Raw genomic sequence first — 57,671 nt, 5'->3', positions numbered from 1 at the left:
GTAAGCGCTGTCGCCCTCATGCTGCGCCAGCAGATCGACCATCATGCTGAAGAACGGCGGCTGGGACCGGCTGAGATAGTAGCTGCGGTTACCGTTAGGGATATGGCCGTATTTATCCAGCAGCGAGGCGAAGTTCTCCACCATATCCTGCACGCGATCCCAGTGGCCGCTCTCGGCCAGGCCCAGCATGGTAAAATAACTGTCCCAGTAATAGACCTCGCGGAAGCGGCCGCCCGGCACGACATACGGTTTCGGCAGCGGCAGCAGCGAATCCCACTGGTTAGCCTGGCTCGCTGAGCGCGTCAGTACCGGCCACAGACCATCGATGTGTTCCCGCAGGCTCTGCCCGGCTGGTGGCACATATTTTTCGCCATCCGCAGGCAGGGTGAAGTTGGTGTCAACGAAATGACGCAAATCGAAATTGCGCTGCTTCTTCTGCATCTGCCAGTCAGCCAGAATGGAGGAGGGATTACTTTTCGGAATGGCATCAGCAAAGGTTTTCTGGTCAGGGAACAGTTTTGCCGCCTGTACCTCATGGAAGAGAGGCCCTAAACGGATATCAGGCGGCTGCGGCGCATCGCTCAGCATGTGCTGCTGTTGTGGTTCGGCGGCCATGACATAACCGGCCTGTGCCAACGCGGCAACCAGTAAGGGCAGCGCCACAACGGTTTTCCATTGACGTTTTTCGACTCTCTGCATTAGTAGTTCTCCATGTCCGGATCCGGTGATCCGTAAGTTATTGACCCTGAAACAAACTTTAGACGAGATTACGCCTGCCGTCCGCTGTACTGCCGGGAAATGTGAAGCAGTCAGGGTTTTTAAGTCAGGCAAAACAGCATCAAACTGCCCTGAGGCTGCACCAGAAAATGATCCCCCTTGCACCGTTGTGGTGATAATTTCACCGCTCATTCTCTGTGCAATACCGCGCAATGGCAGGCAAAGCCTTGTCAGGCAATTAATTAATTAGTTATTTAAAAAATGGCACAGGCATTGCAATTCTGTTGGCAGGAACGTACGAGCAGTGTGACCGGCAACGTTCTGATTCGCTTATTGCTTTTTTTATCATCAGGGCCTTCAGGCGACACGCCTTCTTATCCGGAGTTAAAAGCATGAGAATGAAAACACTGTTGTTAAGCGCCATCACCGCCTGCTCCCTTGGCGCTTTTTCGCTCTACTCCTCTGCGGCTGATAAACCGCTGGCGATGGATGCCGCACTGCACGCGCAGTTACCCGAAAAAATCCGCAGCAGTAAAACCCTCAATCTGGTTACCGATGCGCACTATCCACCCTGCGAATCCTTCGCTGAAGATAACAAAACCATGGTCGGCTTTGAGCCGGATCTGTGGGACGCGCTGGGCCAGGTGCTGGGCGTGACGGTGAAACCGGTCTCAATCGACTTTGCCGGGCTGATCCCGGGCGTGAAAAGCGGTCGTTTTGATGTGGCGATGGAGTGTATCTCCGACAGCCTGGAGCGTGAAAAACAGGTGACGTTTGTGAACTACGCCTATGCCACCAGCGAGGTGTACACCCTGGCGACGGAAAAAACCATCAAAGACGATCCGCTGACGCTGTGTGGCCTGAAGGTAGGCCTGCAGACCGGGACTGACTTCGAGCACGCCATTAACGAAATCTACTCACCTTACTGCATCAAAAACGGCAAGCCGGATATCCAGAAAGTGACCCTGGCTTCCGCTGATGCGGTACTGCTGGCGCTCTATTCCGGTCGCGTTGATTTTGTCCTTAACGATGCCGCTTCGGTGGATGACATCAAGAAGAAAGCGCCGAAGCCAATCCGCACCGTCAACATGCCATTAATGCCGAAATACTACCTGGGCATCGTGGTCGCGCATGAGAACAAACAGCTGGCCGATGTGCTGCAAAAAGCCCTGACCGTGCTGGTAGAGAACGGCACCTACGACAGGGTGATGGACAAATGGAACCTTGGCCCGATGAAACTGGAAAAACCAGGCATCAACCTGACCAGTACTAACCCGCTGTAATGGTTCAGCTGACGGGTGACAACAGGCTGCACTGCGATGTGCTGGTTGTTGGCTCTGGTGGTGCGGCATTAAGTGCCGCACTACGCAGCGCGGCAGCAGGATTGTCGGTGATTATCGCTGAGAAGTCCGTCTGGCTGGGCGGCACCACCGCGATGTCCGGTGGCGCTACCTGGGTTCCGGCCAATCATCATGCACGGGCGGCAGGGATTGCCGATTCATCGCAGGAGGTGATGCGCTATCTGACAGACAGCGCACCCGAGGGGTGGGAAGAGACAGAATCTGCGCTGTGGCAGGCATTTGCCGACAGCGCTGGTGAGATGCTGCAGTTTGTTGAACAGCATACGCCACTGCGTTTTGCACTGACATCTGAAGGCGATCCGCTGGCTAACGTCGGCGGGGCAATAAAACAGGGCAGGATGGTGGCACCATTGCCACTGCGGGCCAGCGTGCTGGCGGAGAAAAGCTGGAAAATACGGCCTTCGCCGCTGCCGCAGCTCTACACCTACCATGAAACTATCGGGCTGGATATCTGGCATCACCCGCTGCGGGAAAGCCTGCGGATGGCTCCAAAGCTGGCCTGGCGGGCACTAACCCGCACGCGAACCAAAGGTGCAGCTCTGGTCACCGGCCTGCTGGAAGGTTGCCGCAGGCTCGGCTGCCGGATTGAAACCGATGCGCGGGTGGAGAAGTTGTTAACCAGCGGCGATAGCCGGGTTACCGGTGCACTGCTCAACCAGCACGGCAAGCTGCTGCATGTTACCGCTGCACGGGGTGTGGTGCTGGCCTGTGGCGGATTCGAATGGGATGCACAACGGCGCACGGAGCATTTTCCTGGCAGCACGGATTTTATTGCCAGTCCACGGAGCAACAGCGGCGATGGGCATCGCATGGCAGAGGAAGTGGGCGCGGAGCTGGCGCATATGGATCAGGCCAATATCGGCGGCGGTATCCCGGCCCGCTATCTGGGAGAGCCATACGGCCTGTCAGTGTTCTTTCAGTATGAACCGAATGCCATTCTGGTTAACCGGCACGGCAGGCGGTTTGTTAACGAATTCACATTTAACCTTGGCGAGGCGCTGGATGCGCGGGACGAGAGCGGAATGCCTGCTCATCTTCCGGCCTGGATGATTGCCGATGCCGGTCTGTTAAGCCGCTCTCCGCTGCTGCGTTATTACGCCTGGCGGACACAGGGCTGGCTGCGCAAGGCTCATTCGCTAAGTGCGCTGGCAGCAGAGATTAATCTGCCTGAGGTGGTATTGCAGGAAACGGTCAGCCGGTTTAACGGTTTCTGCCTGCGGGGAGAAGACACTGATTTTCAGCGTCATCTCTCGTCGGCGCATGGCAAAAGCGATAAGCGGCTGCGCGGCGGTCTGCTGCCGATTGAGACCGGGCCGTTTATCGCCATACCGTTTAACCGGACGTTTCTGGCGACCAAAGGCGGCCCGCGCACGGATGAGTATGGCCGGGTGCGACACCGTGACGGAAACATTATTCAGGGGTTGTTCTGTGCGGGCGTGGGAATGGCCAATCCGATTGGCACCCGCGCGGTTGGGGCAGGTACCACCCTGGGGCCGAATCTGACCTGGGGCTATATTTGCGGCCGCACCCTGGCGCAGGGCGTTATGCAGGAAACTGAAAGCTATCCGGAGGTGCAGCAATGCACGGGTTAACGGGAAAAACCGCGCTGATCACCGGCGGCTCGAAAGGCGTCGGGCTGGCTATTGCGCAAACGCTGGCCAGTAATGGCGTCAATATTGCATTACTTGTCAGGTCGGACAGCGAAGCGGCAGAGCACGCCGTGAACCTGCTGCGCGGACAGGGAGTGAGAGCCGGTTTCTGGCTGGCAGACATGACTTTACGTACGGAGGTCACCGCAGCCGTACAGGCTATAAGCGAAGAACTGGGCGGCATTCAGTTGTTGATCAATAACGCAGGTGCCACCGCTCAGGCTCCGCTGCTTTCACTGGCGGACGAGCAGTGGCAGAAGGTGGTTAACGCCAATCTGAACGGCACGTTCGTGGTCAGCACTGAAGTGGCCAGACGGATGAAAGCAGGCGGCGTGGTGATCAACATTGCCGGTGCCTCTGCGCACCGGTGCTATCCCGGTGCGGGTGCTTATGGTCCTTCGAAGGCAGCGATTGTGAACCTGACCCGGCAGATGGCGCTGGAATGGGCTCCGCTCGGCATCCGTGTCTGCGGTGTCAGTCCGGGACCGATCCGCCCGGCGGATTCCGGCTGGCAGCAGCAGGAGCCGGAGCTGGCCGACGAGGTGACGCGCCTGCCGTTGAAACGGGCAGGTACGCCGGAAGAGATTGCGCAGACCGTCTGTTTCCTGGCATCACAAGCCGCCAGCTACATTACCGGACAGATGCTGGTGGTCGACGGTGGCGGGGCCAGTACCTGGTATATGACGCAGTAACCAGTAAAGGGGAAAGCTATGACAGCAGCAGGCACGGTGGTGGAAGCCCACCAGGTGCGGAAATCGTTCAGCGGCGTTGAGATCCTCAAGGGCGTCGACCTGACTATTGGCAGGGGAGAAGTGGTCTGCCTGATCGGGCCTTCCGGCTCGGGTAAATCAACCTTTCTGCGCTGCATCAACCATCTGGAAAAGATTGACGGCGGGGCGCTGTATGTCGATGGCGAAATGGTCGGTTACCGGCGCGAAGGCGATCGCTTATACGAGCTGAAAGAGGCCGACGTGGCGCGAAAGCGGATGCACATTGGCATGGTGTTTCAGCGATTTAACCTGTTTGGCCATATGACCGCGCTGGAAAACGTGATGGAAGCGCCGGTGACGGTGAAAAAGATCCCAAAAGCTCAGGCCCGCCAGGAAGCAGAGGCGCTGCTGGATCGGGTCGGGCTGAGCCACCGCTATCACTCTTACCCTTCGGCGCTGTCGGGCGGTCAGCAGCAGCGGGTAGCGATTGCCCGGGCGCTGGCGATGAAACCGACGCTGATGCTGTTCGACGAGCCGACTTCTGCTCTCGATCCCGAGCTGGTGGGTGAAGTGCTGGACGTAATGCGCAGCCTGGCAGAAGAGGGCATGACCATGGTCATTGTCACTCATGAGATGTCTTTTGCCCGCGACGTGGCGTCAAAAGTGGCGTTTATGGACAACGGCGCGATAGTGGAGACCGGGGCGCCGCAGGCGATATTCAGTGCGCCAGCCCATCCGCGCACGCGGGATTTCCTCACCAGAATTTTGTAATCGTAAAAGCGGGTAAAGGCGTTGACTTCGCTTATCTGCGGTGTTAATTAATCAATTAATTAATTCGAATTTCAGTACGGATCCACCATGCGTAACGAAAAGAGAATCGCCATGACCGATAACCAACAGGCGCTGCAGGACAGCAGGCTGAGAGCCACCAGAGAGAACCCGTGGCCGCACGATGATGTGAAAGTGGTTCCTTCGCGCTATTACGGACGCTGGATCTCCGCTTTGGTGATCGCCGCGCTGATCGGTCTGGTGACCGAATCGATGATCACCAACGAAAACTTTGGCTGGACAACGGTCGGCAAATACCTGTTTTCGCCGACCATCCTCAGCGGGCTGGTAACCACCAGTTGGCTGACGCTGGTGATTATGGCGCTGGCCATTGTGCTGGGTGTGCTGATCGCCGTGATGCGACTGTCATCCAATCCGCTGCTGGTGGGCTTTAGCGGCGGCTGGATCTGGTTCTTTCGCGGCACGCCGGTGCTGGTTCAGCTGATCTTCTGGTACAACCTGGCCGCGCTCTATCCGACGGTGAACATCGGCATTCCCGGCGTCTTCTCGCTGTGGTCTGGCAGCATGAATGACCTGATCACACCATGGACTGCGGCGATTTTGGGGCTGGGGCTGAATGAGTCCGCGTATATGGCCGAGATTATCCGCGCCGGGATCTCTTCGGTGGATGATGGCCAGCAGGAAGCGGCGAGGGCGCTGGGTATGCGTAAAAACCAGTACCTTAAGCGGGTCACCCTGCCGCAGGCGGTGCCGTTTATCATTCCGCCAACCGGGAATCAGATCATCGGTATGCTGAAAACCACTTCGCTGGTCAGCGTGATCTCCCTGTCGGACCTGCTCTATTCCGCGCAGGCGATTTATTCAAGAACTTACGAAAATATCCCTTTATTGATTGTTGCCTGTATCTGGTATCTGGTCGCCACCACGCTGCTCAGCGCGGTACAGACCCGCATAGAAAAACATTACAGCAAAGGCCGGGTGCGTTAAGCGCACTCAATAACTGTTTTTGACCGGGGAAGAACATGAGGCTGGGTTTATTCAACTTAATGTCTTTCAAAGATAACGCTGGCGGGTTGCAGGGCGTTATCCGCGATACGCGAGAGATGATCCAGGTGGCGGAGGCGATTGGCTTTGAAACGGCCTGGTTTGCCGAGCACCACTTTACCAACTACTCAATCAGCGTGTCGCCGCTGATGATGGCGGCGCATATGGCGGGCTACACCAGTCGCATCAGGCTGGGCACGGCGGTGATCGTCCTGCCGCTGTACCAGCCGATGCGGGTGGCACAGGAGATCGCGCTGGTGGATCGCCTGACCGAAGGGCGGCTGGTGCTGGGGATCGGCAGCGGCTATCAGGCCTGGGAGTTCGACCGTTACGGGCTGGATGTGGAGGCACGTACTGAACAGCTGCTGGCGCACTGGCAATTTGTCAGCGATGCGCTGACCGCCGGAAAAACCGTCTCTGCCAGCCGTTCCGGCGCGCCGCTGTATACCGATTTTCTGCTGGATACGCTGCAGCAACCGTTGCCGCCGCTGTATGTCACCTCCACCAATCCGGCGGTACTGAAGGCCTTTGAACCCTGGCAGGCGACGCCGTTTATGACTGCCGGTTACCGCGGGACGCACAAACTGCGCCAGATGGTGCGGGATGCCCGCGCTGGCTGGCAGGAAGCGGGGCTAAACGGTGATATGCCGGTGGCCGTGCAGCAATATATTCACGTCACTGACAGCCGCAGCGAAGCGCGCGCAGCTGCCGGGCGGGCGATGTTTGTCGCCAGAATGATTGCGGCGCTGCAGGGCAATACCAAGGTGACCGGCGAGGCGTTTATCGAAGCGACGCCGTTTGCCGGAGAGCCTTCTCCCGACCAGGTCTGCGACAATCTGATGTTTGGCGACGCCGAAACTGTCGCTGAACGGATCATTAGCGAAGTTCGCGCTATCAAACCGAGTCACTACAACTGTTTTTTCCAGTTTGGCGATATGCCGCTGGCGCAGGCGCGCCGTTCTCTTGAACTGTTCGGCGAGCGGGTTCTTCCGTTGCTGGAAGCCGAACTGGGTAAAATCACCGTTGATCTCAATCCTGCCATGGCCCGCTGAGGATGAATGTTATGCACAATGAACAGAAAATTGATTGCCGTTTTGATGATGGTGAGGCGATCGCCCGCCGTATCCTGTCCCAGCAAAGCGACAATGCGGCACGGGCCGAGACGCTGCCAGCGGATGCTTATAACAGTGATGATTTTTATCGTCTTGAAGAGCAGAAGGTGCTGCGTGAAGACTGGCTGTTCGTCGGCCATTTAGGCCAGTTGCCGAATGAAAACGACTACTTCACGATCGATGTGGTGGGCGAGCCATTGCTGATTATCCGTAAAGGTGAAGGCGTGCGTGTGATGTCCAATGTTTGTCTGCATCGCTGGGTGCCGATCGCCAGTGGCAGCGGTAATGCAGTGGTGTTTGTCTGTCCATTCCACAACTGGAGCTATGACACAGAAGGCCGGCTGACCGGGGCGCCATCTATGCAGCAGGCCGAGGATTTTGTACGCCAGGACTGCCAGCTGCCGCAGATTCGCCATGAAATCATCGCCGGAATGATTTTCGTCACCTTCTCCGCCAGCATCGGTTCGCTCAGCGAACGCTTTGGCGACCTGCTGCCGGTGCTGGACAAGTATCACCTCGCGGAGCTGGAATGCGCCTTTACCCTCGACTACGACTGCCCCTTTAACTGGAAGATGGCAGTGGAGACCTTTATCGAATGCTACCACCATGCCGGGGTGCACCGTACTACGCTGGAGGACAGCTTTCCGGGCCGTCTGACCTGGATAGGCGAAGACACACCAGGCTGGACGGTGTGCCATCAGCCGCTGCGCAAAAGGGGCGAACTCAGCGAAATCCTCACCGAGGGGCTGGTGCCTTTTGACGGGCTGGAAGGGGAAGATCTGCGCCGCAGCGATCTCTATCTGCTCTATCCGACCTGCCTGATGTCGCTGAATCCGGATCGCGTCACCATCAATGTGATCCTGCCGATGAGCAAATCGATGTCGCAGTGGCACCGTGTGGTGCTGGTCTCGAAAAAGGCCGCTGCACGGGAAGATTTCCCTGCCACGATTGAGCGGATGCGCAACGGAGTGTTAACCATCGTCGCGGAAGATCTGGAAATTAACGCCGAGCAGCAGCGTGGTAGCCGTTCGCAGCTAGCCAGGCCAGGACGACTGAGCCATCTGGAAACCTCTATCTGGCACTTTGCCAATTATCTGAAACGTAAACTGGCGGTATAAGGACTCAATATGAGAACGCTTAAGCTGGGCCATTCCGGTCTGGAAGTCTCTGCCCTTTGTCTGGGTTGCGTGACCTATGCGCCGCCTGAGGCCAGCGGTTATAGCTGGACCTTCGATGAAGAGCAGAGCCGTACATTTATCAAAAAATCGCTGGAATTGGGGATTAACTTCTTCGATACCGCGAATATCTACGCCAAAGGCGCCAGCGAAGAAGTACTGGGGCGGGCGCTGCGGGATTTTGCCAACCGCGACGAGGTGGTGATTACCAGCAAACTGTATAACCCGATGCGACAGGGACCGAACAGTAAAGGGCTGTCGCGTAAGGCGATCTTTGCCGAATGCGACCACAGCCTGCGTCGCCTCGGAACTGACTATATCGATCTCTATCAGATCCACCGCTGGGATTATGAAACACCGCTGGAGGAGACGCTGGAAGCGCTGCATGACCTGGTGAAGGCGGGCAAGGTGCGTTATCTCGGCGCGTCGTCGATGTATGCCTGGCAGTTCAGTAAAGCGTTACAGGTGCAGAAGTATCACGGTTGGGCGCGTTTTATCGCCATGCAAAACCATCTTAATCTGCTGTACCGCGAGGAGGAACGCGAAATGCTGGCGCTTTGCGTCAGCGAAGGCATCGGGGTCACGCCGTGGAGTCCGCTGGCGCGGGGGCGTTTGACCCGTCCGCTTGAACAGCAACAGAGCAGCGAACGCGGCGGTAAAGATTCCTACGCCGACTTCCTTTATCGCGCAACGCAAGATGCTGATAACAGGGTGATTCAGGCGGTGACCGATGTCGCCGCAGCACGCGGCGTGTCGCAAGCGCAGATCGCGCTGGCCTGGTTGTTTACCCGCCAGGCCGTGGCCGCTCCGGTGATTGGCGCGACTAAATTCCTTCATCTTGAAGAGGCGGTCGCCGCCAGTGAACTGACCCTTACTGCGGAGGAGATCGGCCTGTTAGAAGCGCCGTATGTTCCGCATCCGATCGTAGAACATACCTGAGGCAGAGTAATGATGAAAACAGCCGGACAGATTGCAGAAATTAAAGAGTCCCTGAAGCAGAAAGGCGTGGAGTATTGCATTGGCGCCTGGGTGGACATTCACGGTGTGCCGAAGGGGAAAGTGGTGCCGATTGAGCACCTGAGCCACATGGCCGCCGGGTCGGAACGTTATACCGGTTATGCGCTGGATGGCCTCGGCCAGTTGCCGAATGAGGATGAGCTGACCTCGGTGCCGGATCTTGACCATATCATCCAACTGCCATGGGAACCGAAGATTGCCTGGATGCCCGCCGATAACCACTTCCAGGGGAAGCCATACGACCTCAACACCCGCGTGGCATTACAGAACGTGCTGAAGCAGGCTAACGAGGTGGGCTTTGGCTTCAATCTGGGGATCGAGTGCGAAATTTACCTGCTGAAGCGTGAAGAAGATGGTTCGCTGACGGTACCGGAGAAGGACAACAAGCTGACCAAACCCTGCTACGACCTGCAGGGCTTTGTTGACCAGTTTGCCTGGCTGGACAAAGTTTCCGGCACTATTAATGCGCTGGGCTGGGATCTCTACTCGCTGGACCACGAAGACGGCAACTCGCAGTACGAGTTCGACTTCAACTATGCCGATGCACTCACTTCCTGCGACCGTTTTATCTTCTTCCGCTTTATGGCCAAGCACTACGCCAAAGAGCTGGGGCTGGTGGCGACCACCATGCCTAAGCCGTTTGCGGACAAAACCGGCACCGGCGCGCACTTCAACATGTCACTTTACGATCTGAAAACCGGCAATAACCTGTTTAAACATCAGCCGGGTAACCAGGACGATCCGTGGGGGCTGGGGCTGAGTGAAACCGGTTACCACTTTATTGGCGGACTGCTGAAGCACGGCCGTGCATTATGTGCCGCATTCGCACCCACGGTGAACAGCTACAAACGTCTGGTGCGCCAGGGCGCGATGAGCTACTTCAGCTGGGCACCTGTGTTTAACTCCTGGGGTTCCAACAACCGTACCAATGCGGTCCGCGTTCCGGCTGGCGGCGGGCGCTGTGAATCCCGCAATGCCGACGGTGCGGTGAACCCGTATCTGGCGGCAACGCTGGCGCTGGCAGCCGGGCTGGAAGGCATCCGCGAGAAGATTGACCCGCGTCAGCCGAATGAAGACAACCTCTACGCGATTGGCGAAGAGGAACGTAAGGCCCGCGGGATTGATTTCCTGCCACAAAACCTGCTGGAAGCGGTGGAGGCTTTTGACAGCGACCCGTTTGTGGAAGCGACGCTGGGCAAGGCGCTGAAAGACGAGTTTGTGAAATACAAACTGCAGGAGTGGAACAGTTATCACCTGCACGTCAGTCAGTGGGAAATCGACCGTTACAGCACGATTTTCTAGGATGAACGGCGGCCAGACTTTAGCGCTGCGGGTCACGCAGCGCAGGGAGACGGGCGGCGTATTGCTGCTGGAGCTGCAGTCGGCCGGGGGCGGTTTGCTGCCGCCTTTTACCGCCGGGGCGCATCTCACGCTGCAACTGGGTAACGGGCTGGCACGGCAATACTCCCTGTATAATTCCTCAGCGGAGCAGCATCGTTACTGTATTGCGGTGCTGGTCACCCGCCATTCGCGTGGTGGTGGAAGCTGGTTAAAGGAAAATGCACTGCCTGGCACAGTGCTTACGGCAAGCCCACCGCTGAACAGCTTTCCTCAGGGAAAGGGGGACGATCCGCTGTCACGGGCAACAACCGGCCCGTTGTCGTTTGAGGAGAATGGCATTACGCCCCGGTTGTTGCTGGCTGGTGGTATTGGTATCACTCCGCTGCTGGCGATGGCCGAAGTTTGCTCCCGCCAGTTTGCATTTCACTACGTCGGACGCAGCGATACGCTAAGTGCTTTTGGCAGCATGGAGCATTTCGGCTTACAGGCTCATTCGGCGATCGATGAAAGCCTGTTTACCGGACTGACGGCGAAGACGGAAGTGTATCTGTGTGGCAATGGCGCATTTATGCAGGCTGCTCGTGAGGCGCTGGCTGCCCGGGGCGTGGGCGATGAGCGGATTTTTGCTGAGTCATTCTCGCTGGCCTTACAGGAGGATGAGCAGGGATTCTGGCTGAAAATTGCCGATGAGGATCGCCGCATCTGGGTAAATGGTCAGCAGACGATGGCCGAAGCACTGATCGAAGCGGGCTACGAGGTGGCGATTTCCTGTGGCATTGGGCAATGCGGCAGCTGTGCGTTGGATATTGTGGAAGGCGAGGCCGATCATCGTGACACTTACCTGACAGACGAGCAGAAAACGGCACAGCGAAGGGTGATGCCGTGCTGCTCGCGGTCGTTATCGCCGGTTTTGGTGATTGATGCCCCGGAGTAGATTTTGATTTACGCCTGAAGCGGATTGGAAGGTCGGTGTTGGTAAGGTCACAAACGGATCGGGGATCGGTGTTAGTAAGGTCACAAACGGATTAGGGATCGGTGTCGGCAAGATGGAACGCATCCGGGACGCCGTAAACCCGTCCATGGGGGCTTGATTGCCGCGTCCATGCGGCAAACACCCGGCTGTGTTCCACCTTACCGTCCCCACAAACTTCTGAGTTGTGAATGAGGGAAAAGAACAAGTACAAGAATAAGCATAAAAGCAAAGATAATGGCGTGTAAGATACTGATAAATTTTGATAAAATTTTCAGGTGGTTTCTCTTCACAGCGACGCTGAAATTTATGACAGGAGGGGATAGCAGGATAAGCGGACTGTGTAGCGCATGGACGCGCTACTCAAGCCATCAGGGATGATTTCACGGCGTGTCCGTGTTCCTGCTATCCCCTCTGGCGAACACCGGACGTTCAGCTATTCAGGAAGCAGACTTCACCAGTGTAACTGTTCAGGCAGCAAGTTAGTTACCTGACGCAAGAATACCAGCGACTACCGGGGTTCCAACTGTTCGAACACAAACTCGCGCATCACCTGAATCGCATGTTTGTATTTAAAGGTTGGGAACATCACGTTGCGGAACAGCACGCCGTCGAGGAAGGTTGAGATCAGCATCGCCATATCGGCCGGGTTCACCTCGCGAAACTGCCCGCCAGCAATGCCTTCCTTGATGGTATTTTTGAGGATCACCGACTCCTTCTCGTAAAACTTTTTGATCGCTTTATCGATAGAAGGGATACGGCCATTGGTGCTGGAGTAGTCGAGGCTGATTTTTGCCAGCTTTTGCAGCAGATGGAACTGCAGAATGTGGATTTCAATCCACAGAAACAGAATCTCTTTCGGGCCATTTTCGCTGCCAATCACGCTGTCGAACTTGCGGAAGGCATTCTCCACGGCGGTTTCAATCACCTTAATGAACAGGTCTTCTTTTGAGCCGAAATAGTAATAGATCAACGCCGAATTCAGCCCGGTGGCGGTGGCAATATCTTTAATTCTGACCGAGGAGTAATTCTGGTGCGCAAACAGCTCGAAGGCAGACGACTGCAACAGCTCGGCCACTTCGCTCTGGGATTTTTTGGCCTTCCTGCCGGTTTCACTGGTGGAACGTTCCGCTTCCTTCATCTGGTCACCCTTATGGCGTCTGCGCTAAGCCCGGTAAATTAAGTTAACTAGTTAATTAATCATATCATATTCAGAGGCAGAATCCGCATGAACCAACATGAAATTCATTACCTCGGCGACCTTGATTTACAGCACGGTGGCGTGCTTGAGCAGGCGGCGATTGGCTGGCAGTCATTTGGTGAACTAAACGTCGCGCGGGACAATGCAGTGGTGCTGTTCAGCTACTACACCGGCACGCACCAGAGCTACTATCCGCTGATAGGTGAAGGCAGAGCACTGGATCCTGCCCGCTGGTATATCGTGCTGATCAACATGTTCGGTAACGGCGTTTCAACCTCGCCCGACAATTCACTGAGCCAGCCTGGCAGCCGCTATCCGCAGGTGACGCTGATCGACAATATTAATGCCCAGTATCAACTGCTGATCACGACGCTGGGGATTAAAAAAATTGCCCTCGTCAGCGGCTGGTCGATGGGCGCGATGCAGGCCTGGCACTGGGCGGCCGCCTGGCCGGAGCGGGTGAATAATTTGCTGGCCGTCTGTGGTTCCGCCCGCTGCTGGCCGCTGAATTATGTTTTCCTCGAAGGGGTGAAGGCCGCGCTGCAGGCCGATCCACTCTGGCAAAACGGACAATATACTCAGCCTCCCTTACAGGGGCTGGCGGCTTTTGGCCGCTGCTATGCAGGCTGGGCTTATTCAGCACAATTTTATCGCGAACAGCTATGGCGGCGGCTGGGGTTCGACAGCCAGCAGGCATTACTGGATGACTGGTGCGCTGACCACCAGAGCTGGGATGCCCACAATCTGCTGGCGATGCTTTACAGCTGGCAGCAGGCAAACATTGGCGATCTGCCTTGCTATCAGGGCAATCTGCATGCCGCACTTGAAGCCATAACGGCGCGCACGATTGTGATGCCTTGTGATACCGACAGCTATTTCACGCTGGAGGAGGGGAAGCTGGAGTGCGGGCGGCTTAAAAACGGCGAGTTCCGGCCCATTATTTCACCGTTCGGCCACTGTGCCGGGGCACCGGGACGTTTTGCAGAAGAAACTGCTCAGATTGAACAGGCAATCAGGGATCTGCTGGGATAACAGGCCGGTCAGTAACCGGCCTGCCGGGCATCAGTCAATAATGCTCAGTTCCACCACCCGGCCCTGATCGAACCAGGTTTCCAGCCCGGTAACGCGCAGTTCCAGCGCACCTTCCACCACTTCCCCAATATAGGAAATTGGCAGCGGTTCCGCTGCGGTATCGTCGCCATACACCACGCAGAACTGCTGGCGCGGGCTGTAATAGCAGACCGCACCGGTTGCTTCGCCATACTGCTCGCGGCGCAGCTTGCCAACATCTTCAGTTTTATATTTATTTTCCCAGGGAGCGACAATTGGCATGGTGAAAAACACCATATCGCCAATCAGCTTGCCGTGTTGCAGTACGCTCTTCATCGGCAGCTTTTCACGCAGTACCTTGCACAGGTTGGGGACCTTGTCATCCCACACTTCAATCACGCAGACTTTCTCGCCCGCCACACTCATCTGTAATTTCATGATCTCTCCAGGCTGTCAGGCTTTGACGCGGCGGAAGCCGTCACCCAGCCCCCATGGAAGAATAAAGTCGACCCACATATGCAGGCGGTTAGCCCAGGAGAGGGCCGCGTGCGACAGGCGAACCAGCTCGTCCAGCGTCCGGCAACCGGCAGCGACGCTGACATAAATGTGCAGCAGCTTTGCCGCCTCTGGCAGACTGACAAAATCAAAGAAATCAGCCTTGTAGCCGATGATCTCCTGAATGATCATCTGCAGCGTTTTTAAATCTGCCGCCTCAGGATTATCTTCCGCCACGCGGATCAATCCCCACAGCATCTCGTCAGCCAGCGTACGGGCTTCCCCTTCAGCAAAAATAATGGTGCTGAGATACTGGCCACGTGCACCAGTACCGCGCGGCACTTCGCCCCGGCCCAGCGCGGCGATTTCGGCTGGTTGCTCGAACCAGATTTTTTCTCGTTGCTGATCGAAAAGCGCGATCGCGTCATCAACCGTCATAACTTTTCTCCTGTTATTGGCATTGTCTGAATCCTGCCCGACCTGCGGCATGGTCCCAATTAATTAATTGAGTAATTAAATTTGCAAGGTTTGTGCCAGGCTTGAGTGTAAATTAATCAGTTAATTAACAATGGGTTGCTTTGTGAGCGTCCTGGAGGAGCGATTTTCACGCTGTAAGACAGTGCGCTTGCACCAGTTTGAACAGCAGGAAGTTCCCTGTAGCGGCACACCGGCCTGCCATCACCTTAACGCAAATTTCAGACATCGGGAGCGACTGAGATAATGTGCTAAAATAACGTCAACTCCGCCAGATATTTAAAAATGCTTTTTTTATTGTCTGTTAATGGAATTATCTGGAGTGATCTGGGTTAAATAAAATAACTTACCATTCAATTGATTTTTTTAATTATTTATTTTTTGAGGCTAATTGCTCTTTTCATTCTTATATCGGCAAATAGAAATAATCCTATTTTCTGTTAAGCGCACACTTAAATAAGACATTTACTAATCAAACAGATTAACAATGTATCTGTTTGCTGGTGGCAGGCGATAATTGCAGCATCAAAGGACACGGACTTTTCAGGCAACAGGGAAGCTGACTCATGAATAAACCCACACAGAATATCCTGCACACTGGTGGCGATCCACGTGCATTGCCGGAGTTTATCGCGCTGCGCGTTGAGACGGGAAAACTGAGCCAGACAGGGCGCGGCGATGTTGACTGGCTTCGTGTTGAGCAATTGTGCATTTCGCTGTTTCGGCTCAACGGGATGGATCTGCAAAGCGTGGCCTGGTACACGCTGGCCCGTGCCTGGCGGGCCGGACTGGCAGGGTTGTGCGAAGGATTAGAAATTGCCACCGCGATGATGAAGTATCAGTGGGCCACGCTGTGGCCCAATCCGCTTCCGGCCCGTCTGGCAATCATTACCTGGCTGAGCACCGGACTGCAGCATGTTTTGCTTTCGCTGAAGCTGACTTCCGACGATCTTCCGCTGTTGCAGCGTCTTGAAACCCAGCTCGATCAGAATATTGAGACGCTGGAGAAACTGGCGCAGAAACATTTGTCGCAGCTTGACCGGTTGAAAGTTCAGGTCAGCAGTGTGGTCAACCGTGTCCAGATCCCGCAGCAGTCAGCCACGCTTGCCATTTCGCAGTCTGAGGCAGGTGAGGCCAATGGTGGGCAGATCCCGTCGAACCGCTATGGGCAGGATTTTACCCCGCTGATTTATGTCCCGCGTGATTTAACCAGCTCCGCCCTCAGCGTCAGCTTCAGTTTCTGGGAGCGCAGCCGCGCCTTCTTTGCCGGAATGTTAGTGATGGCGTTGTTCGGGTCAATGGCACTCTGGGGCTATGAACTGATGCAGCCGGAACCCGGTAAGGCGCAGCAAATTGCGATGCTGGCACAGCAGATCTCGCCGGAGCAGAGAAAGCATGACGAGAACTGGAAGGAGGCGATGGTTGCCACAGCCTTGCCGCCGGAACAGATGCAGCTGTGGCAAACGGCGCAGTTCAGACTGCAGCGTCTGAATGCCGAGCTGGATTCTCCCGAGTTTCAGCGTACTCAGGTGATGTCGGTGGCTGAACTCAAGGCAAGGCTGATCACCATTCAGCAGCCATTGAACGATCTGGTCCCGCTGGAGGAGTTGCTGCGTCAGTTGGAGAAAAATCCGTATTCGCTGGTGCTGCGGGGAAAAATTGAGCACCGGATTAAGCAGGATCTGGCGCGTTATTCGCTAATCCTGCAGCTTGATGATGAGGAAGAGTAGCAGGAAAGCGCATCCCGGCAGCACCACCGGGATGCAGGGAGGATCAGAACATCATCACCATCCATGGATAAGCAATCAACATCATACCGCCGAGGAAGATTGCCCCGAAGATTGTGCCCAGCCGCCAGTAATCTTTCGTCGGCAGATAACCACTACCGTAATAGATTGGGCTGGGGCCGGTACCATAAGGGGTGATAATGCCCATCACGCCCAGTGAGGTGACCATCATCAGACAGAACACCGGCATATTGATCCCCGGTATTGAGGCGGCGATAGTCAGCGTGGCGGGCAGCAGCGCGGTAGTATGTGCGGTGGTACTGGCAAACAGATAGTGCAGCAGGAAGAAGGCGATCAGCAGCACCACTGCCGAGACCTGCGGATCATATCCCTGCAGCAGCTGGCTGCCTTCTTTGCCCAGCCAGGCGATAAAGCCAACGCGGGCCAGACCATCAGCGAGTGCCACCAGAGTGGCGAACCAGGCGAAGGTATTCCACGCGGGTTTATTACTGGTGATATCGTTCCAGTTCAGCACGCCGGTCCACAACATCAGCACCACCACCAGCATTGCTGCCATCGCCGGTTCAATCCATGCGGCGGCAAAAATCCACATCAGCAGCGCCGAGCAGACAAACACCAGCAGCAGGATCTCATTGCGCGACAGCTTGCCCAGCTTCTCCAGCTCGCTGGTGGCCCAGCGGGGCACCTCATCGTTAACCTTGACTTCTGGCGGGTAGAACCAGTAAGCCAGCAGCGGCATGGTCAGGATCAGCAGCACGCCAAGCGGCAGGAAGGCCAGGAACCAGGTTCCCCAGGAGATTTCAAAACCGATAATGCTTTTCACCAACGCCAGAGCCAGCAGGTTAGGTGCCAGGGCCGATAAAAACATTGAGCTGGTGATACAGGCTGCGGTGATGGCTACCCACATCAGATAGGAGCCGATTTTGCGCGCGCTCGGATCGTTGGGTTTGGAGCCATACAGCGGCGGCAGGTTAGCGATTATCGGGTAGATAGTGCCTCCGCTGCGCGCGGTGTTGGAGGGAGTGAACGGAGCCAGCAGCAGGTCGGCAAAGGTGATGGCATAGCCCAGCGTCAGGCTGCGCCGACCAAGATATTTCACCAGGATCAGCGCCAGTCGGCGGCCAAACTGAGTTTTGTCATACCCGGCGGCAAACATAAAGGCCCCAAAGATCAGCCAGACCGTGGAGTTGCCAAAACCACTCACAGCCCATTTAAAAGCCTCAGTGGGCATTTTAAATTTCGGGTTGGCGATTTCCGCCGGGCTGAACAGCAGCCACTGGCTGAACAGGGCAATCACCACCACGCCGGTCAGACCGATTACCGCGCCGGGCAGCGGTTCGAAGATCAACCCGACAATCACCCCAACGAAAATAGCAAAGAAGTGCCAGGCATAAGGTTCCAGGCCAGCAGGCACCGGAACCAACAGCAGCAGCACCGCCACCACAATCGGCATGAACAGCATGATCAGACGTTTCTTTTGTCCCGCTGGCGCAGGAGCAGCTTTATTGGGTTCGCTCATAACTGAAGTAGGTTCCATAGTTTATGACAAGTTGATGAGAGTGCGCTGAAGCCCTTATCACTCAGACTACTTATATACGTTAATTTTATTTTTGTTTAAGAGTGGCCTTTTATTCATTAAAGAAATTAATGAGTCGCAACGGAAATATAATGACATTCTGCTGCAAATAATGTGATGGCATCGTAATTATGCTTTTAAGGGGAGAGTTTTACTGGCTCCGCTCGACTGAACCTTCGCCATTCTGGCGGTAAAACCTGAGCAATTTCAACCCTGAAGCCGTCCCAATCCCTTGACTGTAGAACATCTTGATCCAAAAGCCAAATATTGTCTATAACTCTATGAATTACATGTGGTTAATTTTGACGTTAATCGAAAGTTGATTTTTGGAAACCTTTAGTTAACAATTCAGGATAGAATCTTCTGATTATCAGTTAATTACCAATCCTGTTCATCGCAAGTTTATCTCCCAAAACAGTACCGATCGCTAAAAAGTATTATTGGGAATAATCACAGGAAATCGGGCGGTTTAAACAGCGGGAAATATTGCGTCCATAAGAGAGTTCAAAACTATTCAATACTGGAGTAGATCATAATGAATACGCTCACCCCGGTTCTTAATCCTCTCACTCTGCCAAATGGAGCGGTATTAAAAAACCGCCTGTTGATGGCACCCATGACCACCTGCACGGGGTTCTACGACGGTACGGTAACCAGTGAACTTGTCGAGTACTATCGCGTTCGTGCTGGCAGCATCGGCACAGTGATCGTTGAATGCTGTTTTATCGATCCCAAAGGCCCGGCTTTTCCCGGCGCTATCGCCATTGACAGCGACAATAAAATCGCCGGTCTGACCAGAATTGCCGATGCCATCAAGTCTCAGGGCTCCAAAGCGATCCTGCAGATTTATCACGGTGGCAGAATGGTGGAGCCTGAGCTGATTGGCGGCAGAACTCCCGTCGCACCGAGCGCCATTGCCGCTCCGCGTGAAGGGGCCACTACGCCTCAGGCGCTGAGCGGAGAAGAAGTTGAGGTGATGATCACCAAATTTGGTGATGCGGTTAACCGCGCCATCAAAGCCGGGTTCGACGGCGTGGAAATCCACGGCGCTAACACCTATCTGATCCAGCAATTCTACTCGCCCAACTCCAACCAGCGTGATGACCAGTGGGGCGGCAGCCGCGACAAACGCGCCAGCTTCCCGCTCGCCGTGCTGGAAATCACCCATAAAATGAAGGATCGCTTTGCTCATGACTCCTTCATCATCGGTTACCGCTTTTCACCGGAAGAGCTGGAAATTCCCGGCATCCGTTTTGACGACACGATGTATCTGCTGGAGAAACTTGCCGCCCGCGGTCTGGACTACGTGCATTTCTCCGTTGGCCAGCTGCTTCGTCCTTCCATCGTCGATATCCGCGATCCGACGCCGCTGATCACCAAATTTATTGAGATGCGTTCGCCTGTGCTGGCAAAAGTCCCGGTGATTGGCGTGGGTGGCGTGCTAAATAAAGCTGATGCGGAAAGCGCACTGGAGCACGGCTTTGATTTGGTCGCCATTGGTAAAGCCTGCATCGCTTACCCTGACTGGGCCGATCGCATTATCAACAACGACCATCTTGAGCTGTTTATCGACAGCAACAAGCGAGAAGAACTTTCCATCCCTGAACCTCTGTGGCGCTTCTCGCTGGTGGATGCGATGATCCGTGATATGAGCGCCAGCGGCCGTAAATACAAAGCCGGGGTTTATCAGGAGAAAGTGGAAGCCGAGGCGCTGAAGCTGAAGATCAACGTCACGCTGGACACCGACCGTATTACCGACATCATGCTGGTGCCGGACGATACGCTGGACGTGGATTTCACCACCACCTTTGAGAGCCTGCGTACGCGCATGCTGGTGGCGAACAGCCCGCATGTGGATGCCATTACCGGTGCCACAACGCAGAGCGAGGCGCTGAAAAAAGCGGTTTCCCGCGCGCTGGCTACCTCCAGCAAGGAGCACGTTATTGAGGAGGGGGGTAACCCTCAGGCACCGCAAAATTACGATGTTGTGGTGATCGGCAGTGGTGGTGCCGGTCTGGCAGCCGCTATTCAGGCGCATGATGAAGGCGCCCATGTAGCGATTATCGAGAAAATGCCAACCATTGGCGGCAACACTATCAAGGCTTCGGTGGGAATGAATGCGGCCGAAACCCGTTTCCAGAAGCTGAAAGGCATCGAGGACAACAAAGAGCTGTTCTACAACGAGACGCTGAAGGGTGGCAAAAATAAAAACAATCCGGTGCTGCTCAGGGAGTTTGTTGAGCTGGCCCCGGAAGCGGTTGAATGGCTGGATGCTAAAGGCATTGAACTGAACGACATCACCATCACCGGCGGCATGAGCATCGATCGTACCCACCGTCCGGCCGATCGCTCTGCGGTAGGCGGCTTCCTGATCAGCGGCCTGGTGAAAAATATCAACAAGCGTGAGATCGAAGTACTGCTGGAAACCTCGGTCGCCGAGATCCTGTTCGAGAATGGCGCGGTGGCCGGGGTGAAAGTGGTAGATGAATATAATGACAGCCGCATTCTGAATGCGAAAAGCGTTATTGTCGCCACCGGTGGCTTCAGCGCCAACCGTGAGATGGTGGTGAAATACCGCCCTGAGCTGGATGGCTTTGTCACCACCAACCACAAGGGCGCTACCGGTAGCGGGATCGCCATGTTGCAGAAAATTGGCGCGGATACGGTGGATATGGGCGAAATCCAGATCCACCCGACCGTCGAGCAGACCACGTCCTACCTGATCTCTGAAGCCATTCGCGGCGGCGGGGCGATCCTGGTCAGCCAGGCGGGTAAGCGGTTCTATAACGAGATGGAGACCCGTGACAAAGTCTCCGCCGAGATTATCGCGCTGCCAGAAAAAAGCGCCTGGATCATTTTCGACGAAGAGGTACGGCGCAATAATAAAGCGGCTGACGAATATATCGCTAAAGGCTTTGTGATAAGCGCACCGTCACCGCTGGATCTGGCCGTTAAGCTGAACATGGATTCCCATGCGCTGCTGGCGACGCTGGAGCGTTATAATCTCTTTGTTGAGAAGCAGGATGATGAAGACTTCGGCCGGAAAACAGCGCTGCGCCATCCGCTGAAAGCAGCGCCGTTCTACGCGATTCGCGTAGCACCGGGTGTTCACCACACCATGGGCGGCGTGACCATCAACCCGGAAACCCACGTGCTGGATGCGCAGAAACAGGTGATACCGGGGGCCTGGGCGGCTGGTGAAGTGGTGGGTGGGATCCATGGTGCTAACCGTATCGGCGGGAACGCCGTGGCGGACATTATTATCTTCGGAATCCTCGCCGGACGGAATGCCGCTGCTTTCTCTCGCGGTCGGTAGTTTCGGTAAGCCGGTAAAGAACAGTTCCGGGTGCTGTTCGCTTTAAACTTAGCGGAGGTTGTCGAAAGACATCCTCCGAAACTCCATGCAGTCAGGACAAGGTTTACAACGTATTGCTGCGCTTACTGATAAATAGCCGATATGCGACAAAGAGCCCCAGGGTGATGAGAAACGAGGTAATCATGGTGAAATCGGCCAGCATATTTAAAGTGTTTTCAGCGCCTGATATACCAAAGATATGCGCTAATCTGACGGGGAAATCTTCGGGGATGACAGTTGGCAGCACCATTGATACGGCCATAAACACGACCAGTAAACACTGTAAAGAAAGTAATCCTTTGAATATTTTCACTATTTTACCTCAACTATGCCATAAGCTTTAATGGGGATTCCGGGGACAGGGATCATCATTGTTGATAACAGTTTTTTTCGTAAATAATCAAAGTCACCTATATGGTTCAGCGTTATACAACCCTCGCTTAATCCAAGTGGCCCTATTGGATGCAGGCGAAAATTTCTGCGTTTAACGCCATCTATAAATGTGTGGTCATCAATGTTGCCATCGTCACGGTATAGGGCTAACCACTCCGTACGGTCAGTTCCGTAGCCATGTTTAATAAAGAAGTGGCGCAACCGGGATAAGAATCCGCCCGATTCGCGGCCAACATTATAATAATGTCCTTTAAGCAATGGACCTGTATCCGGAACGCCGGTCATAAGGTCATTATTCCTGCCATGTAACTGGCCGGAGAAGGCTGGGAGTTTTGCCACCCCGTCGCAGTCAAGGATTGATGAAGGTAGGCCGTTTAAGGTGAAGGTGCAACAGATAGCCATTTAATCTCTTAAGCAATTGTTTCCTTATGAGAAAGTAACCTGTCTGATTAACGTGTGTTAAAGTGTGATTAAAATCACAAGTTCATGGTTAGGAGATTGAATCGCCTCTTTTGAGAGCGCCTGACCATGAATTTTATCGCCCACCATCCCTTTGATGACGCAGTTATGCGTGAGTATGTGTGTGAAAATGCCGTCTCTGATGTATTTTTAACCGGAAAGCCATTTTTCAGGCGCACTGATCCAATTCAGGCATCCGAAGCCATCGCTTTTTCTCCATTCCACGCAGCCTTTCCGACAATAACTCCGTTGCATGGAGGCCGGCCTGGGCGCCGGCGAAACGCAGCCGGTCACCACACAGGATGCATTTGTACGGATCCGTGCCCAGGAAGCCCTTCATGAGCACGGCGAATCCCGGCTTCTCAGGTTTTTCCCGCGCCTGCATCTGCAGGGCTTCATACACCCGGGGGAGCAGCGTTCCCCTTTTCCGATTGGCCAGAAAACCGGAGTAACGCACCATCTTAAAATGCCGGGCCGGAACGTGGCTGATATAGCGCCCGATCATCTCTTCCTGGCTCAGCGTCTGGCGTTTATGCTTCCCGTGCGGTGATCAAGATAGTGATGAACCACCGCGCCGCCGCCATAGTGCCGCAGGCGGGAAGCCGACACCGGCGGCCGCTTCAGGTACCGGCCCAGATATTTCACGCTGTGCCAGGCTCCCCGGGCCTTTTTCGCAAAATGCACCTTCCAGTACCGGCCGTACTGTGCCTGCAGATAGCGCCGCCACTGGCGTTCATCGCGAATGTGGCCCAGATCGCGCAGCCTGCCGGGCATGATGCGATCGTAGCTGCAGCGCAGCAGGCGGATAACGGCGCTCCGTCAGATGGCCTCCACGGCCTTCTTTTTGAAGAAGAGGCTGCGCCAGACGCCGTGTTTGACATTGAGGCCACCGCGGGTGACGGAGACGTGAATGTGCGGGTGCTGATTAAGCTGTCGGCCGTAAGTGTGCAGGGCGCAGAATATGCCTGGCTCAATGCCCTGTTTACGCGCCCAGTTCAGCATGGCGCGGGTGGCGCAGCGGAACAGGTCGTTAAGCAGCGGCCAGTTGTTGTTAAAGAACGGCCACAGCAGATGTGGCAGGGTGAAGGTGATGTGCTGCCACTCGCAGTCGGGCAGGACGTGCTGCTGCTCAGCAATCCACTGCTCAGTGGACTTCATGCCGCAGGCGCTGCACGCCTTTGACTTGCAGCTCTGGCAGAAGAAGCGGGAATGGGTACAGTCCGGGGAAGCACAGCAGTAGCGACGAACACCCATGGCGCAGGTGCCACAGGCGAGCATGCGTTCAACGGCGAGGCGGGTCCACTGACTGACGCCGTCACCGTGTTTTTCGAGGTAGTTGTTCCAGCCGTCATCGACGGTGAAGAGCACTTCAGCGGGGCGGGGGATATACATGGTGCTGAGTATAAAATGAGACTCAGTGCATGCAAAGCATCGGACCGGCGAAGCCGTGACGCTCGCCCTGCAAGGGTGCTACGTTCTCTTCTGCACCCGCTGGCGCCTTCATGCGCTGACGCGCATCAGAAAACATCGCCCGGTTTGTGATTTCATCTGCGGAAACGGACATGGCATTCCTGATATCATCCGGGCTTAATTCAGGATGAAAGGAATGTCACATGGATACGGATGAAGGTGTGAAAATTGTCATGTCCCCGGTACAACTGGCGGCGCTTTTATCTGACAAAAGCGTCAGCGAGGGAGAAACCATGAGTAACCGCCTCTATGGTGGTTTGGGACTTGCCAGCGGCATTGTTGAAATGTTTGGAGCCGGTGCGATGTGTATCGTACCGGAACCTACGATGCTGACCAAAGCAGGATGCGTCATCGTGGGCACTCACGGCCTCGATACCATCCAGTCCTCCCTCCGTCAGGTCTGGTCCGGGCGTGATACCCACAGTGATACGTATAACGCGGCGGTTTCACTGGCCAGCTCTCTGGGGGCTGACAGAAAAACGGCAATGAAGGTGGGATTTACGGTCGATCTGGCCATCCCTGTTGCATTCTCACTCGCAACTGGTGCCGTGCGGGTTATTGCGATCAGAAGTGGCCGGATAAAGCTGGCGTCTTATGAGGCTCTTCCCGGAAGCCGTTCGGGTGGGCACACCATCGAAAAGCACGCAGGTAAATCAGCAGATGAATTATTTACACGGCTTGAGTCGTCCCCGAGGCTCATGCAGTCGGGTAGTTTCATCTCTGTGCAGGATGCGGAAATCCTTATTTCAAAAGTACTCAGGAACAATAAAAATCAGATTGCCATTCTGGCTAAAAATGTCCCACAAGGACAAAATCTTAAAATGATATTCGACGGCAGCTTTGCCAGAAAGACCGGTATTTCTGTCAGCAGGGGCTCCGCAGAAGTTAAAGATTGCTATAAGGTTCGTGTGGTCCTGAAATTTTAATACTGGCACGGGAAACCCTATTTCGTGCTGACGTCTTTTCCGATGGTATAAGCATGAAAAATTTAAATACGTTCGGGCTGGACAGCCTTATAGCCATTTATTTTGGGCAGGATTACGATTTGTTTGGTAGTGGCGAGAGCGTCAGTGCCCAGATTGACGCCTGGATTACTGAAACCCCTGTTGCTTTCAGGGAGGGGATGCTCGGTGATATAGAGCAGTTCTGCCGGGAATGTGATAATGTTGATGAAGATTTTGAGACCCGCTATGGGGATGATTTTTCGACAGCGCTGTGGGACACGACTCCGGGCGATTTTCTTGAATTGCTGAGGGAAAAAATAAAAGCCTCCCTGCCGGGGTATTGAGCAGAGGTTCTACACAGGCATCGACTAAATTTCCGTTACCTCAGTTTCAGCCCTGCAACCAGTGCATCCAGGTCAATTAACGTGAAGTTGGCTAGGCGTAAGGATTCGTGCGTAAATGTGTAATATCGTGCTCTAGCCCTTGCCACATCTACGCTGTCAAAATCTAGCGTCATGCCACTGGCTGTATCAATATATGAGTTTATGGTTTCTAATATGGAAGTAATGAGCTGCCAGGACTATCGACTACAAGGGCTACACTTTGTTTTGCCCTCCGGCGTACAACCCCATAATGGCGCGTATCAAACGCGGCGATCTGTGCCCGGTGGAACAGGTAGAGGGGTCTGAGGTCCAATCTTTAGTGTGCCATCTTGGGTTTTGAACAGCCATCAGAATTGCCATTCAGCGAAACACCCTGAACATCACCAGCGTTGCACCAGATGCAAAACTACGTTGTATATCCCCTGCATTATCATCTCTTGCATTGTCGTTTAAGTTAAATGTACCCGCAGCAGGATGTAGTTTCCTAATTAATGCAGTTAATTTCAGGAGAACGATAATGAGCCATTTCACTACCTCAGATAATGTTCGTATTGCGTATAAAGATTGGGGCAAAGGTCAGCCGATTGTTTTCTCTCACGGATGGCCGCTTTCCGGAGATGCCTGGGACGCACAAATGCTTTTCTTTGGGCAGAACGGTTTCAGGGTTATCGCCCATGACCGCCGTGGGCATGGCGCATCTGAGCAGCCCTGGGAAGGCAACAATATGGACCGTTACGCGGATGATCTGGCAGAACTGATCGAACATCTTGACCTGCATGATGCGATATTGATTGGTCATTCAACCGGTGGAGGGGAAGTCGCCCGCTATATCGGCCGTCATGGTTCTTCCCATGTTGCAAAAGTGGTGTTAGTCGGCGCTGTTCCGCCGTTAATGTTGCAAACGGCTGATAACCCACAAGGCACGGCTCTGGAAGTTTTCGATAATATCCGCACCGGTACCGCAACCAATCGTTCGCAATTCTTCCGTGAGCTGGCAGTGCCGTTTTATGGCTTTAATCGTGAAAATATCGCCACCAATGATGGTCTGGTCGAATCGTTCTGGCGGATGGGGATACAGGGCGGCATCAAAGGGGAGTATGACTGTATCCGTGAGTTTTCCGAAGTTGATTACACGGACGATCTGAAAAAAATTGACAAGCCTGCCCTGATTATTCACGGTGATGACGATCAAATTGTACCCATTGCTGCGGCAGGCATTAAGAGCGCGAAAATAATCGCAGGCGCTGAGCTGAAAATCTATCCCGGCGCCAGTCACGGTTTGGCTCAGTTAAATGCACTGCAGTTTAATCAAGATGTGCTTGCGTTTATCCGTCAGTAAATTATCCCCGTCACGGTAAATAACCAGGCGTATTAATTTACCCTGACTTCCCTCAGCAAATATCAGTTTCCTCTGCCGTCTGCTGGTTGAGGAACTGATAAATAAAATCGACAAATAATTTCACCATTTTAATGTCGCGACGGCTTGGATGATAAAGCGCATACACCGCGGATTCATCCTCGTCAGCGGTTACATCAACGCGTATATCCGGAAAAAGCGCTAAAAGGTCGCCGCGCTGAACGTCGTTATTCACCAGCCAGTCCGGAAGCAAAGCAATACCCTGTCCGCCCAAAGCCGCCTGCCTGAGTATCTGAGAATTGTTGCATCTAAGGTTTCCCTCAACGCTGACGCCTTCTGTTTTATCGCGGAAGAAAAACCATTTTGTCTGACCGGAAGAGTAGGAGAAAAGCAGGCAATTATGGCGTCGTAAATCGGCAGGCAGCAATGGCACGCCTTTTTCAGCGAGATAGGCCGGGCTGGCGCAAAGAACGCGCTTTTGCAACAGCAGCTTTTTGGCAATGACATTTTGCGCAGAAATTTTCCCCAGCCGGATGCTGAGATCCAGCCGGTTCTCAGCCAGATCAACCACATCGTCAGTAAAATTGAGTTCAAGCCGGATAAGCGGATATTGCTTCATGAATTCAGGCAGTAAAGTGGCTAAATATTGCATTGACCAGGATACCGGCAGGCTGGCTCTGAGGATCCCGCGAGGCATACCGGAGTGGTCGCGGGCTTCGTAGTTAGCGTAGGAGAGATCGGCCATAATCCTGCAGGCATGCTGGTAATACCGCTCTCCGGCCCCGGTTAACGATACCTTTCGGGTTGAGCGAACCAGCAGCACCGTTCCAAGATATTGCTCAAGCGTGTCAATTTGCCGGGTGACGGAAGAGGTGGCAAGCGACAGGCGCCGCCCGGCGGAAGAGAATCCTCCTTCCTCAACCACCGCTACCAGCGCCTGTAAAGACGAAAACATATCCATAGCTTTAACTTTCTCGTATAGGAAAAACGCCTGTGTGAGATCCTTACCTTAGCCTGTTTTGAGTATGGAATACCAGTCAGCTTTGCGTGCTACGCAATAGTGTTTCCGGTTTTACTGCTATTCTCCGCTATTACTGAGACTGTTATGGTTAACGTCAGCAGCCAGACAGTTAATTATTATTTATGCCCTTACCTGTGTGGCATAAATAAAATGCGGAGGTGCCTGTGTCAGATATCATCTTACCTAAAAAAGCCATTATTATCGGCGGTTCCCTTGGCGGGCTTTTTGCCGGAAACATGATGCAAAAAGCCGGATGGGATGTGGATATTTTCGAACGCTCGGCAAAAAACCTGGATAGCCAGGGCGGTGGAATAGTGTTGCAACCGCAAGTGGTACAGATTTTTCAGGAAAGCGGCGTTAATAAAAACTGGGATGAGATGGGCGTTCGTTCACAATATCGCATTTTTTATAATCCCGACGGCACGGTTGAATACAAACAGTTAGCTCCGCAAATTCAAACCTCATGGTCATTAATTTATTCGACATTGCTGACGACGACGGGTAAAGAGCATTACCACCAGGGGAAAAAACTGCAACTTATCGATTCGCAAAAAGAGGACGTTACCGCGTGGTTTGAGGACGGTAGCCATATAAAAGGCGATATTCTGATTGGCGCCGATGGCAATAACTCCACCGTCCGGCAGTTGCTCTGGCCGGGCGAAACGCCGACTTATGCTGGCTATATTGCCTGGCGAGGGTTGATTCGTGAAGATCGGCTGCCGGAGCGCGCCCGTCTTGATCTTCATGGCAACTTTGCGTTTGCCAATAGCAAGGGATCGCAGATTCTGGGCTACCTCGTTCCAGGGATAAATAACGATCTCCGCCCGGGGAACCGGCTTTATAACTGGGTGTGGTATCGGACTATGGACGACGCGACTCGTGAATCCGTGATGACCGATAAAAATGGCGTGATGCGCGGACATTCTCTCCCTGAAGGTGCCATCACACAAAAATGGAAAAACCATATTTATGAAGAGGCTGCGCGTATGCTTCCGCCAGGATTTAGAGACGTGGTCCAGGCGACAAAAGAACCTTTTGCGCAATCTATTCGCGATCTGGCCGTTGATAGCATGGTGAAAGACCGGGTGTTATTGCTTGGTGATGCGGCTTCTATTCCCCGCCCACATACGGCGGCAAGCACTTCCAAGGCGGCGGCAAATGCTCTGGCGTTGCGGCAGGCTTTTCTGAACAATCCTGACGATATCGACGCCGCTTTATCACGCTGGGAGCCGGAACAGCGGCACCTGGGTAAATATCTGAAGCAGGTGGGAATGAACATGGGCAACCGTCTGATGTCAGGTGATATATAACCATAATTATGGTGTTAAATAGCAATACATTGTGATGCCGTATTAATGTATTTTATCTTTAGCGTAAATAATCTTTTAAACTAAATAATGTTCCTGATCCCCTAAGCCAGCAGGAGTAAATATGAATATTACCGTAAAGCTCACCTCTGATTTTATTTGCCCGTGGTGCCTTATTGGTGAACGCCGTCTGCAAAAAGTGATTCGTCGTTTACCTGATGATGTGGAGATTACCATCCTCTGGCAGCCCTATGAGCTTAATCCCACCATGCCGGTAGAAGGTGCCGATCGTAAAAGCTACCGTTCCTCCAAGTTTGGTAGTTGGGAGTACAGCCAGTCGCTGGACAGAAAAACTATTTTGGCTGCCGCGGAGGATGATATCGCGTTTAATTACGACGCAATGCAGAAGACGCCGAACACCTTTCGCGCGCATCGACTGATGAATCTGGCCCGCCTGCATGGCGCCGCGGATGCCGTCGCGAATGGTATTTTTCATGGCTATTTTGAACAGGGCCGCGATATCGGCGATGTGGAAATTCTGGCTGATATCGCAGCGGAAAATGGTCTCGACAGGGCGGAAGCGCTGACTTACCTCGCCGGTGACGCTGGCGCAAAAGATACCCGGGTGGCAATCAATTTTGCCACCGGGATCCACGGCGTACCAAATTTTGATATAGAAGGTGAGACTATTTCCGGCGCACAGCCGTTGAATGTCATCGAGGATGCAATCATGAGGGCGATTGCCCGTAAACCTCAAGAGAAGCCAGCTATCTGAACGTCTGATGCTCTTCAATTCCTGCATGGTGGGGTGGATAAACATGACCAGTAAAGAAACAAACAGCATACGCATTTATGGCCGGGCGGGATCGCCGGAAGGATATCTGCTTCGGGACTATCTGGCGCGTAGCGCGGTGACGTTTGAATGGATTGAACTGGGTAGTGAAGAAGAGTGTTTATCGGCATTAGGGATAGCAGGTTTCAATGACTTACGTCTTCCCGTTGTTGAATTTCCGGGGCAGATTCGCTTATTTGCCCCCGGATTGCATGATATCGCCTCTTATTTAGGCCACATTACCCTGCCCAGGTATCGTGAATATGACGTTTCCATTTACGGCGCGGGTCCAGCAGGGTTAAGTGCCGCCGTCTATGCGGCATCTGAAGGTCTGCGAACCATATTGATTGAACGACAGACGCCAGGCGGCCAGGCCGGCACCAGTTCATTAATCGAAAATTATCTGGGGTTTCCTGAAGGGATCTCCGGGGCTGCGCTGGCGGACCGGGCCCGCAAACAGGCGATGAAGTTTGGCGCTGAGTTAGTGACCATGAGCGAAGGGGTAAAAGCCCATTTTAAGGATGGGAAAATCCATGTTTGTCTTGCCAATGGCGAGATGCTGACAGCCAGAGCCAATATCTGTGCCACCGGAGTGGAGTACCGCCGTCTTAATTTACCCCGGGAAGATAAATTCCTCGGTCACGGCCTGTTTTATGGAGCCGGAGCAGCAGAGGCACCTTATTGCGCGAATGACCACGTCTATGTGGTGGGGGGCGGCAACTCGGCAGGCCAGGCGGTGATGCACTTTGCCGAATATGCTACCCAGGTCACTATGCTGGTACGGGGAAGCAGCCTGTCTCAGACATTGTCGACATATTTAATCCAACGTATCGCCTCAAAAGTCAATATAAAGGTCATCTTCAATAGCGAGATAGTTGAACTGGATGGTGAAGGTTCCCTCGCGGCGATTACTCTTCATGACCGGCTATCTGGAGAAAAAAGTCGCCATGCCTGTTCACGGCTTTTTGTCTGCATTGGTGGTCAACCTAACACCGAATGGGCCAGTGAAACGCATATTATGCGGGATTCAGAAGGCTATCTGCTAACCGGACCCGATCTCGCAGGAGGGAGTAACTGGCCATTAGCCCGGCAGCCTTTTTATCTTGAAACCAGCGTGCCCGGTTCTTTTGCTGCCGGGGATGTCAGACATGGTTCAGTGAAGCGTGTTGCATCTGCCGTTGGTGAAGGGGCGATGGCCGTGACATTTGTCCATCGCTACTTACAACAGGGGTGAGCACACCGCAAATCGCAGAAGGGGCAGCGCTTAATGAATGAGGGGCTGCGTTTGGGAAACGTACAATATTGTACGGTTACGTTATCGCGGTAGGGTGTACTCCCATGCTATACAGTGGTTTCAGGGTGTTTTGCCTTAATCGGATAACCTAAATACGATACCGCAAAGGCGATAATTCGTAACAGCGACAGTATTTATTTATTCGTCAGCAGGTAATTTTCCATGCGCTATAAGCCACTCGCGGCGTTTTGCCAGCCACTGTTGAAACTCATGGGTATTCTCGACTCGCTGCACTTCCTTCTGCGTCCAGGCCATTATAGGACCTGCTTTTTGAGGCTTTCCAGGGAACTGAGATATTGCTTTATCAGTCCAGTATCGAGCTTTCAGTCCTCTTTTGCTGATCCAGTTATCGTGCCATTCAACGCTTGCTCTTGCGCGTGAATCGCCAGCACTGTAATAAAGCCTTACCGTCATTTATCACTCCTATAACCTAAATAGGGTTCCGTGTACTTTCCATCGAAAAGTGCCGCGATATGATGGATTTTTATTCTTTATCATATCGTTACCACTTTTAGGTGTCGCGATAAATTGGTCAAATAATGAACTAAACGTACAATAATTCTCTATATCCAAACTGACCCCCTTAAGACGCTGGAGTCCGAACTGCACCGGCAGTGGACAGCCTTCAACCGCGAGCTTAAGCAGGGGAAGCTGAAACATCTGGAATACGATAAAGACACGCAGAAACTGACCTGGCATAAATCCGTGGTAAGCCATCATAAGACGAAGCAGAAGCGATTTTATGAGCAGTTGCCATTCTGCGATGTGACCGATGTCTTCCGGTTTGTTAACGGGCAGTGCCGGTTTCTTCATGCGATGAAACCGCTGCAACCCCGTTATGCCAAAAAGAATGCCGATGCAGACAGCCTGATGGCAGTCATCGTTGCCCAGGCGATGAATCATGGTAATCATGTGATGGCACGAACCAGCGATATACCGTTTCATGTTCTGGAAACCACGTACGAACAGTACCTCCGCCTGGCATCACTGGTCACGGCCAATGACTGCATCACCGATGCCACAGAGGCACTGCCGATTTTCCCGCACTATTCGTTTGATCCGGAGACGCTTTATGGTGCCGTTGACGGGCAGAAGTTTGGCGTTGAGCGACCGACAGTAAAGGCCCGACATTCGCGTAAATACTTCGGCCGCGGGAAAGGCATGGTGGCCTACACGCTGCTGTGTAACCACATCCCGATCTACGGTTACCTGATTGGCACAAACGACTATGAAGCCCACCATGTCTTTGATATCTGGTACCGCAACACCTCTGAGGTGAAACCCACGGCCATCACGAGCGACATGCACGGCATCAACAAAAGCAACTTTGCGATACTGCACTGGTTTGGCCTGCGCTTTGAACCTCATTTTACGGACCTGAACAGGCAACTGCAGGAGCTGTACTGTATCAGAGACCCGTCTGCCTATAAAAAATGCCTGATCCAGCCAGCCGGACAGATTGACCGGGACCTTATCATCCGCGAGAAAAGCAATCTCGATCGCATCGTCGCCACGCTGGGGCTGAAAGAAATGACGCAGGGGACGCTGGTCCGCAAATTGTGCACATACACCACGACTAATCCGAACAGGCAGGCGGTATTTGAATATGACCGGCTGGTACGCAGCATCTACACGCTGAAGTATCTGCGCGATCCACAGCTGGAACGCAATATCCGGCGTTCCCAGAACCGGATTGAATCTTATCACCAGCTGCGTGCCGCTGTGGCCAAAGTCGGCGGAAAGAAGGAATTAACCGGTAAAAATGACATTGAAACAGACATCAGTAACCAGTGCGGGCGGCTGATTTCCAACGCAATTGTTTATTACAACTCGGCGATCCTGTCGCGGCTGCTGGAACGACTGGAAGCGGAAGGCAATGCCAAAGGCATCGAGGCTCTGGCCAGAATATCACCGGTGGCCTGGCAGCACATTTTGCTGAACGGTCATTATACCTTCCAGAACAGCAATGAGATTATCGACCTGGATGCGGTGGTTGCCGGGCTGAAACTGGGGTAACGGAAATTTCGGCGGTTCCGGTGTAGAACCCCTATCTCAATTACTTAGGATTTCCGCGACAGCCACCTGCGCCCGATTAAAGATCTCCAGGCTGCATTATTTCTAGACTTATCGTTCCATAATATATATAATCCGATCGTTCCAAAAAACATATTAGGCACTCTATCGAATGCGGACACAACATTGACCAAAACGAAATCTCTGCCAACACGCGGACGACCACGAGAATTCGATATCGACGGGGTGTTGACCTCCGCGATGCGAGTTTTCTGGGAGCACGGCTATGCAGGTGCAAGCGTCAGTACCCTTCTCAAATCTATGGGGATCAGCCGGGCCAGCCTCTACGCCACTTTCGGCGATAAGGAAGGCCTGTTCCGCAAAGTGATGGAACTCTACGAGAAGGAAAAGAACGCCTACATGGTGGGCGCGCTGAAGGAATCCACGGCTCGAGGCGTTGCGGAACAGCTTCTTCGTGGAACCCTGGCGCTACAGACCGAAACAGCCAACCCGAAAGGAAGCATGGGCATCGTGCATTCTGTCAGCCACGCCCCAGGCGACGAAGCGATCCGGGCCTTTGTATTGGAGCAGGGTAATTTCTGGCGGGAAAAGCTGATTGAGCGAATCTTCGAAGCACAAGAGCAGGGGGATTTCGCATCACACACTGATGCTCGCAGCCTTGCACTGTCCCTGAAGGCAGCAAGTGACGGCTTGTTGGTCGCGGCGAGCACTGGCGCAACCGAAGAGGAACTTCGAGGGATTGTTTCGATGTTCCTGACCATGTGGCCTGGTCGCTAATTTTATGGGTGGCCCAGACAGCGGACCTCTGAATCGCACCTCTAGCAATGCCGATCACTGATCGGTTCCGATTACCTGTGCCGGAACGAAATCGCGATCCCGGCAAACGCATGCGCATATCCTAAATTTGGAGGCTATTTCGTGACACCAACCCCTTTAGCAGCGTCAAAGACCATTAACATAGGCAGCGGGTTACCGATCCTAATTCTTGCCGTTTCGGGTTTTGTGCTTGTTACAACAGAGTTTCTTATAATTGGGCTCATCCCCTCAATGTCCGCCGACCTTGGCATCTCCACGACTGAGGCTGGCTGGCTCGTCAGTCTGTTTGCTTTCACCGTGATGCTCTGCGGACCTTTTCTAACTGCAAAACTTGTGCATGTGGACAGGAAACGCTTGTTCGGACTTATCCTTCTCGTCTTCGCTGGCGCGAACTTGCTAGCGGCAATTTCCCCCAATGTATGGGTTCTGGCTTTAGCCCGCTTTATTCCGGCACTTGTCTTGCCTGTTTTCTGGGGAACGGCGAGCGAAACAGCTGCACGGATATCTGAACCTCATCATGCTGGTCGAGCGGTTGGCCGTGTTTATCTGGGCATTTCGGCCGCATTAGTTCTGGGGGTGCCGCTCGGAACGATAGCCTCCACGTATGTCGGTTGGCGCGGGGCATTTGTCATCCTTGCTGTGATATCACTGCTCCTGGCGTTCATTATGTGGCGTATCATGCCGACCCTGCCGGCTTCCCCAAGATATTTTCCCGGTCATCATCAGTCCGACATACTTAAAGCTCCACGCTTCCTGCTTCAGGTCGGACTGTCCGTCGTACTTTTCACAGGGATGTTCACGGCTTACACTTATTTGGCCGAGACCTTGGAAAAGCTTGCCGGGATAGATTCGACCGATGTCGGTTGGTGGCTGATGGGCTTTGGACTCATCGGGCTTTTAGGCAACTGGCTCGGCGGAATTGCAGCAGATCGCAGTGCGCTCGGGGCGACCTTAGGCTTCACCATACTGCTGACGGTGGCAATGCTGCTGATTTCCTCCGCCTCCCAAGATCATTGGCTTCTTGCTCTAGTCCTGGCTCTTTGGGGCGTCGCGTATACAGGACTTTTCCCAATTTGCCAGATTCGAGTGATGAAGGCCGGATCCAAAGCGCAAGCGCTCGCGGCGACTGTGAACGTCTCTGCCGCCAATGCTGGTGCAGGGTTGGGGGCCATCATCGGCGGATTCGTGATCAGCCGATGGCAACTTGCTAACCTCGGGTACGCCGCCGCAGTGATTTGCCTGTTAGGGCTGATTTTCTCGGTTGTCTTATTGATGTCACGAAAGAAAGATAGTCTCTAAGGAAACGTACCAATCTGCATGCGTGGTATCAAAAATTTTGGCACTGTTGCAAAAATCTGGAGGTGATAAACTCATCGTCACCTTATGCTGACGGAGCAGCACATGACCCCATTCAAAGGCCGGCATTTTCAGCGTGACATCATCCTCTGGGCGGTACGCTGGTACTGCAAATTCGGCATCAGCTACCGTGAGCTGCAGGAGATGCTGGCCGAACGCGGCGTGAATGTCGATCACACCACGATTTACCGCTGGGTCCAGCGCTATGCGCATGAAATGGAAAAACGACTGCGCTGGTACTGGCGTAACCCCTCCGATCTCAACCCGTGGCACATTGACGAAACGTACGTGAAGGGGCAATTTGGATATCGAAAATTATTGTACTATAAGGGCTTCCCCGGCATGTCAACGCCGGTATGCAAGGTTTCTGTCTGCTCTTCAGTAAAAATAAAGGGGAGAGACTGCGGTACTATAAACGGCCATGATGAATCGTCATCGATTCGGACCCTGATGAAAGACGCGCGTGAGGTTCTTGTTCGGTAAGCGGATACATATATCCTGTACAATAGCCAGATAGACCTCACGGGGTCTGACCCTTTATCATCAACGAGTTGCAGGTCAGATGGTTATACTGCTGCTTCGATCTTCCGCCGCTGCTGTACTGCGATGGCGTCAGCCCCAGCCAGGTTGCCAGCTGGCGCCCATTCTTAAAATCATGTGCATTACCGATACTGGCGACCAGCGCACAGGCCGTTGTGGGGCCAACACCCTTCAGCTCCATCAGCCGCTGACTGCGATGATCTGTTTTGGCCATGCGGGACAAAATTCGGTCATATTCAGCTATGTTGGCTTCGATGCGGGCAACGTGCTCCAGCAAATCATCAACACATTGCTGAACCTGAAGTAGTAAAGAATTCTTCTGTGCAGAAACCATACGACGCAATGCATCAGTACTTTGTGGCGCGATGACGCCGAATTCCGATATCAAACCTCTCAATCGGTTATATGTTGCTGTTTTCTCTTCGATAAATCCCTGACGGGTGCGATGCAGGCACTGCATCGCCTGCTGGCTTTCATCCTTAACTGGCACAAACCGCATATGCGGTCGGCAGACTGCTTCGCAGATAGCCTGAGCATCAGCTGCATCATTTTTCCCTGATTTACCGGCCATGCGGTAAGGAGATACAAATTTAGCGGCCATCAGACGCGGCTCATGACCATACTGCCGGAACAGTCTTGCCCAGTAATGCGCTCCGGAACAGGCCTCCATTCCGATAACACAGGGTGGTAAACAAGCAATCAGCCCGGGAAGAGCGGTGCGGGTTACTCTGGATTTAATCAGAACTGTTTTGCCATTCTGGTCAACACCGTGAACAGCGAACACATTTTTAGCAAGATCGATACCGACAGTAGTGATGGTCATAACGAATCCCTCCGGGGCTGTGTTTACCCCATGATTGCACAAGAGTTAATCAGGCGCATAATCAGGGGAAGTCCCTTCCATTCGTTAAGGTGATTTTTTGTACCTCTGAGCCGTTGTAGAGCTTGACCACGTTGACGGGCAACTTTGAGCGAAGAGCAGACATCGTTCTCATGTTGTTTATACCCAGCAGCTTTAAGAGATCATATTTTTAGCTATCGCCAGCAGGAAAGCGGTAACCGAAGTGGCGTCAGTGATTTCGCCGTCACGTATTAATTGAGCAAAGGCGCAGATTTTAATTTTTTTCACGGTCAGGCCGTACTCTTCCTCCTCCAGTTGCTGGCCGGTAAATGTCAGCTCCGTGGCAAGGTAAATATGATAACCCTGGGCTGAATAACCCTGCGCGAGCTTCTGATAACCGACATACACCATTTTTCCGGCGCTCAACCCGGTTTCTTCTTTAAGCTCGCCTCTGGCAACGTCTTCAGGTGCAGCATCGGGGGAACATTCCCAGCTTCCCTGAGGCAGTTCCGTGGTTCTCTGGCCCAGGGGGTAACGGTATTGCTCGACCAGGTAGACTTCATCATTCTCAACCGGAATGACGACCACAAAATCATCTTTTTCAATAACGGAATAGAGCCCCTCGCTGCCATCGGCTCTCAGAATCCGGTCCTCCTTAAGCGACATCCAGCGGTTACGGTAAATTTGTCTGGATTCCAGTGTTTTTATCTCTGTCTTCACGATTAACTCCTTATTTCTTTGCCTGTTGCTCTGCCACAATAACGTTAATGCCTTCGCCCCTGAACAGCGCAATATAGTCAGCGGGCGCATCGCCATCGGTGATGATGTCGCTGATTTCTTTGGGTGATGCATAAGAAAAGGAGGAATGTTTTCCCATTTTCTCTCCCGAGATAACGCACACGCTGCGCTCAGCAGCTTGTGCCAGGCCGCGCTTAACCTGCGTTTCGTCATAGTCGATACTGCTGAAGCCGGTTTTGATATTCGCCGCCGCCGCACCGATAAAGCAGATATCAAAAGCCATGGTGCGTAACTCTTCACACACTTTATGGCCCGTCATATCCATCGCGGGCTTAAATAATTTACCGCCCAGTACAATGACCTCCACATCCTGATGATTGGCCAGCGCCATGGCGGCGGGTAGGTTGTTTGTTACGACGGTGCAACGCAATCCAGGCGGGATAGCCTGTGCGATGGCAAGCGTGGTGGTTCCTCCGTCCAGTCCGACGACATCATCCTGCCGGATAAGAGAGACTGCCATCGAAGCGATAGCGCTTTTTGACGCGCCCGTTCTGCCCAGCCTTTCCTGGTGATGAAGCGGTACCTGTGTGCGGGGAATCGCGCCGCCACGGACGCGACGCAGCATGCCTGTAGACTCAAGGCGTATCAAATCGCGGCGAACTGTGTCCTCTGATATACCCAGCTTTTCAGCCAGTACAGAGGCCTGCAATTCGCCATAATGACTTAATAAATTGAGAATTTTCTGCCGCCTTGCATCAGGTAATTTCATTTTAGTGCGCCATTTTGCAACATCTATTGCGTTAATATGCATATTTTTGCAGAGTAATGCAATGTTATGACTGGCTGCGAGGCGCAGAATGAGAGCAGAGTTATTCAACCTGAAGGGGAGAACTGTTATCCCGGCATGCTGGCGAATTGTGCCAGCCGTAGCGTGAATAAAACGTATCGCTGATGAAACCGCAGACGGCGTATACAGGTACAACGGACAAGAGGCCAGAAATCATGATTAAGGCATTATCTGTCCTGGCTGCAGGCGCGTTTGTTTCGCAGACAACCGAATATTTGCCAGTCGGGCTGTTAAATCAGATAGCAGAGCATCTGGGGATTGGCGGGGCGAAGGCCGGCATGCTGATTACTGTATATGCATGGGTGATAACCCTGTCCGTCATACCCGTCACGTTGCTCACGCAAGGGGTTGACAGAAAAAAGCTTTTCGTTTTTTTTGCTCGGCCTTATCGCAATATGTAACGGTTCAGTCATGCTGACAGACAGTTTCGTCATGCTGCTTTTACTACGGGTTATTGCAGCACTGGGACACGGTGTGTTCTGGGCAGGGATTGCCTCTTATGCCATCAGAATGGCTGGCACCATGCCTGCAAGCAGGGCAACAGCTATCGTCTTCTCCGGCATATCGCTGGCGATAGTTGTGGGAGTGCCGCTGTCGACTGCAACGGGAAATTATTACGGATGGCAAAAGGGGTTTGGTCTGTTCGGCCTGTTTTCATTGATTATTATGTGCCTTGCTGTCAGATGGCTGCCTCGCGTTCATGAACCCACAGTGAAAGCGGGCCCATCTGGCCCGCTAAAACTGATCTATCTGGCTATCGCGCTGGGTCTGGCTATCGGGCATGGCAGCACCTTTGGTGCACAGGGCGCGTTTTTCTCCTCACTGTTTCCGGCGCGCGTGCGCTACAGCGGCTTATCGCTGGTGCAGCAGATTGGTCCGATTCTCGGCGGTGGGTTATCGCCGATGATTGCTACCGCACTACTGTTGAGCGGTGAAGGCTATGGCTGGGTGACGGGCTACATGATATTTATGGCGCTGTTCTCGGCGCTGAGCGCCTGGCGATTGCGCGATGCGAAAATGGAATAGCGTCACGCGGGAACGTCCTTAAGCCCGCCTTGCCAGAACGGGATTTATCTAAGCTGTCGCCGCGCACAAAGTTCGCACAGCCAGCACCCAAACCGTGCATTGTACGGCAGCGTCACTTTTATTTTTCTAACCGCTGAAGGAAGTGAGGACAAAAAAGTAATTTAAATCAGTTAGATAATAAGGAGTTTTTCATTCGCATACTTTTGGTATGCCATTTGTATGTTGTCAGGATTCCCGTCATTTTTTCACCAGCAGGTTAAGGAATCCGCATGACGTCTCAGGCATCAGCACTAAAGCTCTCATCACGAATGCAGCAGGTCAGCACCTCAATGACCGTGGCCATTGCACAACGCGCCAGGGTGTTGCAGCAACAGGGCAGAAAGATCATCAATATGGCTTCGGGCGAGCTGGATTTTGACACGCCTGCCGCCATCTGTGCCGGAGCCGTGGAGGCTATCCATGCAGGCGCAACCCGCTATACCAACGTGGCTGGTCTGCCCGCGCTGAAAGAGGCCGTCTGCCGCAAGCTGCTGACCGATAACAAACTGACTTATCAACCCGGTGAAGTGATCGTCGGCACAGGGGCCAAGCAGCTTATTTTCAATGCCTTTCTGGCAACGATCGATCCCGGCGATGAGGTGCTGATCCCGGCACCTTACTGGGTTTCCTATCCGGATATGGTGAAAATTGCCGGGGGCACGCCGGTGATCGTTCCCGCGATGAGTAATACAGATTTCAAACTCACCGCAGAGAGCCTGAAACAGCACATTAACGGGAATACGCGCTGGCTGATCCTTAACTCGCCGGGCAATCCTTCCGGCGCGGTGTACAGCAGGGAAGAGTATCAGGCACTCGCGGATGTGTTGCAGCAATGGCCGCAGGTGCTGATCCTGTCCGATGAAATCTATGAGTACCTCTGCTGGGACCGGGAATTTATCTCTTTCGCTGAGGCCGTGCCTGAGCTCTTTGCCCGCACGCTGACGCTGAATGGCGTCTCCAAAAGCTATGCCATGACCGGCTGGCGCATCGGCTATGCCGCAGGGCCGCAAAGCCTGATTGATGCGATGACCACGCTGCAGGGACAGAGCACCTCCAATCCCAGTTCCGTCAGCCAGATGGCGGCGCTGACCGCACTGAACGGCGATCGCGATTTTCTGCCGCAGTGGTGCGAGATTTTGCGTCACCGCCGCGATGGTGCGGTGGCACGACTGCAGCGTTCTTCCTGTCTGCATATTGCAGCGCCTGCCGGAGCTTTCTATCTGTTTGTCGACTGCCAGAAAGCCTTAAACCGAGCGACTGCTGACGGCCAGCAGTTACAAAGCGATTTACAGTTAGCCAGCTACCTGCTGGAGCATGCTGGCGTTGCCACCGTTCCCGGCAGCGCGTTTGGCCTGCCGGGCCATTTGCGGCTGACCTTCAGCCTGGCGGATCAGGACGTTTTCAACGCCTGCGAAAACATTGTTTCTGTACTGGAGACGCTGCAATGAATACGCCTTCAGGCTGTCCTGAGCCTGATTATGCCCTGTGTGAGCAGATGCTGGCCGTCTTAAAAGAGCACAGCTTTGATGGCACAGGTATCACCCGTGACTCTTACGGCGCCGGGGAACAGAAAGCCCATCAGTTGGTAGAGGAACTGGCGCTGAAGCTCGGGCTGGAAATCAAAAAAGATGCCGCGCTGAATATGTTCATGATCCTGCCGGGGAAAGATCGCCTGCAGAAACCGCTGATGATTGGTTCGCATCTCGACTCGGTGCCAAACGGCGGTAACTTCGACGGAGCTATCGGCGTGCTGGCCGGGTTGTCGATTGTCTCCGGCTGGCGGGCCGCCAACCTGCAGCCGCCGGTTGATATTATCGTGCTCGCCATCCGTGCGGAAGAGAGTGCCTGGTTCCCGGTCTCATACGTCGGCAGCAAGGCGGCTCTGGGGCTGCTGACGGAAAACGATCTTCAGGCCAGAAGACGCGACACCGGACTGACACTGGCGGAACATATCAGCCAGTGCGGGGGCGATCCGGGAAGCGTGGCGCAGCAGCAGGCGCTTTACCGTCCTGAAAATATCCGGGCCTTTTTTGAAATCCATATTGAACAGGGGCCGCAGCTGGAAGAGCAGGAGATCGCCGTCGGGATTGTCAGCGGCATCTGTGGCAGCCTGCGTTACCGTTTCGCCAAAACACGCGGCAGCTATGCACATTCGGGTGCCACGCCACGCTTGTGGCGACAGGATGCAGTGGTGGCAACGGCCACACTGATTGCGCTGCTGCAGCGTAAATGGCAGCAGCTGGAGCGTCAGGGACACCGGCTGACCTTCACCTGTGGCCGCTTCTTTACCGATGCCGTCGCTGCGGATATGAGTAAAGTCAGCGGGGAGGTGGACTTCTGCCTGGATTTCCGTTCCGAAAACCGCGAAAGCCTCCTTGAGATGGATCGCTGTCTGGCGGAGTGCATTGTCAGGCTGGAAAAACGCTATGGCGTGACCATCACGCCAGGTGAACAGAGCAGCAGCAGTGCCGCCGGGATGGACGCCGGGCTGAAGGCTGAGTTGCAGCAGGCCGCAGAAACCTTAGCGATTCCGGTACTCGCGATGCCCAGCGGCGCGGGGCATGACAGCGCGATGTTTGCTGCCAGCGGGGTGCCTGCAGCCATGCTGTTTGTGCGGAATCAGAACGGCAGCCACAATCCCCATGAGGCGATGGAGCTGCCCGATCTGGCAAAATCCGTCCAGTTACTGAACCTTGCGGTGTGGAACGTGCTGACCGAAACGAACTGAAGCGTTTCGGAAGCACACTTATGGCAGAAGAAAAGTGGGGCAGATGCTTCAGCCTGCATGCAGAGCGCTTCCGGAGAAGCGCTCTGCATTGTTACTCAAAATCAGCATGGCGTGTAAACATGTTTTCGCTGGTTTCCCCCAACTGTGCCATCAGCTCAAGCACTATCGCATCATAAGTGATAAAACAGAGCTGCTCGAAGGCTGACCCCATTGGCTGAGAGAACTGACCCTGGTTGTGGTTGTTTTCCGTTTTTACCGTACCCGGCAAAACGAGCACGCTTTTGGCCAGTTTGCCAATCGTGGACTCTTTTTTCAGGGTGATCAGTGCCAAGTCGACCCCACTTTCCACTGCTTTTTGCGCCAGACTTTTCAGGCTGGAGGTTTCGCCACTGCCGGAACCGATAATTAACAAATCTCCCGGTCTGCTATGGGGGGACGAAATTTCCCCCACCACGCTGACGGAGAAACCCAGATGCAATAAACGGTTAGCAAAAGCGCGGATGGCAATACCGCTTCGTCCGGCACCCTGCAGAAAGATTCGCTGCGCATTACGTATCTGCGCGATCAATTCCTGCGCCTGAGCATTATCGATCTGCAGCGCGTTTTGCTCTAATTCCCTGATAATGCTTATCGTATTTTCCTGAACGCCCATTTTTACTCCTCTGAGAACTGCACAACATCAGCAGCGTAAACCGATACCCCGGCCCATTTTCTCAAAAGAGTGCACTTTTATCGGCTCATTTGATATGAACGCTGGCGTACTCTCTTCAGGATGTGTGATGTTAAACACGCATGCAGCGACTGACTTTACCTTGTGGCACGGGACGGTTAAAACGAACTGAAGCGTTTGATGATGCTCTCGCGCACATTATCAATATGCACAACCAGCAGACGCTGAGCTTCTGCTGACTGGTTTTCCCGCAGAGCGGCAATGATCGCAAGATGCTCATTATGGCCGATGACAAAGCGTTCCGGCACCTGGCGTGAATTAAACATGCGGGTTTTCAGCCGCAAAGCCTGAATATACTCTTTTAACAGCTGGTTACCGCTGTAGTGAGCGATAGCATCGTGCAGGCGGGCATCGACCGCCCAGTCCTCATTGGGGTCCGGGATCTCCTGAGCCAGCAGGGCGTTGATCTCTGCTTCAATCTCATCCAGCATCGCGGCTGGCACCCGTCCGGCAGCCAGCCTGGCGGCTTCGCCTTCCAGCGTACGCCGGATGTGCAGCGTCTCGACCAGCTCCTGAATGGAGAACTCTTTCACCACCGGGGTTCTGCCACCATTGCGGACAATAAAACCTTCGTTTTCCAGCCGGGTCAGCGCATTGCGAACCGGAGTGCGCGAAATATCCAGCAGTTCGGCCAGCTTGCGTTCCTGTAACACCGAGTTGATGGGCAATTCCCGATTAATAATCATCTGCAGGATAGTGTCATACGCTTTCCGGCTTAAATTACGATCGTTCTCATCAGAGCTGTATTTATCGTTCATATCACCCTCTGCGCCCACAAATTAGTGACAGACAGCGGGACTGTGCTTCCCGCTGTCTGCAAGTTTCGATCGATTAGCTAACCGCGCGGTCGCGCTGCGCAGGCTGCTTTATTGCGGCAAAGTCCGTACCGGATCTTTAGGTGCCGGGTTGAAGCCAACAATTGGCGTCACCAGTTTGGCGTAAGTACCGTCCGCTTTCATGTCGGCCAGCGCCTTATTGATCGCCGCGACCAGGTGTGGCTTGCCTTTTTTGAAGGCAAATCCTTTCTGGATCTGGCTGACATAATCTGGCGTCTGGGTAAACGGCAGGTGCATATCCTTAATCAGATAGGCATTGCCGATGGAGTCATTGATCACGCCATCAATATTGCCGTTCACCATATCCTGCACAGCGGCAGTGACATCAACATAGTTTTTTAAGGTCGCGCCGTGGTCAACGGCCAGCTTGGCATAGGTGGATGACACCTGAGCACCAATACGTTTACCTTTTAAATCCTGCGCGGATTTGATCGCCGAATCTTTTGGAATAATGATGCGGCCGCCTGACTCAATCCAGCCGTCAGAAAATACAATTGCCTTCTGGCGCTCCGGGGTAATATCCATTGCCGCGCTGCTCATGTCGAACTGGTTTGCCTGCACGCCAATCAGGATGGAGTCCCATTTGGTAATCACCGGCTGATACTGTAAGTGCAGACGGCTCGCCACTTCTTTCATCACGCGGATCTCCAGCCCGTCCAGTTTCCCGTCCGGCATGCGCATGCTGTAAGGCGGATCGGTCCCTTCGGTGGCAACCTGTAAAACGCCTGGCTTGATTAATTCCAGTGAATCCTCAGCCGCACTGGCAGCCAGAGAAGGCAGGACTGAGCTGACCATGGTTGCAAAGAAAATCGCCGTTTTAAATTTCATAGAATGCAACTCCTGCTAGGTAGTGTGTCGTTAAACCCCGGTGTTGGTGCGATAGCTGGCAAGTAAAGCCAGCAATTCGAGCATTACGGTTGCGCCAAGAAGTGACGTAATCTGTCCCGGACCATCATAGGCCGGGCTGATTTCTGTCACATCGCAGCCAACCAGATTGATATTTTTTAATTCACGTAATAACTGCAGTGCTTCACGGGAACTCGGGCCTCCTGCTTCCGGTGTTTCAACGGCGGGTGCAAATGCCGGATCGACAAAGTCCATATCGAAAGTAATAAAAGTCGGGCGTCCTTTGGTGTGCTCAGCAATCTGCTTCGCAACCTCACTGATGCCCTGCTGGAACAGCTCGTCGGTGGTCAGAACTTTGTATCCCAGATCGAGTGACTGGGTGATATCGGTGGTGCGGAACAGCGAACCGCGCAGGCCAATCTGAATAGAGTGGTGGGGATCGACAATATTCTCCTCCACCGCTCTGCGGAATGGCGTTCCGGCGCTGTAACGCTGATCGGCGAAGTATTTGTCCCAGGTGTCGCTGTGCGAGTCAAATTGCACCAGCGCCAGCGGGCCGTGGATCTTTGCCAGCGCTCTTAACTCGGCTAGCGTTACGGAATGGTCGCCGCCGATGGCAAAGGGCACCACACCGGCAGCGGCAATATGATGAATAGTCTCTTCAATCATCTGCAGCGATTCAATTTCATACCCCGGAACCACCGCAGAGTCGCCGACGTCGGCAATCTTGAGCGTTTCAAACACGTTGATGTTATTGCGTGAGGGATTAATCGGCCGCAGCATTACTGACATTGAACGCACGGCATTCGGCGCAAAGCGGGCACCGCTGCGATAGGGCGCGCCGGAGTCCGAAGGTATGCCGACGATGGCCGCATCCAGCCCGGTTAAATCGGTCACCAGCGGCAAGCGCATAAAGGTTGGCAGGCCGCAGAAGCGTGGGGTGACAAGTGAATCTGAAAGTGGTGAAGTCATAGTGATTCCCGAATTAGCTGTATTTTTGATGGCTGCGCTCAAGGCGGGCGGCCAGCTCGGTCAGAATGGTGGTCAGCAGCAGATAAATCACCGATGCCGCGATGTAAAACTCAAAGGGCCGGAAGGTGGCCGAAATAATGGTCTGCGCATACAGCGTGATATCAATCACCGTAATGGTTGACAGCAGCGAGGTATTTTTCAGCGCTGAAATCGCTTCATTGGTCAGTGGCGGCAGAATAATCCGGAACACCTGCGGTAAAATAATGCGTCTCATCACCTCAGCACGGGACATGCCCAGCGCGGAAGCAGACTCCATCTGGCTGCGTGGGATGGCGTTTAAACCGGAACGAATGATTTCGGCCACGTAAGCGCCGCTGTTCAGTGCCAGCGCAATCACTCCGGCGAAAAACGGCGAAAAGTGGATGCCAAACTGCGGGATGCCGAAATAGACAATAAACACCTGGATCAGCGCCGGGGTACCGCGAATAAACCAGATATAGAAGCGGGAAATAGCGCGGAAAAATCTGACGCCGGATTGTTTGCCCAGCGCGGCCAGTAACCCGAAAATCCAGCTCAGCACAATGGTCAATACGGTGATGCACAGCACGGTAAAGGCGGCTTCGAGAAAGCCCATGCCGTAAACCTGGATATCCTGCAAAATCTGGTTCATTGGGCACTCTCCCGGCTGGCGGTGATATCTTCATGCAGGATGCGGCGTAAAAACTGCTGCAGCCGCGGGCTTTTCGGTTTCGCCAGCACTTCCTGTGGCGGACCATCTTCTGCAATCACGCCCTGATCGAAGAACAGCACCCGGTTGGACACTTCACGGGCAAAGGCGATTTCATGCGTCACCAGCAGCATGGTCATGCCGTCGTTGGCGAGGGTGGCGATCAAAGACAGCACTTCACCCACCAGCTCGGGATCTAACGCGGACGTTGCCTCGTCAAACAGCATTAGTTTTGGCTTCATCGCCAGCGCCCGCGCGATAGCTACGCGCTGCTGCTGTCCACCGGAAAGCTTCGCCGGGTAGCTGTCGCGTTTGGCCAGCATGCCCACCCGCGTCAGCAGCTCGTCCGCTTCGGCAATCGCCACCTTGCGCGACATTTTTTTGACCCGCATCGGAGCCTCTATGACGTTCTCCAGTACGGTCATGTGTGGCCACAGGTGATAGCTCTGAAACACCATGCCTATTTGCGTGCGCAGCTGTTGCAACTGTACGGCGTCGGGTTGCGCTCTGGCACCCTCGCGAAAATCAAAGCAGAAGTCGCCAAAGTCCATAAAGCAGCTTTGCGGCATTTCCATCACGTTCAGGCAGCGTAAAAAGGTGCTCTTGCCCGATCCGCTGGCACCAATGATCGCCACTACTTCGCCAGGCATCACCTCCAGCGCGATATTTTTCAGCACGTGCAGGTCGCCGTAGCTTTTATTCAGTTCTCTGATGCTAAGCAGAGGTTTTATTTCATTCATGATTATCAGCGCTCCCTTTTTTAATATACAGAGCGATATCCTGCGGTGTTCTGCTGGCTCCGTTGATTGGTGTAATATCCTGCGGGCAGGCTGAGAGGATCAGCCAGATATTCATTTCGGCGGTCAGCGTTATCCGGTCTCCGGCTTTGGATACCGGCGGTACGCGATCCAGTTCTCCGGAGGTTTTGAAAGGAACGTTCATAAAAAGATTCAGCGATGCAGGAGTGAATGAGAGCTCAATACCGACCTCTTTCAGTGCTTCATGAAAATTATCGCTACAGCTGCGATGATATTCCTTAACGCCAAGCTGCTGATAAAGTTCTTCAGAGCAGGGACACAGCAAAGTATCGTGGCGGCCTGGGGTTTCATCACGGCTCAGAGTAAACATCGGGCGACGTAAACTGCTAAAAGCCTGCATTCCCTGTTCAAAGAAAATGTTGCTGTTCAGCGAGCGGGTATGCTCCATGGCGGAATATTCCAGCGGGTTGTCACGGTTGACTGCCCAGGTATCAACAACCTGACTTCCGGCGCTGTTTTCAATAATGATTTCCTGTCCCTGATATAACGGCAGCGCAATGCCACGGCTGGCTTTAAGGAGTAATAACTCGTGCTCTGAGGTTTGCTCTTTGATCATCTGTGGTCATCGCTCAAGGTAGTTAACGCCAAAAGTTTTCTCTTGGCACTTGAGTAAAAAGCAAAGAGAATGCCAACAGTATTCCAAACTTGAGGGTTTCACCGTGCAAAAATTTTGCTGGATACCACAGCCAATACATCTAAAAGGAATCAACAGGTTAGAAGAGAGTGGGTTCGTACCATTACTGCAGCCCGATCTGCCTTCAGCGGCGTTAGGTCCTGAAGTCGAAGCCGTTATTTTTCGTAGTGGTAATTTCAGTTGCTCAATGATGGAGCAATTACCGCACCTTAAAGTGATTGCCGTGCACGGTGTTGGCACAGACGGCATTGATATTCATTCGGCCACACAACAGGGCATCGTGATCCTGAATACGCCGGAAATGAATACGCGCTCTGTTGCGGAGCATGCCATTGCCTTATTATTTGCCTTAAATAAAAAAATTGTCGCCAGCGACAATGCGATCAGAGAAAACAGATATCAGACGTTTAAATATGAAGGGGGACTGTGCGAGATATTTGGCACGACTCTGGGGATTGTTGGGTTCGGCGCCATCGGAAAAACTACCGCAGCTCTGGCAAAAGCGTTGGGAATGAATGTGCTGATCCACAGCCGTCAGCCAGCGAATGAAATTGAGCAGGCCGGATTTACTAAATCGGAGAGTTTTTCTGCGCTACTCTCGAAATGCGATGCCGTGTCACTGCATATTCCATCCACGCCTGAAACACGGCAGCTGATAAATGCTGAGACGCTTTCTCTGATGCCGGAACATGCTTTTCTGATTAATACCAGCAGGGGCGGTTTAATTGATGAAGCGGCGTTATTGTCTGCGCTGAAAAATAATAAAATCGCCGGTGCGGCGCTGGACGTTTTTCAGCAGGAACCTTTACCGGTTGACGATCCATTACTTTCCGCACCTAATCTGATTGTCACGCCGCATACTGCTGCCTCTACGGAGCAGGCGTTGATTAATATGGCAACGGCGGCGGTGGACGGGATTATTCGCGTGACCAACGGGCAACTCCCTGCGTCATTGGTGAACCCCGAAGTATGGGATCGGCGTCGGCGTTAAACAGGATTAGTGCCGGGCCAGCACTTCGCTCATCGGCGCAAAAATAACGCCCTGAGATTCAAGCCTCTGCCGTAACTGCTGAGCCATTTCTACCGCGCCGGGCGTGTCGCCGTGGACGCAAACCGTATCGATAGTCACGGGAATTTTTTTGCCGCTGGCGGTGATAATGGCCTGCGCGTCCAGCATGGTCAGCACCCGCTCGCTGGCATGCTCAGCATCATGCAGTACCGCGCCGGGAAGTTTGCGGGAGAGCAGGTTGCCGTTGTCGGCATAGGCGCGATCAACATAAATTTCACGGGCCAGCGGCAGGCCCAGTTTTAATGCCGCACGCTCGGTTTCCATGCCTGGCATGACCACCATAATTAAATCCTTATCCACTTTATAAATGGCCTGCGCGACAGCCATCGCCAGCTCACTGTTTTCGGCGGCCATATTACCCAGCGAACCATGGGTTTTCACGTGCGATAATTGCTGCCCCTGAGTATGGGCCAGCGCCTGCAGAGCACCAATCTGATAAATAACCTGGCGCTCAATTTGTGCCGGGCTGTCTCCCAGAATAGGGCGACGGCCAAAGCCGTAAATATCATAAAAACTGGGGTGAGCCCCTACGTGCACTTTGTTTTTCGCCGCATCAGCCAGCGTGGAGGACATCACCTCAGGATCGCCAGCGTGAAAGCCACAGGCGATGTTGGCAGAGGTGATAATCTCCAGCATTTCACCATCGCGGCCCATGGTCCAGGCACCGTAACTTTCACCCATATCGCAATTCAGATCTAATTTCATTCCCGCTCCACAAAGTCCTGATTAAGGGGTCATAAAAAGAGGCTATGACTGAGGTTCCGGGGGCGAAGAGCGCCCGTTGACACCATACCAATGGTATGCCAAATGTATTTTTACCGATAATCGTTTTAACTTCTGGCAGGTTGATGGGTGAAAGGCATTCCAAAAAGTCTTACCTGGAAAATAGTCCCGGTTGCCGATCAGGCGGTCCTGATCGATTTTGGGGAATATATCGATCCCCAAATCAATAAACACGTGACGGACCTGGCAATCCTGATTAATCAACAGCCGCTGGCGGGGATCACCAAAGCCATTCCGACCTATCGTTCGCTGCTGGTTAATTATGATTCTTTACGCATCCGTCAGCACGAAGTCGCTGGCTATCTGCAGGATTTGCTCACTCAGCCCCGCCGTAAATCACCGCCGTTTCGCGCCTGGCACATCCCCGTTTGTTACGGCGGGTCATATGGAATTGATCTGGAAACGCTGGCCGGGCAGCATCAGCTGTCATCACAGGAAGTGATTGAGCGACATGTGAAAAGCCTCTACCGGGTGTATATGATCGGCTTTATGCCGGGCTTTACCTATCTGGGTGGCCTCGATGAATCTTTGTATACGCCGAGAAGGGATTCGCCACGGCTGAAAGTGCCGGCAGGCAGCATCAGCATCGGAGGGATGCAAACCGCTGTGGGTTCCGTCGAGGCACCGAGCGGCTGGCATCTTATTGGCAAAACACCTTTCAGAAGTTTTGCGCCCGATCGCAACCCGGCGGTGCTGTTACAGAGTGGGGACGCGGTGAGATTTTATCCGGTCAGCGCAGACGAGTATCAGTCACTGGCTCAGCAGGTTGATTATGTTCCGGAATGGAGCTGGCAAGATGCAGAGATTTGAGGTGTTATCGCCCGGCCTGTTCACCACATTGCAGGATCTGGGACGGTTTGGTTTTGAAGATCAGGGAGTACCGCCTGCCGGAGCGATGGATGAGTTCAGCGCCGCCATTGCAAATGCGCTGGTGGATAATCCGGCCGATACCGGCGTGCTGGAGCTTACCCTGACCGGGCCATCGCTGCGCCTGGTGGGTGATGCTCCTGTCTGGGTGGCGCTGACCGGCCATCTGGCGATCAACCTGAACGGCGAGCCGCAGGCAGGGTATCAGTGCTTCACGTTGCAGCCGGGTGATATTTTATCGATACCGCGGGTGCTCAGCGGAGCGCGTGGGTATATGGCGGTTGCCGGGGGGTTCCGCGCCGAGCCGGTAATGGGCAGCGTTTCGACCCTGATGCGCGCCGGGCTGGGAGGTTTTGCCGGACGTCAGCTCATTAAAGGTGATAGCCTGCCACTGCTCAGCAGCCGCAAGCCACCGGCCATTAACCAACTGACGCAGCGCATTCTGCCACAGCAGGAGAGACGTCCGGTCCGGGTAGTCTGGGGGCCGCAGGATGATTACTTCTCCCGTGAGGCAAAGCGTGCTTTCACCACCAACAGCTGGACATTGTCCGATCAGTGCGACCGCATGGGTTACCGGCTCAGCGGCCCGCCGATACCCCATATAAATGGGTTTAATATCGTTTCTGACGCCATTGCGCGTGGCAGCATCCAGATCCCGGGTAACGGCCAGCCTATCGTGGCGATGAACGACCGTCAGACCACCGGCGGCTACCCCAAAATCGCCACCATCATTCGCGCCGATCATGCCCGCATGGGGCAGTTCAAGCCCGGTGATAAACTCAGCTTTGAAGCGGTGTCGGTGGAGAAGGCCGAAGAACTCTGGCGGGGCAGGCAGGCGCTTTTTCAGCAGTGGCTGGAGGCGATCCGGGCAGGGAAGTGATGCTGGTGCAGGTCTGGACGACTACCTCACAAGATACGAGTTGTGCCTGAGTGAACCCATTATTTATAGTGGTAAGACTTATTACGTGCTTACCGCTTTCCCAGGTCTCTGTCAGAACGTTGGTATTAAACAGACGCCTTGTTCGGATAATCGGCTCAGTGTCATTCCAGTGATATTCCAGAAAAAAAGGAAGGGCACTTCCTTCTGTCCTTCCAGCAAAGTGCTGAATACCTCTTCAGAAAAAAGAGAGGCCGTTTCACGCTCTTGCATTATTTTACGAGCCAGGTTGGATAATGAATTTAAGCATAAATTTATGGAGGGGAATAAGGGTCATACAGTATTGACTGGAAAGATCAGAGGAATATAGTGGGCAGGCACCGAATAAAAAAATGGCGGCAAATAGCGAGACCCGACAGTGTTGGCGCACTGACGAGCCTCTGACCACAATGTTAAGTAGACTAACACCATGGCTGTAAAACAGTTTATTCAAACTCGCCCTGCATTTATACATATTTCCCCATTAACCAGCGTAATGAACTTTATCGACCTGGCGGAGTATAACGAACGTCTCGTTGCGGTTCTGATGGAAACGGATATTTCTGCGGAGCACTTCGCAATTTATAAAAAATAGCGCTCAGTATTGAGCATCTGCAGTTAGCTTTTGATGACCCGGTTCCCGATTATCCTCTGTCGCAGCTTACTGCACCAGACGTGAAGGATTTTCATCACACCGCTTTTATTGAAGAGTCTGAAACTTTCACCTGATACTGCCGTGTCTTAATTCAGGTATTACGCAGTCACGCTGCTGACTCTGATACAAGGGAATTCCTTGCCGAATAGCTGTTCGACCTGGTGAATTTCCTGGCTGAAGATCTCAAAGCACAAGGATACGTTGAGACGTAGAGCGGGTTGGTGCAGGTACGGTAAAAATGATGTCCTTCTGCCGTTCGGGGCTTTTGTGCCTTGTCTGGCAGAAGGAATTTTACGGCTCGCGGATATCGCGTTTTTGCTTCAGATAGCCTGATAACCAGCCCAGGAATTCAAGCAGCGTAGGGGTATATTCCCGAGTATCACCAGCGGATCCTCGTGTGAGTTTATTCAGAGCAGCTGCAGCTGATTCATTGTCCGGGTACGCCTGGCAATTGAAATAGTCTACTCCCGTCTGTATTAAGATTAAAAATCCGAGTTTTAGTTGCTGCTGACAGATCGACAGGACCGAGCCGGGAATGGTCACTATTCATATTTAAATCACGTCAGATTTTTTTTTGTGGGAAAAATAACGGCCATTTGCGCGATTAAGAATGTGCAGCGGCTCAGAATAGCGCAGGAAAAGTCGCACAATTATTGGCTTCATCAGACCGCTGACAATTTTTGCCCCCAGCCAGGATGAGACGACTAACTGCATTGCCCTACGTGAGGCAACGGTGGTAGCCTTACCGACTATTCCTTAAAATTACGCTGCTGAGTCCGGCTCCGGCCGTCAGACAGTTTCATGTCCTGCATTCATTTTAAAACTTCCATGTGCCGGTAAACTGCTACATTAATTTACGTTCTCACTGAAGGCAAAACCAGCGTACCGGTCATTTTTGTAGAGAATTTATTGATTGGCACACTGTTTACCGGTGCCAGTTCGGGGCGATTAATGTCTGCACTTCCACTCATCGACATCATCACCCAGGTTTTTTGGCGTATTATTCCGTATCCAGGCCATAAAATCGCGATTGAATCGAAAGTTCTCTCCGCACTGATCAACCATGAAGCGACGGACGTTTTGTGTATTTTTATACCCTTTATCCACAATGGTCGCACGGGTTAAAGCTGAGCTCTGCCAGTCGATCTTCATGTTTTCTGCTGCTGATAAAGGGGCTTATGCAACAGTACCGGCTCTGACCTGCTCCAGATCATGAATTTCTCTCATGTTCATTGAAATTAAATCACTTTTTTTCACTCAATGACTCAGGCATAAAGTACTGACTACCATAGACAATATGACGAATACCGAAGTTAAAACCTGATAATAAAATTTTAAAGCTGAAAGAGCATAAATAAATTCAGGTTTTATCTCAGAAAACAGGATAACTCATCGCGATGAATAAAGAATTTGCATTCACCATTAAAAGCCTTGCTTTTGATGAAAATTATAACCCCTCCGAAAATACCCGTATCACCACCAACTTCGCTAATCTGGCCAGAGGCGACAAACGCCAGCAGAATTTGCGCAACGCCTTAACGATGATCGACAATCGTTTCAATTCTCTGGCTCATATTGATAATCCCAACGGGGATCGTTATTCTGTTGAGCTTGAAATCATTTCCGTTGAGATGGATGTTGAAGGTAAGGGTAAAACTTTCCCTGTGATTGAGATCCTGAAAACGAATATTGTTGATAAAAAAACCAATGAACGCATTGAAGGCATCGTAGGGAATAATTTCTCATCCTACGTGCGTGATTATGACTTTAGCGTAGTGCTGTTAGAGCATAACAAAAACAAAGCCGGATTCAGCACGCCAGATAATTTTGGCGAACTGCACGGTAATCTGTTCAAATATTTTGTCAACTCAGATGCTTACAGAGATAACTTTAAAAAACAACCTGTTATCTGCCTGAGCGTTTCAAGTAAAAATACCTATCATCAGACTGGCTATCAACATCCTGTGCTGGGCATTGAATATCAGCAGGATGAACTGTCCATGACCGATCACTATTTCAATAAAATGGGCTTACAGGCACGCTATTTTATGCCAGCCGGTGCGGTTGCGCCTTTAGCATTCTATTTCTCTGGTGATTTAATCACAGATTATACCGATCTTGAGCTTATCAGCACCATCAGCACGATGGAGACTTTCCAGAGAATTTACCGTCCTGAAATTTATAATGCTAATTCTGTGGCTGGTAAAACCTATCAGCCAAGCCTGAACCAGCAGGATTATTCATTAACTGAAATCGTTTACGATCGTGAAGAACGCAGCCATTTAGCTGTTGAGCAGGGCAGGTTTACGGAAGAGAACTTCATCAAACCTTACCGAGCCATTCTTGAGCAATGGTCTGCTAATTACGTTCTTTGATTAACTAAATATAAAAAGGTCACCTGCAATGAAAATTTTATTACCCACTTCGACGGCGGGCAGCCTGCCTAAACCTTCCTGGCTTGCACAACCAGAGACGCTCTGGTCACCCTGGAAATTGCAGGATCAGGAACTGATTGATGGCAAACAGGATGCGCTGCGTTTGTGCCTGCAGGATCAGCTCCAGGCAGGTATTGATATCGTCAGTGATGGCGAGCAAACGCGCCAACATTTTGTCACCACGTTTATCGAGCACCTGAGCGGAGTGGACTTTGAAAAGCGTGAGACCGTCAGAATTCGTAACCGCTATGATGCGAGTGTGCCGACAGTCGTGGGTGCGGTGAGTCGCCAGAAACCCGTTTTTGTTGAAGACGCAAAATTCCTGCGTCAGCAAACCGATCAACCCATTAAATGGGCGCTGCCTGGTCCCATGACAATGATCGATACGCTCTATGACAGCCACTATAAAAGCCGTGAAAAACTGGCCTGGGAATTTGCCAAAATTCTGAATGAAGAAGCCAAAGAATTAGAGGCTGCGGGCGTTGATATCATCCAGTTCGATGAGCCTGCGTTCAACGTCTTCTTTGATGAAGTGAATGACTGGGGAATTGCCGCTTTAGAAAGAGCCATTGAAGGGCTGAAATGTGAAACGGCTGTGCATATTTGCTATGGCTACGGCATCAAAGCCAACACAGACTGGAAAAAGACGCTGGGGACAGAATGGCGGCAGTATGAAGAAATCTTCCCCAAGCTGCAGAAATCCAGTATCGATATCATCTCGCTGGAATGTCAGAACTCCCGTGTGCCAATGGATCTGATTGAACTGATTCGGGGCAAGAAAGTGATGGTAGGGGCCATTGATGTGGCAACCAATACCATTGAGACTCCTGAGGAAGTCGCCGATACCCTGCGTAAAGCACTTCAGTTTGTTGATGCCGATAAGCTTTATCCTTCTACCAACTGCGGCATGACGCCTTTAGCACGTCGTGTGGCAAACGGTAAGTTAAGCGCTTTAAGCGCCGGTGCAGAAATCGTTCGCAGAGAACTGCTGGCTAAATAGTTTCGCCAGGCATCAGATCATTTGCCAAAAAAAATCCACGCCGAAGCGTGGATTTTTTATTTCACAGCAGCCTCAGACGGCCACCAGAAAAGAGGCTTGCGGTAAAGAATCAGATGTTGTGACCTGCTTTACCGGCTTAACAATGATTAATGCAGTGAGGAGTTAGCAGTGGCCGCTTAGGGGTCAGACAGAGGGAGTGCCTTGTCTGCTATGAGCGAGAATCAGACGTTACTAAGACATTACGTACACCACGGTGCCTTAGTCGACTGGAAATAGGTATTCCTACCATAAGGTTCATTCTTCCTCATGATAATCGCTCTTGCTCCATAGTGGCTTGATAGCGTGATAGGCGCCACTGAATGGACATTTAGAATTTTTGTTCCGCTGGATTCGGAGCAAATCATCAATATCCTTTTCGATGATTTTTTTTACCTGTGAATGGTATCGCTGAAGTGAGACATCACTAATGGACTTTTCAAAACGGAGGCTGGTGTCTTGATTCACAAGATCGTAAACACCGTCTTTTATTTTCATTCTGTTGCAGTCAGGGATGCCCATTTTCAGGTCATAGCATTTCAACCCGGCCAGACGGACTTCGACACCGACGCGCTCAGTACGTGTTTTCTTGTGGCTAATCAGAAGCACTTTATTGTTTTCGTACCATTTTTCAAAGGATTGCACTATATCTATGTTCTTTTGATGGTTGCCTTGAGAAGCGCTGTAAAAATGATAACTGTTCGAACTATAGACGTGACGTTCCCGGTCGGAGATTTGCGGAATGGTACCTTTCTGCCTGCGCATCTGGTCGGCAGGCTGATCATAAATATGCAGTAAGCAGTCTGCGAGAGAGTCTGAAGCATCATGCAACGTGTTGGTCTGGATGAGTTTCAGGAGGGTATCTCGCTTGATTGAAATCTGGCAATAATCGCTCTCCCACGCCACTGTCGGTTGCTGTTCTTCCCCTTCTGAAGAGGTGTTGATATCAGGCGTAACAGTGGTGAATTTCCAGACAAATGGCGTTGATTGCGAATATTTGAAATACATCTGAAGCTCAGTCAGCCACTGTATGATCTCCGAAGCATAAATGCCCACATACTGGTCGAACAGATATTCGGCGTACTGAGGTGCGCACTGTTCAGCAATCCTTTCAATGAACTCAACACGCCCTTCATCGTTAATTAACTTTATTATTTTATGGAATACGCCGTTCTCCCGCCTCTCTCCTGTCAGAAAATTTGTGTGAACTTTTTCAAATTCGGACAGCCAGTCGGGAGTAACAATGCCGGCATCATGCAAAGCGGTAATTAAGTTGTAAATTGCATCAGCAAGTATCGGAAGTGAATCTATTTTGTGGAAATCGTTCAATCGGGAAAGCAGCTCCCGGCTGCATGAGTGCGCAATGGAAAGGTCCTGATGGCAGTAGCCTTTTCGTGCCTGAGGCGGGATTGGCGAACAATGTGTCGGGCCCTCGGCCAGGATGGCAAACATATCATCGTGAATAAACTGCTCCAGAAGTTTGCTTTGTTCTGCAAAGCGGAACCCCTGTTCTGTTGGCTGCCGGTTCATCTCTCTCCAGGTCTTCAGACTGACCTTGCCATCATCAAAACTGGACTGACCCCACCCCAGTAGACGATCCTGCCCTATAGTTTGAGCATAGGAGGAGCGTATGGGCACACCACGATTTACACCTGAATTTAAAGAAGAAGCCGTCCGTCAAATAACGGAACGCGGTTATTCCGTTGCCGAAGTTTCCGACCGCCTGGGCGTTTCTGCGCACAGCCTCTACAAGTGGCTACGGGCTATCAAACCGGATAACAGCGAGCAACATGCCCGGGATTTACTGGAAGCCAAAAGCGAGATCCTGAAACTACGGGCGCAGCTAAAACGTACCGAAGAAGAACGGGATATCCTGAAAAAGGCCGCGCGGTACTTTGCAAGGGAGCCCGACTAAAGTACCGCTTTATCAATGAGCACCGCACTATATGGGGTGTGATGACGATGTGTCGGGTACTGAATGTCGCCCGGGCCGGGTTTTATGCATGGCTGCATAACCCGGTCTCGGCGCGTGATAAAGATAATCTGCGCCTGCTGACGCTTATTCGTGACTCATATTCACTGAGTGGGGGCGTGTATGGTTATCGCCGGGTTCATGGCGACCTGAACGAAGTAGGGGA

Annotated in this window: 52 protein-coding genes and 5 pseudogenes (1 of these 57 running past the window's edge); 33 read left to right on the top strand and 24 right to left on the bottom strand. The window is 52.9% G+C overall.

The genetic code is table 11. The features are described from left to right. Window positions 1–699 carry the beginning of an alpha,alpha-trehalase TreA gene (treA, locus tag AC3Y5R_RS11650; RefSeq protein ID WP_489921461.1) on the bottom strand. Its footprint begins 972 nt before the window's first position, so 699 of the gene's 1,671 nt are visible here — the first part of the coding sequence; its start codon is at window positions 697–699; its stop codon lies off the left edge, out of view. A gap of 410 nt (window positions 700–1,109) precedes the next feature. Here treA and AC3Y5R_RS11645 point away from each other — a divergent pair, with 410 nt between their 5' ends. From AC3Y5R_RS11645 to AC3Y5R_RS11600, 10 genes are all read left to right on the top strand, one after another. Continuing rightward, window positions 1,110–2,000, top strand: a complete 891-nt coding sequence (locus AC3Y5R_RS11645) for an ABC transporter substrate-binding protein (RefSeq protein WP_489921460.1) — start codon at window positions 1,110–1,112, stop codon at window positions 1,998–2,000. Next, window positions 2,000–3,670, top strand: coding sequence for an FAD-binding protein (locus AC3Y5R_RS11640; RefSeq protein ID WP_489921459.1), 1,671 nt, complete (start codon window positions 2,000–2,002; stop codon window positions 3,668–3,670). Before AC3Y5R_RS11645 ends, AC3Y5R_RS11640 begins: the two co-directional genes overlap by 1 nt. Beyond that, entirely contained in the window at window positions 3,658–4,419 is a 762-nt protein-coding gene (locus AC3Y5R_RS11635) for an SDR family NAD(P)-dependent oxidoreductase (RefSeq protein WP_489921458.1), read from the top strand. Before AC3Y5R_RS11640 ends, AC3Y5R_RS11635 begins: the two co-directional genes overlap by 13 nt. A gap of 18 nt (window positions 4,420–4,437) precedes the next feature. Next, window positions 4,438–5,208, top strand: a complete 771-nt coding sequence (locus AC3Y5R_RS11630) for an amino acid ABC transporter ATP-binding protein (RefSeq protein WP_489921457.1) — start codon at window positions 4,438–4,440, stop codon at window positions 5,206–5,208. An 87-nt stretch (window positions 5,209–5,295) separates the two neighbouring features. Beyond that, window positions 5,296–6,213, top strand: coding sequence for an amino acid ABC transporter permease (locus AC3Y5R_RS11625; protein WP_489921456.1), 918 nt, complete (start codon window positions 5,296–5,298; stop codon window positions 6,211–6,213). Window positions 6,214–6,248: 35 nt separating this feature from the next. Further along, window positions 6,249–7,322 (top strand): LLM class flavin-dependent oxidoreductase, encoded by a 1,074-nt coding sequence (locus tag AC3Y5R_RS11620; RefSeq protein ID WP_489921455.1) that lies wholly within the window; start codon window positions 6,249–6,251, stop codon window positions 7,320–7,322. A gap of 11 nt (window positions 7,323–7,333) precedes the next feature. Then, window positions 7,334–8,500, top strand: coding sequence for an aromatic ring-hydroxylating oxygenase subunit alpha (locus AC3Y5R_RS11615; RefSeq protein ID WP_489921454.1), 1,167 nt, complete (start codon window positions 7,334–7,336; stop codon window positions 8,498–8,500). A gap of 9 nt (window positions 8,501–8,509) precedes the next feature. Further along, window positions 8,510–9,496, top strand: a complete 987-nt coding sequence (locus AC3Y5R_RS11610; RefSeq protein WP_489921453.1) for an aldo/keto reductase — start codon at window positions 8,510–8,512, stop codon at window positions 9,494–9,496. Window positions 9,497–9,505: 9 nt separating this feature from the next. Beyond that, window positions 9,506–10,876: a type III glutamate--ammonia ligase gene (gene glnT, locus AC3Y5R_RS11605; protein WP_489921452.1), complete on the top strand. Its 1,371-nt coding sequence runs from the start codon at window positions 9,506–9,508 to the stop codon at window positions 10,874–10,876. Between the two features lies 1 nt (window position 10,877). Further along, window positions 10,878–11,849, top strand: a complete 972-nt coding sequence (locus tag AC3Y5R_RS11600) for a PDR/VanB family oxidoreductase (protein WP_489921451.1) — start codon at window positions 10,878–10,880, stop codon at window positions 11,847–11,849. 547 nt (window positions 11,850–12,396) lie between these two features. On the opposite strand, the gene AC3Y5R_RS11595 is transcribed toward AC3Y5R_RS11600, so the two are convergent. Next, complete coding sequence (locus tag AC3Y5R_RS11595; protein ID WP_489921450.1) at window positions 12,397–13,026, bottom strand: TetR/AcrR family transcriptional regulator; 630 nt, start codon at window positions 13,024–13,026, stop codon at window positions 12,397–12,399. A gap of 87 nt (window positions 13,027–13,113) precedes the next feature. On the opposite strand from AC3Y5R_RS11595, the gene AC3Y5R_RS11590 reads away from it, so the two are divergent. Next, on the top strand, window positions 13,114–14,118 hold the full coding sequence (locus tag AC3Y5R_RS11590; protein WP_489921449.1) for an alpha/beta fold hydrolase: 1,005 nt from the start codon (window positions 13,114–13,116) through the stop codon (window positions 14,116–14,118). A gap of 30 nt (window positions 14,119–14,148) precedes the next feature. Here the strand turns inward: AC3Y5R_RS11590 and AC3Y5R_RS11585 are convergent, their stop codons facing one another. After that, window positions 14,149–14,574: a DUF3830 family protein gene (locus tag AC3Y5R_RS11585; protein ID WP_489921448.1), complete on the bottom strand. Its 426-nt coding sequence runs from the start codon at window positions 14,572–14,574 to the stop codon at window positions 14,149–14,151. A 15-nt stretch (window positions 14,575–14,589) separates the two neighbouring features. Then, entirely contained in the window at window positions 14,590–15,069 is a 480-nt protein-coding gene (locus AC3Y5R_RS11580; protein WP_489921447.1) for a cucumopine synthase-related protein, read from the bottom strand. A gap of 602 nt (window positions 15,070–15,671) precedes the next feature. Here AC3Y5R_RS11580 and AC3Y5R_RS11575 point away from each other — a divergent pair. Beyond that, window positions 15,672–16,835 carry a VasL domain-containing protein gene (locus AC3Y5R_RS11575; RefSeq protein ID WP_489921446.1) on the top strand — a complete coding sequence of 388 codons (1,164 nt, stop codon included), beginning with the start codon at window positions 15,672–15,674 and terminating at the stop codon, window positions 16,833–16,835. Window positions 16,836–16,878: 43 nt separating this feature from the next. Here the strand turns inward: AC3Y5R_RS11575 and AC3Y5R_RS11570 are convergent, their stop codons facing one another. Further along, a complete protein-coding gene (locus tag AC3Y5R_RS11570; protein WP_158782819.1) occupies window positions 16,879–18,390 on the bottom strand; it encodes an anion permease in 1,512 nt (503 codons plus the stop codon). A 574-nt stretch (window positions 18,391–18,964) separates the two neighbouring features. Between AC3Y5R_RS11570 and AC3Y5R_RS11565 the strand changes: the two genes are divergently transcribed. After that, entirely contained in the window at window positions 18,965–21,745 is a 2,781-nt protein-coding gene (locus tag AC3Y5R_RS11565) for a flavocytochrome c (protein WP_489921445.1), read from the top strand. A gap of 103 nt (window positions 21,746–21,848) precedes the next feature. On the opposite strand, the gene AC3Y5R_RS11560 is transcribed toward AC3Y5R_RS11565, so the two are convergent. From AC3Y5R_RS11560 to AC3Y5R_RS11545, 4 genes and pseudogenes are all read right to left on the bottom strand, one after another. Then, window positions 21,849–22,097, bottom strand: a complete 249-nt coding sequence (locus AC3Y5R_RS11560) for a hypothetical protein (RefSeq protein ID WP_489921444.1) — start codon at window positions 22,095–22,097, stop codon at window positions 21,849–21,851. After that, window positions 22,097–22,579 carry a DUF2778 domain-containing protein gene (locus tag AC3Y5R_RS11555; RefSeq protein WP_489921443.1) on the bottom strand — a complete coding sequence of 161 codons (483 nt, stop codon included), beginning with the start codon at window positions 22,577–22,579 and terminating at the stop codon, window positions 22,097–22,099. Before AC3Y5R_RS11555 ends, AC3Y5R_RS11560 begins: the two co-directional genes overlap by 1 nt. Window positions 22,580–22,805: 226 nt before the next feature. Further along, window positions 22,806–24,028 (bottom strand): annotated as a pseudogene (locus tag AC3Y5R_RS11550) (IS91 family transposase). A 22-nt stretch (window positions 24,029–24,050) separates the two neighbouring features. After that, window positions 24,051–24,200, bottom strand: coding sequence for a hypothetical protein (locus tag AC3Y5R_RS11545; protein ID WP_489921442.1), 150 nt, complete (start codon window positions 24,198–24,200; stop codon window positions 24,051–24,053). A 49-nt stretch (window positions 24,201–24,249) separates the two neighbouring features. Between AC3Y5R_RS11545 and AC3Y5R_RS11540 the strand changes: the two genes are divergently transcribed. The 3 genes from AC3Y5R_RS11540 to AC3Y5R_RS11530 all read left to right on the top strand — a co-directional run bounded on the left by AC3Y5R_RS11540 (window position 24,250) and on the right by AC3Y5R_RS11530 (window position 26,772). Continuing rightward, a complete protein-coding gene (locus AC3Y5R_RS11540) occupies window positions 24,250–25,032 on the top strand; it encodes an RNase A-like domain-containing protein (RefSeq protein WP_489921441.1) in 783 nt (260 codons plus the stop codon). Window positions 25,033–25,085: 53 nt separating this feature from the next. Next, window positions 25,086–25,394: a contact-dependent growth inhibition system immunity protein gene (locus tag AC3Y5R_RS11535; protein ID WP_489921440.1), complete on the top strand. Its 309-nt coding sequence runs from the start codon at window positions 25,086–25,088 to the stop codon at window positions 25,392–25,394. A gap of 556 nt (window positions 25,395–25,950) precedes the next feature. Then, complete coding sequence (locus AC3Y5R_RS11530) at window positions 25,951–26,772, top strand: alpha/beta fold hydrolase (protein ID WP_489921439.1); 822 nt, start codon at window positions 25,951–25,953, stop codon at window positions 26,770–26,772. Window positions 26,773–26,824: 52 nt separating this feature from the next. On the opposite strand, the gene AC3Y5R_RS11525 is transcribed toward AC3Y5R_RS11530, so the two are convergent. Next, a complete protein-coding gene (locus AC3Y5R_RS11525; protein ID WP_489921438.1) occupies window positions 26,825–27,751 on the bottom strand; it encodes a LysR family transcriptional regulator in 927 nt (308 codons plus the stop codon). Window positions 27,752–27,975: 224 nt separating this feature from the next. On the opposite strand from AC3Y5R_RS11525, the gene AC3Y5R_RS11520 reads away from it, so the two are divergent. From AC3Y5R_RS11520 to AC3Y5R_RS11510, 3 genes are all read left to right on the top strand, one after another. Continuing rightward, a complete protein-coding gene (locus AC3Y5R_RS11520; RefSeq protein WP_489921437.1) occupies window positions 27,976–29,121 on the top strand; it encodes an FAD binding domain-containing protein in 1,146 nt (381 codons plus the stop codon). 121 nt (window positions 29,122–29,242) lie between these two features. Then, on the top strand, window positions 29,243–29,893 hold the full coding sequence (locus AC3Y5R_RS11515; RefSeq protein WP_489921436.1) for a DsbA family oxidoreductase: 651 nt from the start codon (window positions 29,243–29,245) through the stop codon (window positions 29,891–29,893). Beyond that, the gene (locus AC3Y5R_RS11510; protein WP_489921435.1) at window positions 29,859–31,184 is read left to right on the top strand and encodes an NAD(P)/FAD-dependent oxidoreductase; all 1,326 of its coding nucleotides are present in this window, start codon (window positions 29,859–29,861) and stop codon (window positions 31,182–31,184) included. The genes AC3Y5R_RS11515 and AC3Y5R_RS11510 overlap by 35 nt, the downstream gene beginning before the upstream one ends. A 198-nt stretch (window positions 31,185–31,382) precedes the next feature. On the opposite strand, the gene AC3Y5R_RS11505 is transcribed toward AC3Y5R_RS11510, so the two are convergent. Next, window positions 31,383–31,658: a hypothetical protein gene (locus tag AC3Y5R_RS11505; RefSeq protein WP_489921434.1), complete on the bottom strand. Its 276-nt coding sequence runs from the start codon at window positions 31,656–31,658 to the stop codon at window positions 31,383–31,385. 168 nt (window positions 31,659–31,826) lie between these two features. On the opposite strand from AC3Y5R_RS11505, the pseudogene AC3Y5R_RS11500 reads away from it, so the two are divergent. The 4 genes and pseudogenes from AC3Y5R_RS11500 to AC3Y5R_RS11485 all read left to right on the top strand — a co-directional run. Then, a pseudogene (locus AC3Y5R_RS11500) lies at window positions 31,827–33,260 on the top strand (Tn3 family transposase); the annotation flags it as partial. A gap of 183 nt (window positions 33,261–33,443) precedes the next feature. Then, window positions 33,444–34,055 carry a TetR/AcrR family transcriptional regulator gene (locus AC3Y5R_RS11495; RefSeq protein WP_489921433.1) on the top strand — a complete coding sequence of 204 codons (612 nt, stop codon included), beginning with the start codon at window positions 33,444–33,446 and terminating at the stop codon, window positions 34,053–34,055. 141 nt (window positions 34,056–34,196) lie between these two features. After that, window positions 34,197–35,393, top strand: coding sequence for an MFS transporter (locus AC3Y5R_RS11490; protein WP_489921432.1), 1,197 nt, complete (start codon window positions 34,197–34,199; stop codon window positions 35,391–35,393). Window positions 35,394–35,495: 102 nt separating this feature from the next. Further along, window positions 35,496–35,744 (top strand): annotated as a pseudogene (locus tag AC3Y5R_RS11485) (IS6 family transposase); the annotation flags it as partial. 283 nt (window positions 35,745–36,027) lie between these two features. On the opposite strand, the pseudogene AC3Y5R_RS11480 reads toward AC3Y5R_RS11485, so the two are convergent. The 3 genes and pseudogenes from AC3Y5R_RS11480 to AC3Y5R_RS11470 all read right to left on the bottom strand — a co-directional run. Beyond that, a pseudogene (locus tag AC3Y5R_RS11480) lies at window positions 36,028–36,813 on the bottom strand (IS110 family RNA-guided transposase); the annotation flags it as partial. A gap of 192 nt (window positions 36,814–37,005) precedes the next feature. Next, window positions 37,006–37,551: an NUDIX domain-containing protein gene (locus tag AC3Y5R_RS11475; RefSeq protein WP_489921431.1), complete on the bottom strand. Its 546-nt coding sequence runs from the start codon at window positions 37,549–37,551 to the stop codon at window positions 37,006–37,008. Window positions 37,552–37,561: 10 nt separating this feature from the next. Further along, window positions 37,562–38,380 (bottom strand): DeoR/GlpR family DNA-binding transcription regulator, encoded by an 819-nt coding sequence (locus AC3Y5R_RS11470; protein WP_489921430.1) that lies wholly within the window; start codon window positions 38,378–38,380, stop codon window positions 37,562–37,564. Window positions 38,381–38,520: 140 nt separating this feature from the next. Between AC3Y5R_RS11470 and AC3Y5R_RS11465 the strand changes: the two genes are divergently transcribed. From AC3Y5R_RS11465 to AC3Y5R_RS11450, 4 genes are all read left to right on the top strand, one after another. Continuing rightward, entirely contained in the window at window positions 38,521–38,817 is a 297-nt protein-coding gene (locus tag AC3Y5R_RS11465) for a hypothetical protein (RefSeq protein WP_489921429.1), read from the top strand. 10 nt (window positions 38,818–38,827) lie between these two features. Next, window positions 38,828–39,442 carry an MFS transporter gene (locus AC3Y5R_RS11460; RefSeq protein ID WP_489921428.1) on the top strand — a complete coding sequence of 205 codons (615 nt, stop codon included), beginning with the start codon at window positions 38,828–38,830 and terminating at the stop codon, window positions 39,440–39,442. Window positions 39,443–39,711: 269 nt separating this feature from the next. Beyond that, window positions 39,712–40,929, top strand: a complete 1,218-nt coding sequence (locus tag AC3Y5R_RS11455; protein ID WP_489921427.1) for a pyridoxal phosphate-dependent aminotransferase — start codon at window positions 39,712–39,714, stop codon at window positions 40,927–40,929. Beyond that, window positions 40,926–42,209 carry a Zn-dependent hydrolase gene (locus tag AC3Y5R_RS11450; RefSeq protein ID WP_489921426.1) on the top strand — a complete coding sequence of 428 codons (1,284 nt, stop codon included), beginning with the start codon at window positions 40,926–40,928 and terminating at the stop codon, window positions 42,207–42,209. The genes AC3Y5R_RS11455 and AC3Y5R_RS11450 overlap by 4 nt, the downstream gene beginning before the upstream one ends. 91 nt (window positions 42,210–42,300) lie before the next feature. Here the strand turns inward: AC3Y5R_RS11450 and hxlB are convergent, their stop codons facing one another. From hxlB to AC3Y5R_RS11415, 7 genes are all read right to left on the bottom strand, one after another. Then, a complete protein-coding gene (gene hxlB / locus AC3Y5R_RS11445) occupies window positions 42,301–42,861 on the bottom strand; it encodes a 6-phospho-3-hexuloisomerase (RefSeq protein ID WP_489921425.1) in 561 nt (186 codons plus the stop codon). Window positions 42,862–43,037: 176 nt separating this feature from the next. Continuing rightward, the gene (locus AC3Y5R_RS11440; protein WP_489921424.1) at window positions 43,038–43,697 is read right to left on the bottom strand and encodes a GntR family transcriptional regulator; all 660 of its coding nucleotides are present in this window, start codon (window positions 43,695–43,697) and stop codon (window positions 43,038–43,040) included. A 108-nt stretch (window positions 43,698–43,805) separates the two neighbouring features. After that, window positions 43,806–44,603 carry a transporter substrate-binding domain-containing protein gene (locus tag AC3Y5R_RS11435; RefSeq protein ID WP_158782836.1) on the bottom strand — a complete coding sequence of 266 codons (798 nt, stop codon included), beginning with the start codon at window positions 44,601–44,603 and terminating at the stop codon, window positions 43,806–43,808. A 30-nt stretch (window positions 44,604–44,633) separates the two neighbouring features. Further along, a complete protein-coding gene (gene speB / locus AC3Y5R_RS11430; RefSeq protein WP_489921423.1) occupies window positions 44,634–45,593 on the bottom strand; it encodes an agmatinase in 960 nt (319 codons plus the stop codon). A 13-nt stretch (window positions 45,594–45,606) separates the two neighbouring features. Beyond that, window positions 45,607–46,263: an amino acid ABC transporter permease gene (locus tag AC3Y5R_RS11425; protein WP_489921422.1), complete on the bottom strand. Its 657-nt coding sequence runs from the start codon at window positions 46,261–46,263 to the stop codon at window positions 45,607–45,609. After that, the gene (locus AC3Y5R_RS11420) at window positions 46,260–47,060 is read right to left on the bottom strand and encodes an amino acid ABC transporter ATP-binding protein (protein WP_489921421.1); all 801 of its coding nucleotides are present in this window, start codon (window positions 47,058–47,060) and stop codon (window positions 46,260–46,262) included. Before AC3Y5R_RS11420 ends, AC3Y5R_RS11425 begins: the two co-directional genes overlap by 4 nt. Beyond that, on the bottom strand, window positions 47,053–47,694 hold the full coding sequence (locus AC3Y5R_RS11415) for a DUF1989 domain-containing protein (protein WP_489921420.1): 642 nt from the start codon (window positions 47,692–47,694) through the stop codon (window positions 47,053–47,055). The genes AC3Y5R_RS11420 and AC3Y5R_RS11415 overlap by 8 nt, the downstream gene beginning before the upstream one ends. Before the next feature lie 103 nt (window positions 47,695–47,797). Here AC3Y5R_RS11415 and AC3Y5R_RS11410 point away from each other — a divergent pair, with 103 nt between their 5' ends. Next, the gene (locus AC3Y5R_RS11410; protein ID WP_489921419.1) at window positions 47,798–48,763 is read left to right on the top strand and encodes a hydroxyacid dehydrogenase; all 966 of its coding nucleotides are present in this window, start codon (window positions 47,798–47,800) and stop codon (window positions 48,761–48,763) included. A gap of 6 nt (window positions 48,764–48,769) precedes the next feature. Here the strand turns inward: AC3Y5R_RS11410 and AC3Y5R_RS11405 are convergent, their stop codons facing one another. Then, complete coding sequence (locus AC3Y5R_RS11405) at window positions 48,770–49,546, bottom strand: LamB/YcsF family protein (protein WP_489921418.1); 777 nt, start codon at window positions 49,544–49,546, stop codon at window positions 48,770–48,772. Between the two features lie 147 nt (window positions 49,547–49,693). On the opposite strand from AC3Y5R_RS11405, the gene pxpB reads away from it, so the two are divergent. Both pxpB and AC3Y5R_RS11395 read left to right on the top strand, forming a co-directional pair. Then, the gene (gene pxpB / locus AC3Y5R_RS11400; protein ID WP_489921417.1) at window positions 49,694–50,434 is read left to right on the top strand and encodes a 5-oxoprolinase subunit PxpB; all 741 of its coding nucleotides are present in this window, start codon (window positions 49,694–49,696) and stop codon (window positions 50,432–50,434) included. Beyond that, complete coding sequence (locus AC3Y5R_RS11395) at window positions 50,421–51,371, top strand: 5-oxoprolinase subunit C family protein (RefSeq protein ID WP_489921416.1); 951 nt, start codon at window positions 50,421–50,423, stop codon at window positions 51,369–51,371. The genes pxpB and AC3Y5R_RS11395 overlap by 14 nt, the downstream gene beginning before the upstream one ends. A 1,639-nt stretch (window positions 51,372–53,010) precedes the next feature. Here AC3Y5R_RS11395 and AC3Y5R_RS11390 read toward each other — a convergent pair. Beyond that, window positions 53,011–53,214 carry a DUF6434 domain-containing protein gene (locus tag AC3Y5R_RS11390; RefSeq protein WP_489921415.1) on the bottom strand — a complete coding sequence of 68 codons (204 nt, stop codon included), beginning with the start codon at window positions 53,212–53,214 and terminating at the stop codon, window positions 53,011–53,013. A gap of 245 nt (window positions 53,215–53,459) precedes the next feature. On the opposite strand from AC3Y5R_RS11390, the gene AC3Y5R_RS11385 reads away from it, so the two are divergent. Next, a complete protein-coding gene (locus tag AC3Y5R_RS11385; RefSeq protein ID WP_489921414.1) occupies window positions 53,460–54,437 on the top strand; it encodes a DUF1852 domain-containing protein in 978 nt (325 codons plus the stop codon). Window positions 54,438–54,465: 28 nt separating this feature from the next. Then, a complete protein-coding gene (locus AC3Y5R_RS11380) occupies window positions 54,466–55,497 on the top strand; it encodes a methionine synthase (protein WP_489921413.1) in 1,032 nt (343 codons plus the stop codon). A 294-nt stretch (window positions 55,498–55,791) separates the two neighbouring features. Here the strand turns inward: AC3Y5R_RS11380 and AC3Y5R_RS11375 are convergent, their stop codons facing one another. Beyond that, entirely contained in the window at window positions 55,792–57,063 is a 1,272-nt protein-coding gene (locus tag AC3Y5R_RS11375) for a hypothetical protein (RefSeq protein ID WP_489921412.1), read from the bottom strand. A 100-nt stretch (window positions 57,064–57,163) separates the two neighbouring features. Here AC3Y5R_RS11375 and AC3Y5R_RS11370 point away from each other — a divergent pair. Next, window positions 57,164–57,671 (top strand): annotated as a pseudogene (locus AC3Y5R_RS11370) (transposase); the annotation flags it as partial.

The sequence above is a fragment of the Erwinia sp. 009765445 genome (assembly GCF_058137865.1).
The sequence above is the reverse complement of the archived record's forward strand: the minus strand, read 5'-3'. Positions and strand labels throughout refer to the sequence as shown.

Coding starts and splice junctions, on each gene's coding strand:
- AC3Y5R_RS11645 (WP_489921460.1), top strand. CDS start 1,110: ATGAGAATGAAAACACTGTTGTTAAGCGCCATCACCGCCTGCTCCCTT.
- AC3Y5R_RS11640 (WP_489921459.1), top strand. CDS start 2,000: ATGGTTCAGCTGACGGGTGACAACAGGCTGCACTGCGATGTGCTGGTT.
- AC3Y5R_RS11635 (WP_489921458.1), top strand. CDS start 3,658: ATGCACGGGTTAACGGGAAAAACCGCGCTGATCACCGGCGGCTCGAAA.
- AC3Y5R_RS11630 (WP_489921457.1), top strand. CDS start 4,438: ATGACAGCAGCAGGCACGGTGGTGGAAGCCCACCAGGTGCGGAAATCG.
- AC3Y5R_RS11625 (WP_489921456.1), top strand. CDS start 5,296: ATGCGTAACGAAAAGAGAATCGCCATGACCGATAACCAACAGGCGCTG.
- AC3Y5R_RS11620 (WP_489921455.1), top strand. CDS start 6,249: ATGAGGCTGGGTTTATTCAACTTAATGTCTTTCAAAGATAACGCTGGC.
- AC3Y5R_RS11615 (WP_489921454.1), top strand. CDS start 7,334: ATGCACAATGAACAGAAAATTGATTGCCGTTTTGATGATGGTGAGGCG.
- AC3Y5R_RS11610 (WP_489921453.1), top strand. CDS start 8,510: ATGAGAACGCTTAAGCTGGGCCATTCCGGTCTGGAAGTCTCTGCCCTT.
- glnT (WP_489921452.1), top strand. CDS start 9,506: ATGATGAAAACAGCCGGACAGATTGCAGAAATTAAAGAGTCCCTGAAG.
- AC3Y5R_RS11600 (WP_489921451.1), top strand. CDS start 10,878: ATGAACGGCGGCCAGACTTTAGCGCTGCGGGTCACGCAGCGCAGGGAG.
- AC3Y5R_RS11595 (WP_489921450.1), bottom strand. CDS start 13,026: ATGAAGGAAGCGGAACGTTCCACCAGTGAAACCGGCAGGAAGGCCAAA.
- AC3Y5R_RS11590 (WP_489921449.1), top strand. CDS start 13,114: ATGAACCAACATGAAATTCATTACCTCGGCGACCTTGATTTACAGCAC.
- AC3Y5R_RS11585 (WP_489921448.1), bottom strand. CDS start 14,574: ATGAAATTACAGATGAGTGTGGCGGGCGAGAAAGTCTGCGTGATTGAA.
- AC3Y5R_RS11580 (WP_489921447.1), bottom strand. CDS start 15,069: ATGACGGTTGATGACGCGATCGCGCTTTTCGATCAGCAACGAGAAAAA.
- AC3Y5R_RS11575 (WP_489921446.1), top strand. CDS start 15,672: ATGAATAAACCCACACAGAATATCCTGCACACTGGTGGCGATCCACGT.
- AC3Y5R_RS11570 (WP_158782819.1), bottom strand. CDS start 18,390: ATGGAACCTACTTCAGTTATGAGCGAACCCAATAAAGCTGCTCCTGCG.
- AC3Y5R_RS11565 (WP_489921445.1), top strand. CDS start 18,965: ATGAATACGCTCACCCCGGTTCTTAATCCTCTCACTCTGCCAAATGGA.
- AC3Y5R_RS11555 (WP_489921443.1), bottom strand. CDS start 22,579: ATGGCTATCTGTTGCACCTTCACCTTAAACGGCCTACCTTCATCAATC.
- AC3Y5R_RS11545 (WP_489921442.1), bottom strand. CDS start 24,200: ATGTCCGTTTCCGCAGATGAAATCACAAACCGGGCGATGTTTTCTGAT.
- AC3Y5R_RS11540 (WP_489921441.1), top strand. CDS start 24,250: ATGGATACGGATGAAGGTGTGAAAATTGTCATGTCCCCGGTACAACTG.
- AC3Y5R_RS11535 (WP_489921440.1), top strand. CDS start 25,086: ATGAAAAATTTAAATACGTTCGGGCTGGACAGCCTTATAGCCATTTAT.
- AC3Y5R_RS11530 (WP_489921439.1), top strand. CDS start 25,951: ATGAGCCATTTCACTACCTCAGATAATGTTCGTATTGCGTATAAAGAT.
- AC3Y5R_RS11525 (WP_489921438.1), bottom strand. CDS start 27,751: ATGGATATGTTTTCGTCTTTACAGGCGCTGGTAGCGGTGGTTGAGGAA.
- AC3Y5R_RS11515 (WP_489921436.1), top strand. CDS start 29,243: ATGAATATTACCGTAAAGCTCACCTCTGATTTTATTTGCCCGTGGTGC.
- AC3Y5R_RS11505 (WP_489921434.1), bottom strand. CDS start 31,658: ATGACGGTAAGGCTTTATTACAGTGCTGGCGATTCACGCGCAAGAGCA.
- AC3Y5R_RS11470 (WP_489921430.1), bottom strand. CDS start 38,380: ATGCATATTAACGCAATAGATGTTGCAAAATGGCGCACTAAAATGAAA.
- AC3Y5R_RS11465 (WP_489921429.1), top strand. CDS start 38,521: ATGAAACCGCAGACGGCGTATACAGGTACAACGGACAAGAGGCCAGAA.
- AC3Y5R_RS11460 (WP_489921428.1), top strand. CDS start 38,828: ATGCTGACAGACAGTTTCGTCATGCTGCTTTTACTACGGGTTATTGCA.
- AC3Y5R_RS11455 (WP_489921427.1), top strand. CDS start 39,712: ATGACGTCTCAGGCATCAGCACTAAAGCTCTCATCACGAATGCAGCAG.
- AC3Y5R_RS11450 (WP_489921426.1), top strand. CDS start 40,926: ATGAATACGCCTTCAGGCTGTCCTGAGCCTGATTATGCCCTGTGTGAG.
- hxlB (WP_489921425.1), bottom strand. CDS start 42,861: ATGGGCGTTCAGGAAAATACGATAAGCATTATCAGGGAATTAGAGCAA.
- AC3Y5R_RS11440 (WP_489921424.1), bottom strand. CDS start 43,697: ATGAACGATAAATACAGCTCTGATGAGAACGATCGTAATTTAAGCCGG.
- AC3Y5R_RS11435 (WP_158782836.1), bottom strand. CDS start 44,603: ATGAAATTTAAAACGGCGATTTTCTTTGCAACCATGGTCAGCTCAGTC.
- speB (WP_489921423.1), bottom strand. CDS start 45,593: ATGACTTCACCACTTTCAGATTCACTTGTCACCCCACGCTTCTGCGGC.
- AC3Y5R_RS11425 (WP_489921422.1), bottom strand. CDS start 46,263: ATGAACCAGATTTTGCAGGATATCCAGGTTTACGGCATGGGCTTTCTC.
- AC3Y5R_RS11420 (WP_489921421.1), bottom strand. CDS start 47,060: ATGAATGAAATAAAACCTCTGCTTAGCATCAGAGAACTGAATAAAAGC.
- AC3Y5R_RS11415 (WP_489921420.1), bottom strand. CDS start 47,694: ATGATCAAAGAGCAAACCTCAGAGCACGAGTTATTACTCCTTAAAGCC.
- AC3Y5R_RS11405 (WP_489921418.1), bottom strand. CDS start 49,546: ATGAAATTAGATCTGAATTGCGATATGGGTGAAAGTTACGGTGCCTGG.
- AC3Y5R_RS11395 (WP_489921416.1), top strand. CDS start 50,421: ATGCAGAGATTTGAGGTGTTATCGCCCGGCCTGTTCACCACATTGCAG.
- AC3Y5R_RS11390 (WP_489921415.1), bottom strand. CDS start 53,214: ATGAAGATCGACTGGCAGAGCTCAGCTTTAACCCGTGCGACCATTGTG.
- AC3Y5R_RS11385 (WP_489921414.1), top strand. CDS start 53,460: ATGAATAAAGAATTTGCATTCACCATTAAAAGCCTTGCTTTTGATGAA.
- AC3Y5R_RS11380 (WP_489921413.1), top strand. CDS start 54,466: ATGAAAATTTTATTACCCACTTCGACGGCGGGCAGCCTGCCTAAACCT.
- AC3Y5R_RS11375 (WP_489921412.1), bottom strand. CDS start 57,063: ATGAACCGGCAGCCAACAGAACAGGGGTTCCGCTTTGCAGAACAAAGC.